The following is a 57,671-nucleotide window of genomic DNA, read 5'->3' as shown; positions in this document are numbered from 1 at the left end:
ACAGCACCCCGGTGATGACCTCCGTGCTGTGGCTGCTGGCGGTGCCCGCCCTGCTCCTCGGCCTCGCCTACCGCGCGCTCCCCGACTGGCTGGACGGCGGCTCGCTCGCCCCCACCCTCACCACCTCGGCGCTCGCCACCGCCGCCGCCCTCATCGGCGGTCTGATCATGTACGCGGGCTGGCGGCGGGCGTACGAGGCGGACGCCGCCGTCGACCCGGGCCCCGGCCTTCTCGGGCCGCTGTACGCCCCGGCCGGCGCCGGCTTCCGGCTGGACGCCGCCTACCGGGCCGCGTTCGTCCGCCCCACCCAGGCCGCCGCGCGGCTCGTCCGGTTCCTCGACCGCACCGTCATCGACACCTATGTACGCGGCGCCGCCACCGCCCCCGGGCTGCTGGGCACCCTCACCCGCCGCGCCCAGACCGGCAACGTCCAGACGTACCTGGCCGCCCTGATCGGCGGCGCCCTGGTGCTCGCCGTCGCCGCCGTACTCGTCGCCGCCGGAGAGTGAGCCGAACCCCATGACGACCGCTCAGCTCCTCCTCATCGCCATCGTCGCCCTCCCCCTCCTCGGGGCCGCCACCGCCCTGCTGCCCGCCCCGCCGGGGCTGCGCGGCAGCTCCCCGGAACAGGCCGTGCTGCGCCACGGGGTGACCGTCACCGGCGCCGTGCTGGCCGCCGCGATCGCGCTGCTCGCCGTCTTCGACCACGCCGACCCCGGCCGCATGCAGGGCACCACCGACATCGGCTGGATCCCTGCCCTCGACATCCGCCTCCACCTCGGCGTGGACGGCATCTCGCTCCCCCTCCTGCTGCTCACCGCGCTGCTGGGCTTCCTGTGCGCGGTGTACGCGTACGTCGTCCGCCCCGAGCACGCACGCGCCTACACCGCACTGGTCCTGCTCCTGGAGGGCGGCACCCTCGCCACCTTCGCGGTGCTGGACCTGGTGCTGTTCTTCCTCGCCTTCGAGATGGTCCTCATCCCGATGTACTTCCTCATCGCCCGCTGGGGCGGGGCGGGGCGGGAGCCGGCGGCGTGGAAGTTCATCCTCTACACCCTCACCGGCTCGGTGGTGATGCTGCTCGGGCTGCTGCTGATCGGCGTCAAGGGCGGCACCTTCGACATGGTGGCCCTCGCCGAGGCACAGGGCGCCGGGCTGACCCACACCACCCAGCTGCTGGCGGTGCTCGCCATCGGCCTCGGCTTCGCCGTCAAGACGCCGATGTGGCCGCTGCACAGCTGGCTGCCCGACGCCCACACGGCGGCGCCGACCACCGGCTCCGTGCTGCTGGCCGGGGTGCTGCTGAAGATGGGCACGTACGGTCTGGTGCGGATCGCGCTGCCCATCGCGCCGGACGGGATGCGGACGTTCGCCCCGTACCTGGCCGCCTTCGCCGTCACCGGCATCATCTACGGATCGCTGGCCTGCCTGGCGCTGGTACGGGAGGGGGCGGGCGGCGACCTCAAGCGGCTGATCGCGTACTCCTCGGTCGGCCACATGGGCTTCGTCCTGCTGGGCATCGCCACCCTCACCCCCACCGGGGTGAACGGCGCACTGTTCGCGAACGTCGCCCACGGCCTGATCACCGGCCTGCTGTTCTTCCTGGTCGGCGCGGTGAAGGAGCGCACCGGGTCCACCGACCTGGACAGCCTGGCCCGCACCGCGGGGGCGGCGCTGTACGGGCGGACCCCGCGGCTGGGCGGCCTGCTGGCGTTCGCCGCGATCGCCTCCCTCGGGCTGCCGGGGCTGGCCGGCTTCTGGGGCGAACTCCTCGCCATGCTCGGCGCCTTCCAGCCGGCCGACGGCCTCAGCCGCCCCGCGTACCTCACCTACCTCGCGGTCGCCGGGCTCGGCACGCTGCTGACCGCCGCGTACCTGCTGCTGATGGTGCGCCGGGTGTGCATGGGCCCGGCCGGCCCGTACCAGGACCCCCTCCCTGACCTGCGCGGCCACGAGTACGCGGCCTTCACCCCGCTCGTCGTGCTCACCCTGGTGGCGGGCCTGTGGCCGGCCGTCCTGCTGAACCTCACCGATCCCGCCGTGCGGGACCTCCTGCACCTCCTGCCGGGAGTCACCCGATGAACCTCATCCAGAGCGTCGACTGGGTGACGATCGCGCCGCCCGTGCTGGTGGCCGTCACCGCCGTGGCCGTACTGGTCACCGACCTGTTCCTGCCCGCCGCGCGCAAGGGGTGGCTGGGCGCGGTGACGGTGGGCGGGCTCGCGCTGGCCGCGCTGTCGCTGCTGCCGCTGCGGGCGGGGGACCGTACCAGCTTCTGCCTGCCGGACGGCGGCGGCTCGTGCGCGTACGCGGCGGACACCTTCGCCGTGGTCATCCAGCTCCTGGTGCTGGCCGGCGCACTGCTCACCGCACTCCTCTCCCATCCGCTGGACCGGGACCTCCCCACCGGCGAGTTCTGGTTCCTGCTCCTGGCCTCGGCATCGGGCGCGGCGCTGCTGCCCGCCGCCCGGGACCTGGCCACACTGATCATCGCGCTGGAAGTGACGACGCTGCCGGCGTACGCCCTGGTCGGGCTGCGGCGCGGCAGCCGGCGCGGGCCGGAGTCGGCGCTGAAGTTCTTCCTCACCTCGGTGACGGCGACGGCGATCGCGCTGCTCGGGGTGAGCTTTGTGTACGCGGCGGCCGGCTCGCTGCACTTCGAGGCGATCGCGGCGGCGCTGCCCGGCGGCGCCGACCCGAAGCTGGCCACGCTGGCCGAGGTCGGGGTGGCCCTGACCCTGGTCGGCTTCGCCTTCAAGGTGGCGGCGGTCCCGTTCCACTTCTGGGTGCCGGACACCTACGCGGGGGCGCCGCTGCCGGTCGCCGGATATCTGTCGGTGGTCAGCAAGACGGCCGGCCTGGCCGGGCTGATCCTGGTGACGACGGTGGCGTTCCCGGGTTACGGCGGGCTGTGGGGGCCGGTGCTCGCGGTGCTGGCCGGGCTGACGATGACGGCGGGGAACGTGGCGGCGCTGCGTACCGACCCCGGCGCGCCGGGCAGCGCGATCCGGCTGCTGGCCTGGTCGTCGGTGGGGCAGGCGGGCTATCTGCTGGTGCCACTGGCGGCTGCGGCGTACGCCGTGGACGGGGCGATCGGGGCGAGTGTGGCGTACGCACTGATGTACGCGGCGGTGAACCTCGGCGCCTTCGCCGTGGCGGCGCACGTCGCCCGGGGGGCCGGCCGTGACGCCCGCCTGACGGACTACCGCGGGCTGTACCACCGCCACCCCGGAGCGGCACTGGCACTGGGCTTCTTCCTGCTGTGCCTGGCGGGGCTGCCGCCGGGGGTGATCGGGCTGTTCGCGAAGGTCGCGGTCTTCTCGACGGCGGTGGAGGCGGGCCTGGGGGTGCTGGCGGTGATCATGGCCCTCAATGTGGTGATCGCCCTGTACTACTACTTGCGCTGGACGGCGCTGCTGTTCGAGAAGGAGGGCACGGACGGCGTACGGGCGGAAACCCCGGCCGTGTCCGTCCCCACCCGCCTGGCCATCACCCTGTCCACCCTGGCCGCCGCGACGCTGTCCGTACTCCCGCAGCTGATCCTGACCCTCACCTCGGGCACGCTGCTGTAGCGCGGGCGCCCGGGGAACGGATGCCGGGCGCGTGGCGTTGTGCACATCGGGAGTGTCCACTGTGAGTGGAGAAACTCCGGTATCCGCACGACCAGGAGGGCTCACCGTGCACCGCCGGCACAACGGCCTGCGTACCGCCGCGCTGCTCGGCGGCATGTCCGCGCTGATCCTGCTCATCGGCAGCCTCTTCGGGCGGGGCGGCCTGATGATCGCCCTGCTGATCGCGCTGGCCACCAACGGGTACGCGTACTGGAACAGCGACAAGCTGGCCCTGCGCTCCATGCGGGCCAGGCCGGTCAGCGAATTCGAGGCACCCCAGCTGTACCGGATGGTGCGCGAGCTGGCCGGGATCGCCCGGCAGCCGATGCCCCGGCTGTACATCTCCCCGACCGAGGCACCCAACGCCTTCGCGACCGGACGCAACCCGCGCAACGCCGCCGTGTGCTGCACCGAAGGCATCCTGCGGCTGCTGGACGAACGCGAGCTGCGCGGGGTGATCGGCCACGAGCTGAGCCACGTCTACAACCGCGACATCCTGATCTCATCGGTGGCCGGCGCGATGGCCTCGGTGATCGTCTTCCTGGTGAACTTCGCCTGGCTGATCCCGTTCGGCCGGGACGACGAGGACGGCCCCGGCATCTTCGGGATGCTGCTGATGATGATCCTGGGCCCGATCGCGGCCTCGCTGATCCAGCTCGCGGTGAGCAGATCGCGGGAGTACGAGGCGGACGCCTCCGGCGCGCGGCTGACCGGCGATCCGCTGGCCCTGGCGAGCGCCCTGCGCAAACTGGAGACCGGCACCCAGCGGGCCCCGCTGCCACCGGAGCCGCAGCTGAACACCGCCAGCCACATGATGATCGCCAACCCCTTCCGGCGCGGCGACGGCATGACCCGGCTGTTCGCGACCCATCCCCCAATGGCCGAACGGATCGCGCGCCTTGAGCACATGGCGGGCGGCCGTTACTGAGACGATGAGGGGATGCGGACTCTTCTCAACATCCTCTGGCTGATCTTCTCCGGCCTGTGGCTCGCCATCGGCTACGCGGTGGCCGGCATCATCTGCTTCATCCTGGTGGTGACGATCCCCTGGGGGATCGCCTGCTTCCGGATCGCGGGATACGCCCTGTGGCCGTTCGGCTATACGGTGCGCGACCGGCACGACGCGGGCGCGGCCTCGATGCTGGGCAACGTGATCTGGCTGGTCGTGGCCGGCATCTGGATCACGATCGGTCACATCGTCGCCGGGATCAGCTTCTGCCTGACCATCATCGGCATCCCGTTCGGCATCGCGCACTTCAAGATGGTGCCGATCTCCCTGATGCCGCTCGGCAAGGAGATCGTCCCCTCGAACGCCCCGTACGCCTACCCCCACTACCGCTGGCAGTAGCGGGGGCGGGCGTACGGGGGTGGCTCACCGGTAGTTGACGAACTGCACGGCGAAGTCGAAGTCCTTCTCCCGCACCAGCCGCTGCACCTCCTGGAGGTCGTCACGGCTCTTGGAGGAGACCCGCAGCTCCTCGCCCTGCACCTGGGCCTTGACCCCCTTGGGGCCCTCGTCGCGGATCAGCTTGGCGACCTTCTTGGCGTCCTCGGTGCTGATCCCCTCCTTGATGGTGGAGAAGATCTTGTACTCCTTGCCGGAGGGCTGCGGCTCGCCGGAGTCCAGGGCCTTCAGCGAGATCCCGCGCTTGACGAGCTTGGACTGGAAGATGTCCAGAACGGCGGCGGCCCGCTCCTCGGCGTTGGCGCGGATCTCGATCTTCTCGCCCGACCAGGCGATGGAGGCGCCGACGCCCCTGAAGTCGTAGCGCTGGGACACCTCCTTGGTGGCCTGGTTGAGGGCGTTGTCGACCTCCTGCCGGTCGACCTTCGAAACGATGTCGAAACTGGAGTCGGCCATGGTCTCACTGGCTCCTGATGGCTAGATCGTCTTGGGCTGGACCCCGCACAGCCTAGTCACCCTCCCGCCCCCACCCTCCGAACAACCGAGTGGCGAACCACCCCCGTGCATCAGGTATCGTTTACGACGTCGCCAGCGCGCGACAAACCCAGGCGGTGTGCCCGAGCGGCCAAAGGGAGCAGACTGTAAATCTGCCGGCTCAGCCTTCCCAGGTTCGAATCCTGGCGCCGCCACACTGGGAAAAGTAGCCCCTGACCAGCGGAAACGCGGTCGGGGGTTTACTTATGTGCGTAGCGAGGACCATTCGTCAAAATGGCCTCCATGTCCCACTTTGCCCCACCGGATTCCGCGTGATGTCGGGCGCGTGCGGGGGATTTGTGGGGGGAAACAGGTGCCTGCTGGGGACTCATCCCCATCGCTGGAGCCATTCGCCGATGCGGCGGTTGGCGTCCTCGTCGGTGTCGTGGACGAAGCGGGCGTAGACCCGGAGCAGTACTTCGACACTGTGCCCGGCGCGCTGGGCGACGGTCTGCGGGGCGACTCCGGCGCTGAGCTGTCCGGAGAGCCCGGCGGGCCGCAGGCTGCTGGGGTTCTTGGCGAGGTCCGTGTCGAGCAGGTGCGGAGGCAGCACGGCCCTGCGCGCCCGCTCCCAGACCTCGCCGTAGCCGGTGTCCTGGAGGAGCCCGTTCCGGTTGGTGCGGAACAGACGCCCGTCCGGCGCGAATCCGTACGCCTCGATGTGCCAGCGGAGCATGGCGACCAGCTTCGGTGGAATGGGCACCAGCCGGACGGCCTTGCTGGGCCGCTTCTTCAGCCCGCGGTCGTCGTGCGCCTGCCCGCTGTTGGTCCACGCCGTGCCGACGCGGGGCCGGGTGCGCTGGTAGCCAAGCAGCCCCCAGCCGTGTTTGGGCAGGCTGCGACATCCGGCCCGATCGAGCCCAACTGCTTCCGCCGGCCGGGCGGTCCCGTAGTAGAGACACCCGAAGAAAGCGTGAAGCCGCCTTCCTCTGGCGCCCTGGACCCGTACGGCTTCAAGGAGCTGTGCCGTGAGCCGGGGGTTGGGGACGGTGGCGGGGTCGATGACCTCGTCGATGGGGTCGGGCAGGGACCACTTCACCTTGTGGATGGGGTTCTCGGCGAGCCGTCCGGCCTCGATGGCGTATTCGAGGGCGTTGTGGAAGATGGCCCGCTTGCGGCGGATGCTGATCGAGGCCGCGGTAGTCCCGTCGAGCTTCCTCTTGAGGCTGTCGAGCGCCCGGCGGGTGACGAGCGGATCGGTGAGCGCCGAGATGGGAAGCGACTTGCGCTCGAACCAGGTGAGCACGGCCCGAAGTTCTTCCGGCGGCTCGTCGTCCCAGCGGTGCCGGTTGAAGGCCCAGCTGTAGAGGGCGGTGCGGACGGTGCTCTTGTCGGCCATGCCCCGGGTGTCGGTGACGAGGGCGGGGGTGACGGTGGCCATGGCCTCGGCGAGGGTCCGGCGGGTGGAGGCGGGGGCGTCGGTCCACTTCATGTCGATGTACTCGCGGGCGTGCCGGTACCAGGGCACGTCGTTGCGGCGCCGCAGTTCGGAGACGGGCAGCCCGGTGGCCTCGTCAAAGGCTTCGCCGCGCTGGACGGCGACCATGAGTTCCGCGCGGCGGTTGTCGGCGAGGGTGAAGGTGTCGAAGGTATTGGATTGTTCCTCGTTGCCCACCATCCAGCGCAGTTCGAACGACGTGCTGCGGGTCCAGGTCCGTTCCCGGATGGACCAGATCTTGACTTTGAAGCTGTGCCCCAACGGGGCTCTCCTTTCATGGAGCGGCGCCCGGCCGTGCCGGGCGCCGAAGGTGTCGGAGACGGATGGTCAGGCGGCGTTCTCGGTCAACTCGTCCAGCCAGGCATCCAGGTCGGCCCGCCGGACCCGGAGGTGCCCGTTGGGCAGCTTGTGCAGCCGGGGGGCCTGGCCCCGGGACCGCATCCGGTAGAAGCTGGCGCGGCTCATGCGGAGTGTCTGAAGGACCTCGGAGAGCTTGAGCATGTCGGTCTGACGCATGGTCATGTCCCTTCCAGAAGGGCGACCCCTCTGGGGTGCCCATAAACGAATGTTTATGAACCATACGGTGACAGTAAGGGCCTTCTGGCGATGGTCGACGCTCGGGTCGCTCGGACGAGTGAGGCGGTTCACCAACACGTGTGAATGGGCGGGCGAATCCTCGTGCAATCCGCATTTATGGACTGGTTTTCCGGAAGTGACGTCCATAGTTGATGCAAGAAGGCGGCGGTCCGGAGATTAGGCCCTCCGGACCGCCTGGTTCTCCGCCTGTGTCGTGAATCTACGGAGGTCACCGAGTATGCCGTACCCCTTCGGGCTTCGATGCCCGGCCGCACCTGGGCCGGCGACCCGGTGAGCCGATACGGCCGCATCGAGCGCGGCTACATGGCCGCGGACCGGTTCGTTCAGATCTCCAACGACCTCGTCCGCGACCGCAGACTGACCCGCAAAGCCCGCGGCCTGTTCGCCGAGATCGCCTCGCACCGCGACGGCTTCGGCATCACTGTGGAAGCCCTGGTCCGCACCGGGCCGGAAGGCCGTGACGCCATTACCAGTGGCCTCAAGGAACTGGAACGGCTCGGGTACCTGGCGCGGCATCAGGAGCGTGACGAGCGAGGCCGTCTGGGCACCGCCGTCTACCGCATCACCGACTCCCCGGCACAGTCCGAGAACGCGGAAAACCCCAGGTCGGAACCGTTGACGGAAAACCCGGCGACGGGTGAACCGGCGACGGGTGACCCGAAGCCTAAGAAGACCAAGATCAAGAAGACCAGCAACCAGAAGACACACCCCTCCACTCCTTCCCACCAGGGCACCGTGCGGAAGGAGATCGCTTCCGGGAAGCGGAAGGGAACGGCTCCGCCGGAGCCCGCCCCGGCAAGCCCTGGGGTCTCGCTGCTGCTGGGGATCGGGGCCCGGGACCAGAGGCTCGGCATCGGGGGCCAGGTCCTCAGCCAGCTGGGCGCACGACTAGACACCTTGCTCGCAACGGGCTGGTCAGCCGCAGATCTGCACGCCGCACTGAGCGGTGGACTGCCGATTCGGGTGACCAGTCCGGCCGGGTTCCTGGCCCGCCGCATCGACGCCATCCCCGCCGTGCCGACCACCTTCTCCTCTCCCGATCCGATCCCACCGACCGGCGGCGAGACGTACGTTCCGCCCCGCTTCGGCGACCACGCAGGCACTCCACCGCTGCCCGAGTGCGAGGACTGCGGAGTCCCACCCGTCCCCGGCTACGGCCGGTGCGCCGCCTGCATGGACTGGCCCTTCTGCGACGGCTGCCAGCGCCGCCGCACCATCCCCGGCGGCAACGGCCTGTGCCGCACCTGCGGCGAAGACGAACACGAATGGCAGGCCGCCGCCGACGCGTTCAACACACTTCTGGGGGACCGATGACCACCACCACGCCTACCGATGTACGACGGGAGTTGCCGAGACCGTGCCTGCTTGTCCAGCATGACCCGGTGACCGCCGCTGACCCCCTCTCCGCGCTCCGGAAGGCGAAGCGCCGCTTCGACCGCCTCCAGAACCTTCTCCCCGACCGCGAAGCCCGCCGCAACAGCCTGCTGACGGATGCCCACGCCGACCCGCTGACCGAAGAGGAGAAGGCGCTCCGCGAACAGCGCAAGGCGCAGGGCGAGAAGAACCCACCGATCCCCGGCCGGGGCCGCAGGCCAGCGATCGCCCGCCTGATCGGGCAGACCGAGCGCAACGTGCGGAACCTCTACGAAGCCGGACTGGCCCGCCGCCACAAGGCCAGCCAACCCCGCCGCCTGGCCGACCCCGACACGGCACTCGCCGAACTCCACCAGGCGCAGCGCCTGGTGGACGAGGTCGCCGCTGCCCGCGATGCGTACTACGAAGCGATCGCCGAAGCCCTCCCGCCCCACATCAAGGGCACCCGCCCCACCGGCCCCGACGCCGACCGCTTCGCCGAGGTCAAAGCGATCACCGGCCTCGACCCCGCCCACCTCCGCCGCATCCAACGCGGCGTTGTCCGGGGAGGAGAGGCGTGAACTCCTGTACGCGGGAGTTGAGTGCGTCCAAGAACGAGCGGAGCCCGAGCCATGATGATCTTGTCCGACTCTGGTGCCGCGAGACAATGCCTCTCCTTTCCCTGGCTCGGCAAGTCGTGAGCGCCGAGAATCAGCGTCACTCACTGTCCTGACGACTCTCGGCCAGTGTTAAAGCCTTCGCGAAGTTCTTGGAAGGGGAGTGCGGGCTACCGAGGTAAACGCTTCTGCTGCCGCCAAGAGGGCTCCGCGCGCTGATACGGTTTTCTCAGTCGTCACCCAGAATTGATCAGGTCCGGCCGGGCTGATCAGTCCGAGAAGGGAGGTGATGAGGTGCCCGGCAAGTTCTTCAGTCGATCGAAGATCAAGTCGGTGCGGATGATGCTTGAGCCGCTTTCCCAGATCGCTACCGTGGTTGCGCGCGCCTTACAAGCGGCCTACTACGCACTGCGTATCTGGGAGTAGCTCCAGGTCAGCGGGTCCAGCCACCCCAACAGCGGCCGGACCCGCCAGCTAGTCCACGCCTCGGCCCCGCGCTGTCTCTTCCTACAGGGAGGCGCGGGGCTTCTTCGTGTCGACCAGCTTGGGCGACGTGTTGCCGCCCGCCCAGACATCGAAACTGCGATCGATCCTGGACACCCCAAGAATACAGCCGCGCGTGGGTGGCGGAAGCGTTTACTGCACCTTAATTACCCATCATATTAATGCTGCCCGAATAATCGCTGAGGCGAAGTGAATATGCGGAGTTATTCCACTTCACTGGATGGCAGCACGGTCGGTGCAGTTGGTCGCCTCGTGTGGATCTTGGGGTAATTCGTTACCCGATGCTATAGATTTCTCTTTGCAGTATGCCGACGGATTTTCCATATGCCGATGGCGCGAGGTGGGGGTGAACTGCGATCGGTGGTCTCGGAGGCCGCGGCGTGACGCCTGGACCCGTTCAGGTGTGGCAGTCAGTGGTTCGAGTTCCAGCTTCGCGAGCATCGGTTCCAGCTCCGGGGTCACCGGCTCCAGGTTCGGGGGCATCGGTTCCGGCTTCGCGAGCATCCGTTCCAGGTTCGGGGGCATCCGTTCCAGCTTCGGGGTCACCGACTCCGACTTCGCGGATGGCCGGCATCCGATGGCTCGGCGATCCTCAGATGCGGTCCGGACACCGGATGCACACCCTCCCGGATGCGGTCCGGACACCGGATGCGGATGCGGTCCGGACACCGGATGCACACCCTCCCGGATGCGGTCCGGACACCGGATGCGGATGCGGTCCGGACACCGGATGCACACCCTCCCGGATGCGGTCCGGACACCGGATGCGGATGCGGTCCGGACACCGGATGCGGATGCCGTCCGGACACCGGATGCCGGCCATCCGCGAAGCTGGAACGGATGCTCGCGAACCTGGAACGGATGCTCGCGAACCTGGAACGGATGCCCCCGAACCTGGAACGGATGCTCGCGAAGCCGGAACCGATGCCCCCGAACCTGGAGCCGGTGACCCCGGAGCTGGAACCGATGCTCGCGAAGCTGGAACTCGAACCACTGACTGCCACACCTGAACGGGTCCAGGCGTCACGCCGCGGCCTCCGAGACCACCGATCGCAGTTCACCCCCACTTGGCCAACCCACACCGTCACCTTCCCGCGCCTCCTGGAGTGCGGTCCATCCCCCGAGCCTCGGCTGGCTACATAGGCGAATCAGTAACTGCGAGCTGCATGAAACCGCATGAAGCTGAGCCAAGGCGTGGGAAGCGGATTAGCCGTAACGGCGGCGCGCAGTATCGGCAGACGTTCCGAGCGATCTTGCAATCCGATCCCAGGTGGCGCCGGCGGCGCGATCGGCTGCAACGGCGTCGTGCACGAGTCGATCAGTCATCTGCCTGAGCTCAATCACGGCATCGACGCTACCGAGCCGCTGGTGTCCCTTAGCCTCCGAACTAGGTAGCTCGCCAGCTGACGCCGCGCATGCCGCAGCCGTTGCCTTCAGCATGCGGAGGGTCCGTGCGTGGGCTGAGCTCCATCGGTCGGTGGTGCGGTCTGCTCCCATCGCCCGGACCCGAACGCGCGTGCGATGCTCTGCCTTGCGGCAAGCATCGGAGCAGAAACGGCGTCGGCGACCCGGCGGAGGGCCTCCCGGGACATCCTGGGTCGGGAGGTTGGTTGGCAGGCCAAGTTGCCTGTTACACCCGTCCCGTTCGCACCTTGCTGTCCTTGCGGGCTTCATATCGCTGGCCATTGAGCGATCGTGTCACGAAACCGCAGATCTGCTGGAAAAATTGGCGAGCCATGTCCCAGCCGGAGCGGGAGGGGCCGCTGTAGCCACAAGGCGCGCGCAACTGCCCGCGACTACCGTGCGTAGTCAGAGGCAGTTCGTGTCGCCAGTGACGTTCACCGGCTCTCCAGCGTCGGGTCGGAGCAGGGGAAGCCAGCGAGGGTGGTGTTCCGCAGCCTGACACCACCCCCGGGGTGCTCCGCTACAGGTGTCAGGCGTTGGACGACGGGCCCAGCTTCCAGGCCATCCGTTCGCGCCGAACCGCCTCGTGAAGGAGCTTGGCCCGCTCCCACCTGCGGTTGATCGCCTTCGCGACGGCGTTCACCGATGGTTCGATCCGGTACTTCGCGGCCTGCTCGGCGAAGAGGCGCCGGGTGATCTCAAGCTCGGCGGTCGAAAACGCTTCCCGGCCGCTCGGGAAGAAGGCTGCCGTGGCGTTCTTCGGCCGACTACCGTCGAGCAGCAGCGAGGAGGGGGAGCCTGCGGACTGCTGACCGACGGTGGTCAGCGTCAGGCCCCCCAAGTCCCCGATTGCAGCCGACGAGATGGAGGTGGTCCAGGGCGACGGCAACTGGACGCGGGTGAGTGCGAAGGCGTTGCGGGTGGCCGCGATGTCGTTGAGCAGGTACCGGCGCGGTTCGGGATGGTGGGCGGCACCGGAGGCTCGAACTGCCCGACGTAGGCGGTCGAGCATCCAGCGCTGCCAGGGAGAAAGGTGGTGTTCCTCCGCCCTGCTGAGGCGATCAGCGAGCCGCGCGGCGCGGGCGGCGGCGCGACGGCGGTGGAGCTCTTCGGCGTCTGCGGTTCCGGCTCGCGACAAAAGGGAGGCGCGGAGGTGTGCGAGGTAAGTAGCGATGACGCCAGGGCTGGCCCCTTCTCGTGTGGCGCGGCGTTCTGGTGCGAGGCCGCGTTCCCAGAGCCAGCCGGCGGTGATGGGGGCGATCAGCCGCACCAGCACGACCACCAGTTGCTCCCCGGGCGGAGTGCCTGCCGGTGCGGCCAGGGCGGCTTCGGCGGCGGATACCGTGGACGAGGCGCTCACGGCGAGCCACAGTGCCATGCCATCGACTCCAGCACGGCCGGTCTCCATCACGTTGGCGCGGGCGCGGAGTCCGCAGACGATGATCGTCCCTTCGAGGAGCCCGAGCGCGGTCAGCGCGAGAGGGCTTACCAAGTCGTCCGGCACGCCGGCCGTGACCACGGCTGCTTGGGTGACCGGCCACATGCCGATCAGGGAGGCCGCAGTTCCGATGGCGGCGATGAAGCAGGTGATGACGTTTGCCTGGGCTCTGGCTCGGGCGATGCGCGCCGCGGCTTCCGGCGAAGTGGCGTTGTGAGGTTGTCCCACAGCTCGTTCTCCTCAGCTTGATGCGAAGGCGGATCAGGCCCCGAGATCGGCGCGTCGGCGACGGCTCCGGGGCCGCTCTGCTGTCAGAGCCCTACGAGACTTACATAACTTACAAGACTCGCGCAATCTAGAATGACCGCATGTCTCACGACTTCCGCCGCGACCCGAGCGAGCACCTACGGTTGCACTGGGGGCCGGCGCTTGCCGACGCTCAGCACCGTCTTGTTCATCGCGAGGTCACCCGCAACGACCGGGTGTGCGCAGTTCTGGTGCCGCCCGTGTGGTACGAGGAAGCCCGCCGGGCTCACCCCGGGCCGGAGCCGCAGTCGTGGACCTCGCGGGAGGGGCGCGAGGATCTGACCCGCGTGCTGGATGCCGTCGAGTACCAGGGCGTCCACGCTGCCATCACCCGATATGGGCGGCCGGCGGCGATTTTTGTGCCGCCGCAGTGGCACGATGCTGTGCTGGCGGGCGCGGACTGATGGAGGGTGGGCGCCATCCGGCGTCCGCATTGCGAAAGGCGATCTGGAGCGACGCCGACCTGGAGGAGATGTCGTGGCACGACGTCACCATCCATGGGATGTGCGTCCGGCCGGCCGTGCCGGGGATGCACCGGCTGCTGTTCGATCTCGACTACATCGTTCAGTGGGTCCACCCGGTTCCGCCGGCGACCACGTTCTCCTTCTGGATCTCCCCGGCGACCCTGGTGTTCGAGGACGTGACCGACCTGGTCGGGGGCCTGGACTTCTCCGGCTGGCTACCCGAGCTGACGGTGGACGGGCTGCGGCTGGTGATGACCGGGGGCGCTTCGGCGGAGCCGCTGTGGAACATAGAGGGGCACGCCTTCGATCTGAAGTTCCGGGCGCCGGGGATTTCGTCAGTTCGTCCAGCAGCCCCCGCGGCTCGTCGCCCAGCGAGCTCTTCATCACCCGGAGCGGGGTGGGTACTCCTTTGCCGAGACCGGTTTCGCGTAATTGCCCAGCGAGGCCGTCACGCATCGGAAGCCCGTGTCGTCGTCACACATCGTATGGTCGGCGTCGTTGAACGCTGACGGGGCGGCACGGGCGAAAGGGCTCGTGAAAGCGGAGCCCTTGAGCTCGTAGCGGCCCGGAGTTGTGGGGCTCGCGAGCCATTCCCAGACGTTGCCGCACAGGTCGTACACCCCGAACGGGCTGGTGCCGGAGTGGAAGCGGTACACGGGGGTGGTCCGGCCGATGGCGGATTCCCGGACGTTGCACTTGCCGACGCTGTCGGTGCTCCCCCAAGGGTAGGAGCCGCCGGCCGGTCCGCGCGCCGCCTTCTCCCACTGCAACGCGGTGGGCAGGGTGCGGCCGGTCCAGGTGGCGTACGAGCGGGCGTCGTCCCAGGTGACCCAGACGACCGGGTGGTCCGCCAGGTCGGCAGGTGGTTCCTGGGCGTTCCAGTGGCGGGGCGCGGCGTGGTTGGTTGAGGTGATGAATGCTGCGTAGTCGGCGTTCGTCACCGGGTGGACGTCGATCCAGAACTCGGGCAGCCAGACCGGTTCGTTGTCGGGGCCGGAGAGAAAGAGCCCTTCGGGGACCCGGGCCATCAGGGCGCCGCTGCCGGGATGGTGGGCCTGGTTCGGGCCCACCGGGCTGGTGTGGTTGCTACTGGTCGCGGCGGTGGCGATCAGTGCCGCGAAGCGGTCGCGAACATCCGGGGGCGAGAGCGAGAGCGAGGCATCGAACGCGGATTGATTGGTCGGGCGTGGGGTGATCGACGCTCCCCGTGCTTCCCACTTGGAGACCATGCGCTCGCTGACGCCGATGTGTTCGGCGAAGGCGACCAGGCTCATCCGCTTGGCCTGGCGTAACGCCCGGATTTCCCGTCCCGTCCAGGTCATGACGGTGACCATCGCGCCGCCTCCCCGCCCCGGCCGGTCCTCAGACGGGTTCCGCCGGGATCTTCGTGTAGCTCTCCTGGAGGGCGGTGAGGGTCGGGTGGTCGGTGCGCAGTGGGGCGTCGTCGATGGCGGCGATGGGGCGGACGCCGATGCTGGTGTTGGTCGCGAACGCCGCTTGCAGAGTGGGGAAGTCGTCCCTGTACAGCGGTTTCGTGGCGCCATGTCCCGCGTCCCGGAGCAACTGGAGCGTCACGCCGGGCAGGACATCGGCGTCCGGCCAGATGACGTTGCCGTCCGTGTCGATGAATCCGGCGTTCCAGGTGACACCCTCGCTCACCAGCCCGTCGCGCGGGTGGGTGAACAGCGCGTCGCCGAAGCCGGCGCGCTGGGCCTGCCGGCGGTGGTGGAGCGAGGTGAACAGGCCCGTGTGCTTGACCGCCGCCAGGTCCCGCTGGAACGGGCGGGCTTGCACGGTCAGAGGTGGCGGCGGGAAAGCGCCGGCCGGGCGGATCGTCACCAGGATGTGTGGGGTGGCGTCGCCGCCGGCGTGGCCCAGGTCCAGCGCCGGATCGAAGACGGTGACCCGTACGGTGCACGAATCGACGCTGCCCTGGGCGAGGAGCGCCTGGCGGACGAGGGTACGAACGCGCACCGCGTCCAGGTCGGCGTCGAAGACCGTGCGGCAGTCGCGCGCGAGCCGTTCGAGGTGGAGCGTCAACCCGCGTACCGCGCCGTCCTCCACGCGCATGGACGTGAAGTGACCGAGGTTGACGAGGGCGAGCGTCTGCAACTGCTCGGGTGAAACTGGCCTGCCGTCGAGTTCCGCCATGCGGCCAGTCTGTCATCCCGCCGTACCCCTACAGGCGGCTCGGAGACCGAAGTTCGGTGCCGGTTCAGGGCTGGGGCGGTGCTGGGTCATTGGGAACGGTGACCGGCCACGGGCATGCTGGTCGGGCCGGATCCTCCCCACCCAGCACGAAGCAGGAGAACACCTGGATGACCGACTCCCTCGCCCCCGACAGCGGCACCGCACTGCGCGCATCCGTCATCGACGAGCTGATCGCGCAGGGCTGGATCACCTCGGAGCGGGTGGCGGCCGTCATGCGTGCCGTACCGCGGCATCGGTTCGCCCCGGAGGCGCCGCTGGCCGAGGCATACCACCCGTACAACGCGGTGGTGACGAAGCGGGACGAGGACGGGATCGCGGTCAGCTCGGTGTCCGCTCCGCAGATCCAGGCGATCATGCTGGAGCAGGCCGGGGTCGAAGAGGGGATGCGCGTCCTCGAAGTGGGTTCCGGGGGCCTGAACGCCGCCTACCTCGCCGAGCTGGTCGGGGAGAGCGGCGAAGTCACCACGGTCGACATCGACCCCGACGTCACGCAGCGGGCGGAGAAGCTCCTCGCGGAGAACGGCTACGGGCGGATCCGCGTGATCCTTGCCGACGCCGAGCGGGGCGTACGGCAAGGGGCCCCGTACGACCGCATCCTGGTGACGGTCGGAGCGTGGGACATCCCGCCCGCGTGGGTCGAACAGCTCACGCCCACGGGGCGCCTGGTGGTGCCGCTGCGGGTGCAGGGGCTGACCCGGAGCATCGCCTTCGACCGCTCGGGCGATCACCTGGAGAGCGTGTCCACGCGGGTGTGCGGGTTTGTCTCGATGCGGGGAGCCGGCGAGCACCAGGACCAGCTGCTGATCGTGGACGGCGCCGGCGGTGGCGTCCGGTTGCGGTTCGACGAAGGACTTCCGGCCGAGCCCGGCCTGCTCGGCAACGCCATCCGCACACCTCGCGCGGAGGCTTGGTCGGGCGTGACGATCCCGCGCGGAACCATGGAAGACACGTTCCAGCTCTACCTCGCCACCGCGCTGGACGGCTTCTGCACCCTGTCCGTTGACCCGGACCAGGACACCGGCGCGGTCGAGCCCAGGAACAAGCGGTTCTCGATGGCGACCGTCCGGGGGGCCGACTTCGCCTACATCACTCCGAGGCTGACGGCGGACGGCCAGTCCTTCGAGTACGGCGTCCATGCCTTCGGGCCCGGAGCCGCATCGCTTGCCGAGGCGACAGTCCAGCATCTGCGCGACTGGGACCGCGAGCAGCGCGGCGGCACCGGCCCCCGGCTCACCGTCCACCCGGCCGGGGCCGACATCTCCGAGCCCGCCGACGCAGTCCACCGGACCATCGACAAGCTCCACAGCCGCGTCACGATCTCCTGGCCCCGGACCGGGACCTGATCCAGTCCGGCGGCCAGGGCACCGCACCACCTCGACCACAAGGAAGGTGTGCCATGCCACACAGCCCCATCGCCGACCTGCTGCCCCCGATCGACGAGGACGACGGCTTCACGCTCGACGTACGCGTCGTCCTGGCCGCCCGGCGCAGCCCGCTGCACAACGACTGCCCCACCGATGACGGTTGCGGCGCCACCTGCGAGAACGGCGCCAGCGCCTGCGACTCCTTCATCGAGGAGCCTGCCTGACCGTACGTCCTGGAGCCGGAGGAGGCCCGCGGTGACAGCTCCATCCGATGCCCGATACCAATGGCGGGACGGCGCGTTGCTGCGGGTCACCACCGATCCGGGAACGCCCGGGGTGCCGCGCGATCTGGACCTGACCGGCGAACGGGCGGCCGAGGACGGCGCGGCCTGGCTCGCCGGGATCTGGCGCCGCGAGGACTTCCGCGATGCCATCGCCCTCACCAGCCCCGCCCTCCACACACAGGTCGGCCGCATCCTGGACGGCCCTTCTCTCGGCGCCCGGGAAGTACGGCGTACGGTGCTGGCCGTCGTCGGCTACCTGCTGCGCTGGCAGCAGCGCCCGACGCCCTTCGGGGTGTTCGCTGGCGTGGCCGCCGTGCGGGTGGGCGGCGGTGCGCCGGAGGTGCGCTGGGGAGAGCGACACCGGCGGGTCGTACGGGCGGACGCCCAATGGCTCTCGACTGTCGCAGAACGCCTTGAGCGGCAGCCACCGTTGCTCGAACAGCTCCGCGTTCAGACCACTCCGGAGGTCCAGGTCCGGGGCGACCGCTATGTGATTTCGGCGCAGGCGGCGGCGGACGAGGTATCGGTGCGTCGTACGGCGGCCGTCGCGCAAGTCGTAGCAGGGGCCCGCGAGCCCGTTCCGTACGGGCGGCTGCGCGCACTGCTCACCGAACGGTGGCCCGGTGTCGCCGTTGATCGCGTCGATGCGCTGCTTCGAGGTCTCGTGGAGAGCGGTCTGCTGATCACCTCTCTCCGCGCGCCGATGACCGCCGCCGACCCGCTGGACCATCTCTGTGCCGCTTTGGAAGGCGCGGGCACCGAGGACGCAGCTGCCGTGCGTCGCATCCATCGTTCCTTGAACGCGGGCCCGTCCCCGGCCGTGATCGGCGAGATGACCGCGTGGTGCCCCACACCGGCGGTGCCCGTCGCCATCGACACCGTTGTCGACTGCCGGGTCAGCGTGCCCGAAGCGGTCGCTCGGGAGGCGCGGGACGCCGCGACCGCGCTGATCCGCCTCTCCCCCCACCCCTTCGGGAATCCCGCCTGGCGCGACTACCACGGCCGATTCCGGGCCCGGTACGGCAGCGGCACGGTCGTTCCGCTCCTGGAACTGGTGGCCGACAGCGGTCTTGGGCTTCCGGCCGGCTTCCCGGGCAGCCCGTGGAAGCGCCCCGCCGGGCAGCTCACCGCCCGCGACGAGCACCTCCTCGCCCTCATCCAGCGTGCCCAGCTGGAAGGCCGCGACGAGATCGTGCTCACCGATCCGCTGATCGATCAGCTCGCCGGAGAGCCCCCTCGCGCCGTCCCGGACCGGGTCGAGATCGCCGTCGCCGTACACGCCCCGTCGATCGACGCCTTGGCGCGCGGACACTTCCGGCTCACCGTCACCGGCACCCCGCGGCCCGGCAGCAGCATGGCCGGCCGGTTCGCCCAACTGCTCTCGGAGGACGGACACGCGAGGATCGCGGAGACCTTCACCAGCACGCGCGCCGACACCATCGCGGCGCAGCTGTCGTTTCCACCACGGCGCAGCCGCAGCGGGAACATCACCCGCACCGGCCGATTGCTGACGCATGTGATCCCGCTGGGCGAACATCACGCGCCCGGCCCGGGAGTGATCGCCTTGACGGACATCGGGGTAACGGCCGACCGGATGAACTTCCAGCTGGTGCGGATGTCCTCCGGCCGCTTCATCGAGCCTCGCGTGCCGCATGCCCTCGAAGCCATCCACCGCACGCCGCCGCTCGCCCGTTTCCTCGCCGAAATCACCAACGCGCGCAGCGCCGGCTACCGATCCTTCGACTTCGGAGCAGCCGCCCGGCTGCCGTACCTGCCGCGCGTCCGGTACCGCCGCACCACGCTCGCCGAGGCCCGCTGGCTGCTGAACGCGGATGACCTGCCCTCGGCCGGCGGGCCGGTGGGGGAGTGGGAAAGCGGCCTCGCGGCCTGGCGGTCGCGGCTCCGCGTACCCGAGACGGTGGTGCTCGCCGACCACGACCAGCGCCTGCGACTCGACCTGACCCACCCCGTGCACCGGCTCTTCCTCCGTCGCCGACTCAACACCGCCGGGCAGCTGCGTCTGCGAGAGGCGCCGGCCGAGGACGACGCGACGGGATGGCTCGGCAGACCGCACGAACTCGTCATCCCGCTGCGCCTCGCCGCGCCACGGCCGGCACCCGCTCCCGGCAGGGCACGTCGCCCCGGCGACGCCACCGCGCTGACCGCGCAGATCCACGGGCACCCGGACCGCTACGACGAGATCCTGCTGGACTGGCTGCCCGAGCTGCTCCGGGATCTCGGTGCCGCGTCATGGTGGTTCACCCGGCAGCGCGCCGCACCGCGCCCGGACGCCGACAACCTGCTCCTCCTCACCCTGCCGTTGCGACGGGACGAGGAGTACGCGCCCACCGCTGGGCTGGTGAACGGCTGGGCCCGGATCCTGCGGGCGAGGAATCTCGTGTCCAGGGTTCTCGTCAGCGAGGCGTTGCAGGACGGGCATGCCGGTCTGGCGGAGGTGTTCGCCACCGACTCCACCGCCGCTCTCGCCCAGCTGCGCCTGGCGGCACACGGCGAGTTCCGCCGCGAAGCCATCGCGGCGACCAGCCTGCTCAGGGCCTCCCGCGTCGTCGGGCTGGCGCCGCTCGTCGAAGCCCTTCCGCACGATCCCGTCCCGGTGGACCGTACGCTCCACGACGAGGTACGCGCGCTCGGCGAGCGAGTCGGATCGTTCCCCGGCGGCGCCGAGGTCGACCGGGCCTGGACGGCGCGCGGCACGGCACTCTCCGACTACGCGGACGCCATCGGCCGCCTTCCCGCCCTGATCCGCGCGCACATCGTCCGAGCCCTCGGCCACGAACGCCCTGTACACCGCACGGTATGCCACCTCGCCCGGGCCGGCGCCCAGCGGCTGCACGCCACCGGGGAAGCCGCGTGACGGGCCGTTCTTCACCACCCCAGTCGCTGGCGCATGGTGCCGCCGGAACCGCGCTGCTTCACGTGGAACGCGCGCACCGGGGCCTGGGCGACTGGCGTACCGCCCATGGCTGGATCGGCCGTTCCACGGCGGCCGACGTCGTCGCGGACGACGCCGCCGGACTGTTCCACGGCCTTCCGGCCATCACGTACGTACTGCACGCCGCCGGCCGTTACGCACCTGCGCTGAGCACCCTTGATCCCCACCTGATACGTCTTGCCCACCGGAGATCGGCCGCGGCGATGGCCCGTGTCGAAGCGGGCGGCGAGCCGGCCACGTTCCGGGAGTACGACGTCTTCACCGGGCTGGCCGGTATCGGCGCGCTTCTACTGTTGCGGCATCCGGGGAGCAGCGCGATGGAGGCCGTGTTGCGCTATCTGGTCGCCCTGACCCGGCCGCTGCGCCTCGGCGGAGGCACGGTGCCCGGCTGGTGGGTGGGCCACGACCCTCGTTCCCGGACGGCGAGCCGTTACGCCGAAGGCCACGCCAACCTCGGCGTGGCCCACGGCATCTGCGGCCCGCTGGCGCTGCTGAGCCTCGCCCGGTCGGCGGGCGCGCAGGTTCCCGGTCAGGGTGAGGCCATCGCTGCCATCCTCGACTGGCTGGACACCTGGGAGCAGGAAGCGGACGCAGGGCCGTGGTGGCCGGAACACCTCACCCTGGACCAGCTCCGCAGCGGCCGACCCGCCCAGCGCGGCCCCGCGCGCCCCAGCTGGTGCTACGGAACGCCCGGCATCGCGCGGGCGGGCCAGCTCGCCGCTCGCGCTCTGCGGGAACCGACTCGGCAGCGCCGGTACGAGAACGCGCTCGCCCGCTGCCTCGCGGACCACCGACAACTCGGCCGGCTCACCGACGCGGGACTCTGCCACGGCTGGGCCGGGACGTACCAGACCGCCTGGCGCGCGAGCCAGGACGCTGCCACGACACACATCGGTGAACGCTTGCTGTTCCTGGCCGAAGGGCTGCACCACCACGCCCGCACCCGCGAAGGGGACGCGGGGTTCCTCACCGGATCCGCCGGAACCGACCTCGCCCGGCTCACGGCGACCACCAACCGCGCACCGTACACGGGATGGGACGCATGTCTGCTGATCAGCTGATGTGGCGGCAGATCAATATCCGGTTCGCCGACTGGGCCGAGGCGGAGAGGGTGATGTCGACTCGCCTGGTTCCCGTGCTGGAGCGAACCGCACCATCCTGGTGGTTCATCCGTAAACAGCCCTGCTGGCGTCTCAGGGCGACCTCGATCACCGATGACCTGCACGAGACGCTGGTCGCGCTGCGTTCCGAGGGCAGCGTGGTGGGCCACCAGGAGGTCATCTACGAGCCCGAAACCGCGGCCTTCGGAGGGCCGGCGGCCATGGACACCGCCCACACCCTGTTCCACGCCGACAGCCGGGCCATCCTCACCACCGACCGCCGGGGCAGCCCGCTGGGCCGCAAGGAGTTGTCCCTCCTCCTGTGCTCCACCCTGCTGCGCGCCGCCCGGCTGGAGTGGTACGAGATGGGCGACGTGTGGCACCGGGTCGCGTCGGAACGGCCCCTGCCCAAGGGGATCGAGCCGGATTCCCTCTCGGCCCTCGCTGTCTCGGTCCGGCCCCTGCTCCGCGCTGACACGGATGCATCGGGAGGTATCTGGGGACAGGGCGGGCCGGCGCTCTTCGCCGTCAACTGGGCTGACGCCCTTCGCCGGGCGGGCACTTCTCTCGGCCGAGCCGCCCACGCGGGAACGCTGCACAGGGGACTTCGCGCAGTCCTCGCCTACCACATCATCTTCCACTGGAACCGTCTCGGCCTCCCGGCCCGCACCCAATCCACCCTCGCGCACGCGGCAACGAGGGCGATCCTCGGAGTCGACCAGTGAGCGAAGGGACCGGAAGCCCGGCGTAGTTGGTCCCAGCCGACCGTGGGCGTTGGAGTGTCTGTTACCGTCACCCTGCGCAGGGGTGCGGGTACGACATGTCAACGGGGGTGGCAGGGTGGGTTGGTTGGGCCGTCTGTGGCGGTGGCGCCGGTTGCGGAACTCCGTCGCGCTGGGTGTGCTCCTCGCCGTTCTGGCCGGAAGCCTCTGGCTGAACGCGGAGAGCCGGGAGCGTGACCGGATTGAGCGGCTGGCCGGCAACCGGGACGCCTACCGTACGGCCTGTGACGGCCGGTTGCCGGCCGAGCTGCTGTCCGAGGTGGGGGACGGCGCGAGGGGGCTGGACGAGTACGGCTCGCTCACCGACCGGGGGGAGAGCCTGGCGTTGCTGCACTGCGCGATGTCGTGGGGCACCGGCGGGATCACCCTGCGCGCCCGGCCCGTCGTGGCGGAGGTGGAGTCGCCCGTTCGGTACTCCGACAGCGGGCTCCACGGCGTGCGTTACGCGCTCCCCGGGCTCGCCGCCGGTGCGGACACATCCCCGGGAGGGGTCGGCGCATGGTTGTTCGCACCCTGTCCCAACGGTCTCAAGAATCGGGGTCCGGAGTCCCACACGCTGTGGGTCAGCGTCGAAGCTCGTTCCTCGCACGAAGAGATCGCTTTGGCCACGCTTCTTCTGCGCACGGCGATACAGGTGGCCAACGAGATCGCGGAGGAGTTGGAGTGTGGTGCGTCATCACTGCCCGTGCCCAGTGATGACGTCGAGTTGATCGACGTCCGCCGGGGCCTCGTCGTGCCGCGTGCGGGCCAGCGATGCGGGTGGCTGACCCGCGAGGGTTCTCCGCTGGACGGCGAGAAGTGGCGGTTCGAGAAGGACCGTAGCGGGACCGAGTCACTGATGAGCGACTGTGTCGCTCGACTCAGGTCGGATGAGGAATCACCACAGGACACGATGCCACCCCAAGTTTCGGCGGTCAGCGTCTCACCGGTGCTCGCGTCCGCCTTCTTCCTGACCAAGGCCCCGGAAGGACCGGCGTTCTGGGAGTCCGACGGCCACTCCTGCTCTTACACGACGGAAAATCATGAGTGTGAACCGTCCTTGGAGCGCCGCTACATGAGCCGGGAGCGATTGCTGCTGCCCGATGCTCGCGAGGTGGAACCGGCGGCGCCTCCACTGGAGCGGCCTGTCGGTGAACTGTCGGATGCCGAGGACGCCGGACTGGCTTTGTGGGCGCGGTCCCAGTGCCTCGGCGGTACCGCTCACCACCGGATCGCGGTGTCGGGCGCGCGGGGCGAACTCTCCGAGGAGGAGTTGCACGCCCAACTGTCCGACACGGCGCATCAGCTCATGGACCTTTATCTCGGCGACGAGGGGGCGTGGCCGGTCTCCATGGGCCAGTGCGGGGAAGCGGAACTGATGGGTGAGGTGTGGAGATGAGGATCTTCGAGAGACTCCGCCGCCCGGAGCACCGCGCGTTCCGCAAGCGTGCCCTCCTGGCGACGGCGGTGGTGATGTGCCTCGGCGCAGCCTGGTACTGGTACGTCCCCGAGCAGGAACGGTGGGAGGGGCGGGTGGCCGCCCTGTGCGGGGACGCGCTGCCTTCGGGTGCTGTCAAGGAACTGTTGGGTGGCCGCACCGGAGACATCGAGGCGTACGGTGACCAGGAGAGTGACGGGCAGGGCCTGGTGACCGAATGCCGGGTGGGGGGCGTTGACATCTGGGTGGCCAGGCTGGCGTACGAGAACTCCGGTCACGCGGGCCTGCTGGACGCGTTCGACGGGGATGGGTTGCCGGTTCCGCTGGGGCACGGATGGACGGGCTACCACACCGGCGCCAGGACGGCCGTTTCGCTGGAGTGCACCAACAGCGACGCAACCGTCATCGTCCAGACCTACGCCGGTAGGGCACGGGGGAAAGATGCGTTCCCTTCCGTTGACGATCCGCAGAGGCGCCTGCGACTGGCTACCTTCACCACCGCCATCGCCGAGCGAGCCGCCCGCACCTGGGACTGTGAGGCGCACCTCGGTGATCCGCTCACCGCTGTCGCCCTCCCCACGACCCGGGAGTTGTACGAGCCGGTGGCCGGGGCCACCGGGACCTGCGCGGCGCTTCCGGTTGACGGCGACGACCGGGTCGCGAGCGTTTGGGAAACAGCCACGGATCCGGACGCGCTGTGGGAATCGTGCATTCTGGGTACCGCGACCGGCGTGCCCATGTACGAGCTGAGGGCCTTCTACGGGCCATCGGCACAGCGGAAGTTCGTGGAATATACGGACCGGTACAGTACGCGCCGCCCTAATCCGGCTGACGAGGACGCGGGATCGCTCGGATTCCTTCGCGAGCAGGCCGAGGGCGTGGACGACGCCGAACTGTGGGGAAGCGCGACGTGTGGGGGCAGGCGGGCACTGTTCGAGGTGACCGTCGCCCGGGACCCCGACCGCAGGGTCGGTGACCCCGACACCCTCTGGTGGAACGGAAATAACATCAGCTCAGTGCTGCTGCACGAATTCGCCCATCAGGCGGTGGAGCGGCACAACTGCACCGACTTGGTGCTGCCGTGACCTGACGCGGCGTCGTTCGGGCTGTGCCTCGGTCCCGGTGCCGTCACGCACCGGGACCGAGGGTTTCTGGGGGCGGTCAGGTGAAGGACCACCAGACGCTCGCCACGCTGGCCGCCAGGGCCGCTACGCAGATCATGGTGATGGCGGTCGAGGCGGCGCCGTGCGCGGCTGGGTTTGTGGGTGGGGCGGGGATGAGCCGGAGGAAACCGCGTACGTGGTGGGTGGGGCCGCGTGGGGGGTCGATGTCGCGGACCCACAGGGTGAGGCGTTCGGTGCAGCGGACGCAGGCGTGGAAGGGCTTGACCCGGCCGAGGTTGATGACGGGGCCGAGCCAGAGCACGTCGACTCCGTTCCGGTCGCACATCAGGCACCGGCCCTTCTCGGTCCAGCCGGCGACCAGGTCGGTCTCCACGTAGACGTGACACGGAGAATCGGCGGGCATCGTCAGAACCTCCCGGTAACCGGAGCCAGGACGCGGATCACGAGGTCGGCCACCGTGCGGGCGCTGTGCCCGGTCCAGCGGCAGATCTCGTCCTTGGCGGGCGTCGGCACGTGGGAGCCGGCGGGCATGCGCTCGATGTGGCGGAGAGCCGCGGCGATTCCGTCGCTGCCCGCGCAGCGCTGGGCGGCGCCGTGGTGGGCGAGGGCGAGTGTGGGGTCGCCGGGTGGGACGAGTTCGAGCACGGGAATGTTCAGCAGAAGTGCGTCGATCGCCGAGTTGGAGTAGCCGGTGACGAACGCGTCGGCGCCGGCCACGCAGCCGCGCGCGCCGACGTGCGGGCCGGCCAGGGCCACGCGCTCTCCTTCGGCGAACCGGAGCAACGGCCTGACTGCCGAGAGACGTTGTGCGGGATGCGGGGCGATCACGAGGCCCCAGCCCGGGCCGATCTGCCGGAGCGAGTCGAGAAGGACGCGGAAGTGAGCGAGCAGCCGGCCCTCCGGGTACGGCTGGCTCCCCCAGACCAGCGTGCGCGCAGGGGCCGCCCCCGTCTGGACGGTGAACAGCGCTTCCAGGTAGTCCCGTTGGGCACGGCGGTCCACACCGGCGAGCCCGTCGTAGCGAGGCTGCCCCGTCACGTACTGTCGCGTCTCGCGGTGGCGGCGCTGCCAGCCGCTGCACCGTTCCAGGTCTCTGGGGCCCATCACGGTGACGTGCTTGCAGTGCTGCGCCCGCCAGGCCACTTTGCCTTCCACCCACGCACCGGGCTGGACGTAGACGGTCTCCACCCCCGCACGTTCGGCGCACCGGGTGGCGAGCAGCCCGGCCGGGTCGGTGTCATCGGCGCACAGGAACGCCTTCGGCCGGACGGAGCCGAACACGTCGTCCAGCCACCGTTCCACCGCGACGGCGGTTGCCCAGGAAGGAGCGCTGATACCCGAGGACCGTTTGACGGCGCGGGCGACCAGCTCGGCCACCCTGGCCACCGGCAGGTCGTGGAACCCCACCCGTACCGTCCGTTCGTCGCGGACCGAGTGGATCGAGCCCGCCGGGAGTCCACCGTGGGGGAGCACCTCCGGAGGGCGGACGACCACCACGGCGGGGTGCGACGGTGCGGGGAATCTGTCGTGCGTGTCCTCGGCGAGATCGATCACGCTGCTGGTGATGCCGCGCCGGGCCAAGTCGTTGAGGACCGGAAGCAGCGTCTCCGCGTGGAGCCTGCGCCAGGAGACGGCCGCCACGAGCGCTCGGCTGACGGGCCGCGATGGCGGTCGATGCCGTGCGGCCGGGGGACGAGGTCCTCCGGCGCCCGTTTCACCCGTGCCCAAGGTGGCGTCGGCGAGCCACGGGCTGTGCAGCGCGGTGATCCGGCCTCCCGACGTCACGGGGAGCCGCTCGTCGTCGCGCCGGGTGGACAGCACACGCCGCACCAGTTGGGTCAGCAGTCGCCGGGCCGGAACCTGGTGGACGTCCAGCCAGCTCACCCCGCCCGGGGTGAAGACGGCGTCCCGGTAGCTGTTCTCCAGCTCCCGCGTGAGCGCGTCGACGCGGCGCTCCAGCAGGAGGTGGGATCTGCTGGTTCTGTCTTGATGAGGGATCGGTCGGTGTTCAGCGAACACAAGGGCCTCCGAGCGGAGAAGACGTGGGGGATGAGATGGCGTGGCCCTCAGACCAGGTCGCAGCTGAACCAGACGATCTTGCCGTCACAGCGTTCGGTGAGTTCGGTTCCGAAGCCGGTGGCCATCTCGCGCAGCATCCAGAGCCCGCGGCCGGATTCGGCCTGCCAGTCGGGCTCGACGTCGACGCGCGGGAGCCTCCGGGAACGGTCGAAGACCTGCACCGTCACGCGGGTCCCGATGCGGGTGATCCGCAGATAGCAGCGGGGGTGATCCACGTGCTTGGCGACGTTGGACAGCAACTCGCTGACGCCGAGCCGTACGAGTTCCACCGCCCGGTCGTGGGCGCCCCAGTGCAGCAGCAGCTCAGCCGCTGCCCGGCGCCAGTGTTCGATCTCTGTGGCATTGACGATCAGGGACTGTCCGTAGACGTGCTGGTCGTACGTGGCTCGTACGGAAGTCGTTGTCATGGCGCCTCGCCCGACATAGCGGTCCTTCGGTCCGGCCGGAACGGTGTTCCGGGTTGCCGCCACCGAAGGTAGGAGCCGGAGAGGCCGGAAGGTTCACGGTGGTGAACCCCGTTGGGAGGCGGGTATCAGGAGGCGATGCCGATGCGGTGAGCCAGCCCCTGCACATCGCGGCGGGTGCGGTCCGTGAGCCGGCGGCGGGCGAGTTCTCGTACGGTCTCGGCGACGAGCCGGTTGCCCCGTACGCGCTGCGGGGCGAGGCGTTCGGCGGTCAGCAGCGCGGCGACGGCGCGGGCCTCGCGACCCCGGGCGTGAGCGAGGGAACGGCCCAGGTCGGTGTGGAAGGCGGCTCGGCGTCCGGCGGGCAGGACGGACAGGTCCGCGTGGGGACCGGTTCCGGCGGCGACGGCGGTCCCGTACTGGTGGAGGTCGGTGTTCAGGCTGACGTGGTGGATGCCTACGTTCGCCGGGCCGAAGTTGAGGTACCAGGTGCGCGATTCACCGATCCGGTCGGCGAGGTTCGTCGCCTCGGCAAGGTGGCCTCTGACGTCGGTGAGGCGGCTTTCCCCGGAGCGGGCGCGATCCAGGGTGGTTGCCGTGGCGCGGATGAGATGCAGTTCGCCGAGCAGGGCGTGGGCGGCGGGGGTGGTCAGACCCTGCTCCAGGGTGTCGGCGGCATCGGTGGCGTGCTGGAGCGCCTGAGTGGGGGAGCCGGCGGACATCAGCACGTGGGCGGTGAAGAAGCCGGACAGGGCGGTGTACGCCGGGTCCTCCAATTCGGCGGTGAGGTCGGCCGCCCGGGTGACCGCGATGAACGCGAGGTCGGAGTACCCCAGGTACTTGAGCAGCATGACGGTGGCCGGGTGGTAGGCGGCGATCAGCAGCCGGAGCAGCCGGCGGCGCTGGTGTCCGCCGTGGGCCTCGGTCGCCGCGTGGAGATCGGCCAGGAGGCCGGGGAGGGAGGCCGCGAGTTCTCCGAACCCGGCCGCGTGGTAGCGACGGTTGGCCTCGGCGACGCGCTCGGCCAGCACCGGTTCCGGCGGGGGCGGCCCGGGGGGCCGGGACCACAGGCCCGCACCCATCAGGGTCAGCCGGAGCGCCGGGATGGCGGCATGGGCGTCGGCCGAGACACGGTCGGACGGGGGAAGGTGTTGGCCGGCCAGCTCGACCGGGGTCGTCTGAAGGACCTCGGCCAGCGCCGCGATGTGGCGCGAGCTGTCGAGCAGGCGCTTCCCGTTCTCCACCATCGACAGGAAGCCGACCGAGATCCCGGCCCCCTGGGCCGTCTCCTTGAGCGTGAGGCCACGGCGCAGCCGGGCCATGCGTACCCGGGAACCGATCGCCTGAGTTCGTCCGTCGTCCATCGCCGACACCAGCCTTGGGTAAGTGATGTAGGTCTCAGCGTACGCCGGTGCGCCGGAGGTGGTGCAGGAGCTCGCGGGCCAGGGGGTCGGAGGCGAGCCGCAGCGGCGAGAACCCGTGTGCCTGGTCGAGGAGTTCAGCGGCACGCAGGGGCTCGCCCAGCACCGCGTTGGCGCGGGCGGCGACGAGCAGGAGGTCGTACCGAACGGCGCGCGTCAGCGGTTGGCTTTCAGCAGGTTGGGCTTGGTCAACGGCTTCGTCGGCTCGTCCGAGTTCCAGCGCCACCAACGCCCGGCCGGCCCGCACCGGACCGGCTTCTTCGGGTGCTACGACGTGTTGGCCGGCGGCGGCCAGCGCGGCGTGGGCCGCTTCCCGATTCCGCAGAAAGGCGTGAGCCACCGCCTGGAGGATGAACGATTCGGTGGAGGCCGATCCGCCGGCCCGCACGAGGGCGGCCTCGGGCTGGCCCAGTTCGAGGAGCAGACGGGTTTCCTCGGCAAGGATCGACGGGTGACCGGGCGTACGGGCCCGATGCAACATCAGCCAGGCCAGATCCCCGTACCCCATCCGCCGCAACAGCCCGGCGCCGGCCGCGTACCCCTCTGGCGGGATGTCGCTGCCGAGTGACGCCAGCAGGTTGGCGGCGAGCAGCGATTCGTCGGCGTCCGCCTGGGCTCGCAGCAGCCGTGCCACAGCGATGTGCCCGCCATCCGCTTGGTCGGCGCGGTGGCCGGCCAGATGGCGCCGGACGAAGAACGCGGTGCCGCGCAGTTCGGCCTGTTCCTGGCTGCTGGGTGGAACGGGACGACCGGACAGTTCGACAGCGCTGACCTCAAGAGCCCGTGCGAGACGGCTCAGCATCCCGTACGAGGCCACCCAGCCGTCGCCGTGTTCAAGGGCGTCGATGACGCCGGCGGCGACCCCGGTCTGCCGTGCCAGCTCATGAGCCGTCATCTGCCGCCTGGTCCGCCAGAGGCACACGGCTGCCCCTATCGGACCAGGTGCATCAGTGTTGCCTTGCCCGTCCATCCCCCGCATGGTCGCACAGCCACGCTCTGGCGGATCGGGGGTCGAACAGTGAGAAGGCTCAGGCCGTCGGCCAGGGGCTGGAGGAGAAGCTGCTGAGTTTGGCGGCGGTGGTTCTGGTGGCTTCGATGATGTTGGGAGGTGGTTCGGGCATGACGTGGGCGGGTTTGAGGAGGAGGGTGGAGCCGACGATGGAGTCGTGCCAGAGGATGGGGGCGGCGCAGCTGTTCCAGCCGGGCATGCATTCCTGGTAGCCGGTGGCGTGGCCCTGGTCGCGGATGTCGGTGAGGGAGCGGAGCAGCGCGTCGTTGTCTCGGTAGACGCCGGGGCCGGCTCCGTCCGGGATGGGTTCGGCCAGGACGCGGCGCTGGATGGGCTCGGGGAGGTAGGCCAGGATCGTACGGCCGCTGGCGCCGGTGCGCAGGGAGCGGGTGACGGAGAGGACTTCCCGGGTGGTGAGGCCGAGTTCGGCGAGGTCGGAGTCGCCGACCGCCATGTCGACGCACTGGCGGTGCGCGCCGCTGAACGGGGCGAGCATGTAGAGCAGTACGAGGCCGCCGTGCGTGGCCGTGCGCAGTTCTTCCAGGGCGGTGTGCGCGCCCTGCCCGGGGGCGTGGGCCAGGGCGTGGAGGGAGAGGTGGGCGGTGCTGGTGCCGAGGCGGTATCTGCCTCGCCCGACGCGCTCGAAGACGCCCTGGTAGACGCCGGACTGGAGGATGCGGAAGACCGTGGAGTCGTCCAGACCAGACTTCTCCGCGAGTTCGCCGGGGCCGTGGATGCTCCCGCCGAGGTCGGTGAAGGCCCGTTGGACGCGGAAGACCCGTTCGGCGTGGCCGGTTCCGCCGGGGCGAGGTGCGGCAGGGTTGGTGTGCATGCGGTTCCTGGGGGTCGGGCGGGGCAGCACCTTCACTTCGTGGGGTCCAACGACAGCTTCCCGGTGTGGGTACGGGCGGCGAGCGTGGTGTGGGCGGCGGAGGCTTCGGCGAGGGGGTAGACGCCGCCGGTGATGGTGCGCAGGTCGCCGGTGCGTACGGCGGAGAACAGCTTTTCCATGCTGGTGGGGAGGGCGGTGCGGTCGCCGTAGAGGTTGGGGAGCCAGAAGCCGGAGACGGTGATGGACTTCTCCATCAGGAGGTGCAGGGGGAGTTGTGCCTGGTGGCCGGAGGCGAAGCCGTAGACGGCGAGCCGGCCGCGGGGCGCGACAGCGGCGAGTACGGCGGAGAGCTGCGGTCCGCCGGTCATCTCCAGGGCGACCTGGACCGGTCCGCCGGCCGCATCCAGGATGGCGCCGGTCAGATCGTCGGCGGTGGAGTCCACGGTCGCGTCCGCGCCGAGGTTGGCGGCGAGCTGCCGCTTCTCCGGCGTGCTGGCGAGCGCGATCACCTTCGCACCTGCGGTCTTGGCGAGCTGGACGGCGAGTGATCCGAGACCGCCGCCCGCTGCCGGGATCACCACGCGCTCCCCGGCCTGAACGCCGGCGGCGGTGAACAGGATGTGCCAGGCCGACTGGCCTTGGAGAGCGAGGCAGACCGCCTGGTCGTCGGTGATGTCGTCCGGCACGTCCCATGCCACGCGGCGGTGGAGATGCGCCTGTTCCGCGTAGCCACCGCCCCGGGTGAGTCCCACGAGCCGACGGCCGTCCGCTGTCGTGCCCAGCACCTCGTTGCCCGGGACATAGGGCAGTTCCACCGGGGCGAGGTAGGTGTTTCCGCGTACGTGGACATCGGCGAAGTTCACTCCTGAACGACTGACGTTGAGGAGGTGATGACCGGCTCGCGGCTCAAGGTCGGGAACCTCGGTCAGCCGGAGGACTTCCGGCCCGCCGAATTCTTCCATGGTGATGGCGCGCATGATTTTCTCCCTTCTCCGGAAACGCTATCTCATTCGTTCCTCTCCGTTCATGGACGTTGTCCTGGCCGATGTTTCTGTTTCTCGCCCGGTGAGAAGGTTGAACTTTCTCGCTTCTCGCCACGCGAGAAACGGAATCGAAAACTCCCGGCTCGCCAACTCTGTGTTGACATGGGTTTTTTGTCAAGATAGACAGTGGGTGTTCAGTCTGTTGGCGAGAAGTCATTCCGGGGTGATTCATGAATTCAGTCGCGGGAAAAGTGTGTGCTCAGCAGAATGTGCTGACCGAATTCGGAGAGCACGTTCCTGGCTCGTCTCAAGAGAAACGGCAGGGGCCAGTCAGCGTTTGGCTGAGCACGGATCAGGGCGGCAGCCTCCGGTTGCCGATCTCGGCCGGCAGTGATGCCGCAGGAGCGACCCGCCTGGTATTGGCATCGTCGGGTGGCGCCGGTGAGGAAAGAGGACGCGAGGAAGCACTGCGTGCCGCGAGCTGGCTCATGCCGAGTCTGTCGCCCGAACTCATCGCCGAGGTCCTGGGGTGGCCGGTCGGCGATCGCCTCTGAGCCTTGAACCCGGGGAATTGCATCAGCTGCGCGACGTCTTCCCGGTACAGGCCGACGACTTGGCACGTCTCGTTCCCTGAAGCCTAGCTGCCCACCGGCGCCGGAATGCCGGTATCGGTCTTGAAGTGGCTCTCCCGTACCGAGCGCGTCACGCTGCTCATCCGCATCCGCGATGGTAGCGCCCAAGTTCATCCACGCCCTGCTGGACGGGCTGCCCGCCACTGGGGTCCGGATCATCTGCACAGGGGCCTGGTCGCCGCCGGTGCACTGCTCGACTGCGACGGACAGTTCGCCACACTCGGCCTGCCCACCCGGCGGGGCGCGACAGCGCACTGCGAGACCTCGCCACCCATATGCCCCCGGCTGTCCTCCACCAGGTTCTTGGCGGTTCCATCGCCGCCGTCAGCTACTGGACCCTCGCCGCCGGCATCGACCGCGCACGATACGCCGCCGCGTTCGGTCGCCGGTCATCACCGTCTGCCTGAGGAAATCCATCCTCGATCACGCGACTGCGTGCTCGCTGTGGGCAGCACTGGTCCTGGCCGGCACACCAGGGCGCACTTCTCTTCCCCTCATCCAGGGCATCCATGCCCCGGCCACTTCTGGTGCAATACGGCCGTACGCGACACCGTCTCGTCCGGCTGGTGGGTTGAAGAAACGAGACTTCATGGCAGACGGCTCAGGAATCCGTCACCCGGCAGGATTAAGTATCGCGAGGTCGCCTCGGGGCAGCGAAAGTAGGTGCAACTATGGAGTCCGGTGCGCGTGAATCCATCATAGGGAACGGTGAGGAGAATTCCCGAGCCGCGCTCTTCCGTTCGCATCACATCGTCCACAGAACTTCGGCATGTTGCCCCGCAGGCCGTCAACACAGGGAGAGTCTCATGAGCGCCACGCCGATCGTAGGAAAGATCTACAGGATCAAGAACAAGAAGGACGGCTCCAAATTCATGGAGTCAAGCAGCAGTGTCGATTCTCAGATGGTATTCTGTCGGGCGTCTTTGAATCCAGAGCAGTGGATGATCGTTGAAGTCAAAACTGCCGAGACCTCTCACCCGGGCGGTATCTGCGGTGTAGTTAAATACACGGGATCGGATCATTACGTCCAGCAGTGTGCCCACATGGATTATTGGGATGCGTTCAAGGGAGATGGAGGCATCCTTTGGGAGGCAAAGGATGCTGGGTCGGGATATTTTCGACTCTGGAACGTCCATGCTGGCCAGTACGCAGTAAGCGAAAATGGCGTGACATTGTTCACCGATGATAAGAGGAGTGACGGAAGCGACCTCTTTGCGCTGGAGGAAGCCGGAGAGTTTTCCGCTGTCGTCAATCTGAAGAAGGTGGCCGCCAAGACGCCCGATGCTCCCAAGCTCACCAGCATGAACGAGCCGGATGAGAATGTTCCGGACGAGAAGGGGATCCTGACCGGAGTCACAGCCGTACCCTATTTCGTGATCAAGAACGATCACGGAAAGGATGCCGATTGGCAGGGGAAAAATTCCCCTTACTACATCGTGGAGAAGTGGTCGCGTTATCACCGGGTGGGCTGGCGGACCTATGCGGCACACAAGTCCGAGTCCTATACGTGGTCATCCACGGTTGGCGTGACGAAGGAGAATTCGAAGACGATCTCCGACACGACCACCTTCAATATCAGCGCGAACGCCAGTTTCTCTTTCTGGGGCTTCAGCGCGGGGATCAGTGCGTCGTTCGGGCATGACATGAATGTCACGACGACTGAAAGTGTCACCACCACCTACACGGACACGAAGGATCACAACGAGACCATTAACCCGGAGCACGATGAGCTGATCGCCACCTATCTCATGGTCCACAAGTTCATCTTCTATCGTGCCGACGGTGAGACGGACATTCTCAACTTCGACTTCACCATGCGGGACTCGCCCTACGAAGTCACCCACAGCTCAGACAATTAGCAGCTGACTGGGCTCCCTCCTTCAGCGGAGAGTCCCTCCCCGGCCGGTCGATAAGCGGAGCATTCGTGGTCGCCGCAGCCTGCGCGCATCGAAGGATCGTGGCCGCGTGCTCGTCGCGGCCTGGCCAGGGTCTGTCTCTCATTCACCTCTCCACTGCCGAGGCCGGTCAGCCAGCTGGCCGGCCTCGCGTCTGAACGCCCTGTCCAGAGCGAAGCATGGGCAGTGAGTTCGTTGCTCGCCGGACATTCCAGCTTCTTCGGCCCTCTGGGCCTCGCTCGTCACGCACCAGAGGGCTTCCTGGTCGGTGCGTGCCACCGCCCGCGCCTCAGTGAGCCGACAACGGCGAGTCTGTACGGCCAGCCGGACGGGCACGAACGGGTGTGGCGGCCTTTTTGAGGCCGCATCACCCATTAGGAAGGTGGACTATGAAGCGCTTCCTGCTTCTGCTCCTGGCAACCGCCCTCACGTTCCTGCTGCCCTCCGCCACCGCGAACGCCACTTCCTTCCCGTCAGCCTCACCGCTACAGGTGAGCAGGGTCGTCGGCTACTGCACGATCTCCATGGACAACATCCACCAGTCCAGCACGGACCCCAAGGCCGTGAACGTCCATGCGAACCTGAAGTGCACCCGCCCCGTGACCAAGTACTCGATCCGGGTGACCCTCACCCAGACGGATACAGGTCACGACAACATCGGAACCAAGATGGGCAGCACGTTGACACCAGGCAGCTCGGTACACGCCACCGCTGCGGTACAGCCGGGCGACAACGCCGCCCACCCGTATCGGTCCGTAGGCGTCTACAGCTTCACCGTCGACGGCGTCACCTACAACAACCAGACGATCCAGGACGAGGCCACCGTCGCCCTCCCCTGAATCGTTGTGCCAGCGGGTGGGCGCGCCCACCTTCGTGCCTCGACAGCGTGACATAGAGCAGGTGCCACCAGCCCACACTGCCACGGCTGGTGGCACCGTCGTGTTCAGGTGGGGGCTTTCCGTGTTCGTCACCCCACGGATACTCCGACGACCATCACATCCCCGGCCAGAGAGATCATCACTCCCGAGGGGGATTTCGCAGGTCCCGATAACCGAGTTCACCAGTAGACGCCGCTTCTTCGACCTGCTGGAGATGGGCGATGAGGGCGAGGACGGCCCTTCGGCTTGGCTCTGTGAGGACTGCCGCCCCCATCGCGATCTCCCGGACGCTGTCCTCCTGGACGGCGTCGAGAAGGCGAGGCGCGCGGACCACCGCACCCGCAGTCGCGACCTGTTCAGTGGTGAGCGGTGCGGCGGCGCGGGTGAGGTCGCGCAGGCCCGGGTCCCCGAGAGCCCTGAGCACCGTCGTGTCGTCGAGGACGTCCCGGATGGTTTCCCGCTGGTCCGCGCCCAGTGACCTCAGGCGGTCCCGCACCTCGTTGTCCTCGGTGAGTTCGAGCTGCCTGAGGCGGCCGAGGAGTTCCTGCACCGTGGCGAGGTCGGCGGGTTCCTGCGCAGCCCCGTGCACTTTGATGTTCTGGACACCGCGCTGCTTGAGGGCGCGGAGGAGTTCCAGCTCCGCTTCGAGCTGGGTGAAATCTGCTTGGTCGTCGCTGAGATAGCCGATCGGCACGGCGAAGAACTTCGCCAGTGCCTGAAGGTGGTGGAGCTTCGGGTTGGTCGTGCGTCCGGTGGCCAGCTCCCAGACGTAGGGGCCCGAGATGCTGATGCCCGTGCTGTCGGAAACCTGCCGGGCGGTCGCCTCGTAGGAGGGTGGCTGCTCGCCTCTGGGCGTCTTCAGCTCGCGGAGCCACTGGATCTTCTCCGCCAGGGTCTTCGGCCGGCGGACATCGTCTGCCATCGGCTTCTCCCTCCTCCAGTAAGCGGTCGCGGAGAGCCTATCGCTCGTCCTGACGGCGGGAGGTCAGGAGCGACGGGCACGCACGTACGACCAAGCGACTCCGATGGACACGACGACGAGCGCCTGGAGAACCACCGGTGTCCCTCCCGGCGAACCGACCGCCTTCCCGGCGACGAGAACGCCGGAGAGGATGAGAACGTAGGGAAGCAGGAAGAGAACGGTGCGCCCTCGACGGATGACGCTCATGGTGGGGTCCTTCTTTCGGTGATTCTCCGGTCAGATGGTGCTGGTGCCACCCGCTCCCGGGAATGCTGGTTCGGCCCATCCCAGATAGCGCAAGCGCCACTGGCCATCCGTCAGTTCCCGGCGCGGAACGAGCGCGATCTTGCCCTCTCCTTCATAGCTGTCCATGATGTCGTTGCTCGCCACCAGGTCGTTGCCGAGATAGAGGGCCACGTGCCCCGCGGCCTCGCCGGTCTCGTAGAAGAGGAGTGCGCCGGCCGGAGGGGCTTCTTCACCGGAATGAGTGAGACCCATCGCGCGAAGCCGGTCCCAATGAATCGCTGCCGTGGCCGAGCCGCTGTACGCGTAGCCGTATGTCTCGGCGACGAACTGGCCGCAACGTCGATACCAGCCGGTCTCTCCAGCGGTCTCCCGCGCGGCGGCGATCGCTCGTGCCGGTGAGCGGGGATTGGTGGCGGAGAAGTTCGCCGTCGGTTCGTCGCCGATTTCACCGGTGCAGGCGGTGAATTCCGATGTTGTCGCGCTGGAGCCCCAGCTCTCCGCCACGAGTTCTCCGGCTGCCCTCTCCCAGCGGGCGTAGGCATCGGGGAACGCGCTGCGCTGCACGGACTGCGCGACCTCGGTGAGTGGCGCGCTCTCCCATCCGGATACGGCCAGGAGCGCGTCGTAGAACTTTCCGGAGGCGTACACCGGGTCCCTCAGCTCGGCGGCTGTCCCCCACCCCTGGCTCGGACGCTGCTGGAAGAGCCCGACCGAGTCGCGGTCGCCGTGGTCGAGGTTGTGGAGGCTGGACTCCTGGATCGCGGTCGCCACGGCGATCACCGCTGCCCGGGTCGGCAGCGCTCGGGTTCTGGCGACATCAGTGATCGTGGCCGCGTTACGGAGCTGGGCCTCGTTCCACCGGGCGCTGGACTGGGCTCCGCGCGGGCCCTGCCGCTCGGCGCAGAACCGGTTGCCGGGTTCGCCGGCGGCTCCAGCTGTGGCGAGGCCCATGAGTGCGGGCAGTGAGAGCCCTGCGGCGAGTGCTGCGACGGCTGCTTTGTGTGTCGTCTTCACCGGGATCCTCATCGTAAACGAGTGTGAAGGGTGAGAGTGGGTGTTGATTGTCCTGTTCGGCCGAGCGAGTGTGGATGCCGGAGCTTAGCGTGTTCTCTCTTCATAAACATGTGTTGTCAACATGGTGTCAGGTACGTTGTGCCGCGTTCCGCACATGACGGGCCTTGCCCGACGATGGGATGAGAGGATGTGACGTGTCCGTTTCGCACACGCTGGTCCTGGCTGCCAACGGCGGCATCGGAGACCTCGTCAACGGCGTGGCTCCGGACTGGGGTCCGTTCTCCGCGCTCGGCGACACCGCCCGCACGGTGGTCCAGGTGATCATGGCCGGCGTCATCGTGGCGCTGCTCGGCCGGGCGGCCCTCGGCGCGTTCCACATCAAGATCGGCGAGAGCCAGCACGACGTCGCCCAGGTCTCCAAGGGCAAGAAGGATGTCGGCGCCTCGCTCGTCGGGGCGTTCGTGGTCGCCTCGCTCGGGACCATCTTCACGATCGTCTACGGCATGGGGGTCTGACGCCGTGCCAAAGATCCGACAGTCCACCCGGCGCGGGACCAGGGTGCTCGGCGGAGAGGTTCAGCAGTCGGCGGCCAGCGGCAAGCCCTGGTGGCTCGGTGCGGCGATCGCGGGTGGGGGATTCGCGCTGTTGCTGGGGCTCGCTGTCATGGTGAACTCCGGTGCCGGCGGTGCCCCTGCTGTTTCCGAGTCCGCCGACGATGAGCTGGTTGTTCTCGCCGATGACGACGGTGGCGGGGAGGTGCTTCATGGCGTTCCGGTCGGCTACCCCCGTACCGAGGTGGGAGCCGTCCGGGCCGCCGTCAACTATCAGCTCGCCCGGTCAACCGTGGCGTACCTGACCGATCGCGCCCACCGGCACCGGGTCATCGACGTCATCGCGGCCTCGGGGGCGGTCAAGACGCTGACCCGGACGGACGACACCGCCATGGATCTGGCGCTGGTCTCCCTCGGCGTGCGCAAGCGTGACGCGGGCGCCCTGGTCGCCCGGGCGGCCCCGGTCGGAGTCAAGGTCAACGGCTATTCCGGCCAGGTCGCCACCATCAAGGTCTGGATGACCGGCCTGATCGGCACCACGGATCAGCGGGCCCCGCTGCCGGTGTCCGCCTCCTGGAACACGTACACCGTCACCCTCCAGTGGCAGGACGGCGACTGGAAGCTCGCGGATGTGAGCGCGGTGCCGGGGCCGACGCCGCTCGATACCGGGGGCAGCGTGCCCAGCACCGTCGACGACTTCCGCCGGGCCGATGAGGAGTTCGATGCGCCTCCCTACCTCGGCTGAACGGGGGCCGGCCCTCGTCGGGCTTCTCGTCGGCTTCCAGACCCTCTTCCTCGCGGGGCAGGCGCGGGCCGCCGCCCGTACCGGCTGGTGCGACAGCATCCCGTTCGCCGACAAGGTGTGCGACGTGGTGAGCGGCGCCCGCGAGATGTACGACTTCGCGCGCGATCCGCTCGGCTACCTCGCCCAGCTGTTCCACGACGCGGTCGCGTTCCTCTTCACCACGATGATCAACGCCCTGTTGTCGACCACGAGGATCGACTGGACCGACCCGGGGTTCCTGCGGACGTACGGCATGGCCTTCGGCGTCTCGGCGGTGCTCACCGTGATCCTGTGGCTGATCGCGGTCGCCAAGCGCGTACTTCAGGGGGCGCCGGCGCTTCAGGCGGTGACGGAGTCGATCGGCTTCCTGCTGCTGTCCGTGGTGGTGTCCGCCCTGGCGCCGGCCGCGATCGCCTACGTGACGCAGCTGTTCGACGAGGCGGCGGAAGCGATGTTCGCCCCGGTGGCCCCTGACGCCGCCACCATGGTCGTGACGGTGACGTCGGCGATGTCGGCCCTGATGACCATCCCCGGGGGCCCCATCATCGTTTCCTTTCTTGCCCTCGGGCTGCTTGCCGCCGTCTCGGGCGTCTGGATGGCGCTGATCATCCGAGACGCGCTCGTTCTGTCCGGGCTGGTCTTCGGCGCCACCGTCTTCAGCGGACTGGTGGACCGGAGCCTGTGGAGCCATGTGAAGCGCTGGGTCGGTGTGATGGGCGCGGTCATCGCCAGCAAGTACGTGGTCCTGACGACGATCGCACTGGCCACCGGCATGCTCACGAGCGACGGTGGCGACGAGTCGTCGATCGGGCAGTCGTTCGCCACGGTGTTTACCGCTATCGCCCTGTTCTGGCTCGCGCTGTATCTGCCGTTCCAGCTGTCGAAGTTCCTGCCGCTGCTGGGCGACGACATTCAGGGGATGTACCAGGCCCGGGATGACTTCGCGGGACGGGCCCAGCGGATGGGCGGCAAGGTTGGCGACACCTTCCAAGAGCTCAAGAACCGGTTCGGCGGCGGGGGCGGAGGCGACGAAGGGGGCGGCTCGTCCGACGGCGCCTCGGACGGTACGGCGGATGCCGCGGCGTCCTCGACCGGGGTCGGTGCGGTTGCCGTCGCCGGGAAGAAGGCCGTCGAAGCGACCCAGGAACACGTGGAGCGGACGGCGGAACAAAGCGTCGAGACCGCCACCGCGGAAGAGAGCCGGGCGCCGGACGACACCGTCACGCCACCACCGCCGAACGCTCGGTCAGGTGAACAGCCCGGCTCTGATGCCGACATCCCGCCCGCGGCTCCGACCGGCAGGTCCGCCCCTGAACCCGATCCATGGGATGACCCGCCGGAGACCGCGCCGCCACCGGGGCGCTCCCGGACTCCCGAAGCCGAGCCTCCGCACGATCCCGAAGCCGTACCCGAACCCAGTGGGAGGTAGCCCGATGGCACGTACCTTCACCTTTCCCCGTCCCCGGCCGCGTGGGCTGCTTGGGCGGCGGTTCGAAGGGGATGAACAGCTCGTTCTTGTCACCGGATTCGTTGGTGGGCTGCTGGCCGCCTGGACGGTCGGCGGCACGCTCGTCAGGATCGCTGTCTTCGGAGCCGTCGCCGGCGGCTGCGCCTGGGTCACGCTCGCGCCGTACCGGGGGCGTACGTACCTCAAGTGGTACGAGATCAACCGCACCCATCGCCGGCTGCTGCGCGACGGCTCCCTGCTGTACCGGTCCAGGGCGCCGCAGGCCGGCCGGTTCGCGGACGGTCGCCGGGCCGCCGTCGACGTGCCGCCCGGTGTCCCGCGCGATCTGGAGTGGATGACCGCCCGCACCGCGTTCGGTGAGATCGCGATCCTCCTCCAGCCGCACGAGCGGATGTTCACCGCCGCCATCGAGGTCGAGGCGATGCGCGACTTCGGCAGCCTCGACAGCGATGACAAGGAGTCGCTGATCCGGGCGTACGAGTTCCTGCTGAAGGCCACGGCGGACGGCGGCGGCCGGATCCGGCGGCTGCAATGGATCACCCGGATCATCCCCACCGACCCCAACACCCACGCCCGCGACGCCGCCGCCCGCCGCGACCCGGCCGCCCCCGCCTGGCTGGAGCACTCGTACGCCGAGCTGATCCGCCAAGTCGCTGTTACCGCCGAGGACCGGCGGCTCATCCTGACGCTGGGCATCCCGTACACCCCCGAGCTGGTGGCCGAAGCCCGCCGCTACGCCACGCTCCACGAGGGGTACGCGGTCACGCTCGGCAAGGAGATCGAGGCGTTCGTCCGCAACCTGCCGCGCGGCCAGCTGCGGCACGTCCGCAACCTGGACGAGGGCGCGCTGGCCTCGTACCTCCACCATGCGTACGACCCCGGGCACTGGATCGACGACACCACCGGCATGGACCGGGTCACCGCCTGGCCCGCCGAGCTGGACGCCCGCGCCGCCGGCCACATGGTCTCCCGCAGCTGGGAGTCGGAGGAGAGCGGCTGGCACTCCCGCACCGCGTGGATCAAGGAGTGGCCGCTGCTCCCCGCCGGGGTGAACTTCCTCGCCCCGCTGCTGCTGTACGTCCAGGACGTCATCGTCTCCGTCGCCGTCACCATGGACCTCGTCCCCTCCGAGCAGGCCATCCGCGAGGCGATGGCCGACGCCACCAACGAGCTGGGCCAGGCCGACAAACGCGCGGGCAAGATCGAGGACCCGCGCGAGCAGAAGTCCCAGCAGGCATCCCTCGCCACCATGCGGGAGATCGCCAACGGTGCCGCCGGCACCCGCCTCACCGGCTGGATCACCGTCACCTCCCCGAGCGGCGAGGCCCTGCGCCGCGACGCCGACACCATCCGGCACGCCGCCACCCGCAGCGGCCTGCGCCTGGAGTGGTGCGACCACGAGCACCACCGCGCCTTCGCCAACACGCTGCCGTTCGCCGGCGGCCTGCTCCCGGAAGGGCGCTGATCACCGTGATGCTGGACATGCTGCGCGCCCAGGCGCAGACCCGCCGCCGCGCCATCCGCTCCACCACCGCCAACACCTGCGGCCTGTACCCGGCGGTCGGCGCCGCCGGCATGGACCCGCGGGGCGTGGTCATCGGGCGGGAGGCGTACAGCGGGAAGGCGTACATCTTCGACCCGTTCATCCTGTACGACCCGAAGGCGCGGGTACGGCTCCCCAGCGGGCACGTGCTCATCCTCGGCAAGAGCGGGCACGGCAAGTCGGCGCTGGAGAAGACGTACGTGCTGCGCCAGCTGCGCTTCCGCGACCGCAGCTTCTGCGTGCTCGACGCCCAGGGCGAGGACGGTACGGGGGAGTGGGACGGCATCGCGCGGGAGCTGGGCATCACGCCGATCCGGCTGGTGTACGGCGACGCGGGCGACGGCGTACGCATCAATCCGCTCGACCCGCGTATCCCGCAGGAGCACCAGTTCAAGGTGCTGGTGTCGATGATGGAGATCCTCAGCGGTGGTCCGCTGCCGCCCACCACCAGGTTCGCCCTGGCCGAAGCGCACCAGGCGGCGGTGGTGACGGCGCGGGACCAGCAGCGGGTTGTCGTGCTCTCCGATGTGCTCGACGCCCTCACCGCCCCTCGTCCGGCGCTGCTCGGACAGCAGCGGGTCGACATCGGCGAACTGATCGAGTGGGGCCGGCCCGCCGCCCTCGCCCTGGACGAACTGTGCAACCCGGACCGCGACCTGGCCGGACTCTTCGACGGTCCGACCACCGAGGGCATCGACCTCAATGCCCGGCTCATCATCTTCGACCTGACCCGGCTGCCGCGCGAAGGCGAGGCGATGCCGCTGCTGATGGCGGTCATCGGCCCGTGGATCCGGTTCGGCTGGATCAAGCCCGGCGACACCATCAAGCGCACGCTGATCGTCGAGGAGGCGTGGCACATCCTCAGCCACCGCCCGGTGGCCCGGCTCTTCGAGGAACTCGTACGGTACGGGCGCCGGCTCGGCCTGTCGTTCTGGGCGGTGCTGCACCACCTCGCCGACCTGTCGCTGGAGGACGCCCCGGAAGCCGCCGCGATCCTGAAACTGACGGCGACCCGGGTGCTGTACCACCTCGACCGCGACGAGGCCGAGGTGACGGCCGACTACCTCGGGCTGACCGCCTGGGCCCGCAAGGCACTCCCGGACGGCGCCAACATCTGCGCCCCCGGCCGCGCGATCTGGCAGGTCGGCTCCCGCATCAACCTGGTGGAACACATCCGCACCGCCACCGAGATCCGGCTCACCGACACCAACCGCCGCATGACCGAGCGGGCGCACGAGTTCACACATACGGACGTCTTGATCCCCATGAACCCAAGGGCGGCAGGCCGATGACGAACCTAGCCGCGCAGGGCCTGGTAGCGGTCAAGCGCCTCGCGGGCGTCCGGGACGAACACCTGGCTTCGTACGAGGACTGCGAGCTCGGGCTCAGTAAGCCAGTTCCACCAGGCGACCTCCTGGGGGTCTGGCTGAACCGGCGTCGTGATGACGGCCTCGTGAAGGCCCAGCCAGTAAGGACTGATCTCGCCCGCACAGAGGAACTTGAAGACGAGGCGGGGGCTGGAGCTGACCCCCAACTCTTCGGCCAGTTCGCGCGCCGCGGCTTCTTCGTACGACTCACCGACATTGACGGCACCGCCGAGCATCCAGTTGAACTGACCCGGGAAACGGGACGCGTCGTCCGGACGGCGGTGCACGAGGAACCGTCCCTCGCCGTCACGGCACACGATCGTCGCCACGCGGTGCGGCCACTTCTCCCGAATCGCGTCTCCGCGGTCGACGACCGCCACGACCTGATCCCGCTCATCGACCCGCTCTACCAGTTCACCCATGGGACACACGATGGCAGGGGTTCCTCGCGGGGAAGGCCGACTGTCCCGGTAATCCCGCTGCGGAAGGGCGGCGCCGCATGATGCCGAAACCGGCCGTACCGATGACGGCGGGGCGGCTGCGGCTGGGCCGGGACGCCGTGTGGATGGTGCCGCTCGTCGTGGCGTTCGGGCTCACCGTGCTGACCTGGCTGTCGGCGCTGCTCTCCGGGGTGCCGGCGCACGGCCGGCCCGCGTTCGTCAGCTGGGAGTCGGTGGCCGCCGCGCTGGCGCCCCTGCTGGCCCGGCCGGCGGATCCGGCGTCCGCGTGGCCGCCGGGGAGCGGGGTCGGCGGGCCGTTCGCGTTCTGGTGCTGCTTCGTCGTGCTGCTCGCCGGCACGGTCGCGGGCGGCCGGGCGGCGCTGCGGTGGTGGCGGCGCCGGGGCCCGGACGGTGCCGATGGCCGCGCCGCCCCGGCGCAGTTGGAGCGGGCGATGGGGGAGGGGCAGGCCCTGGCCCGCGCGGTGGCGCTGCGCCCGGCGATGTACGGGCGTGACCCCGGCTCGGTGACGATCCGGCACGTCGCCGTCCACATCGGCAACGCCGACCCCGCCCACATCCCGCTGTGGATCACCATCGAGGAGAGCGTGGTCCTGGTCGCCCCGCCCCGGGAGGGCAAGACCAGCCAGATCATCCTCCCCGGCATCCTCGACTTCCGGGGCACGGTGCTCGCCACCAGCTCGAAGACGGATGTGCTGTACGCGACGGCGGTGCTGCGCGAACCGTACGGTCCGGTGCGCGTCCTGGACCCCACCGGCCTGTCCGGCTGGCCGCACCAGCTGCGCTGGCCGCTCACCGCCGGCTGCGAGCGCTACCAGGTCGCCCGCAAGCGGGCCGAGACGCTGGTCGCCACCACCAAGAGCGACGAGGGCACCAGCAACGGCGGGTACTTCAACCTCAACGCCAAGACCCTCATCACCTGCTGGCTGCACGCCGCCGCGCTGAACGGCCGCCCGGTGTCCGACGTCCTGAGCTGGGCCGCCGACCCGGAGAACCGCGAAGCGGTGGACCTGCTCGCCGGGCAGGGGAAACACGCTCTCGCCGAGGCGCTGGCCGGCCAGCACGCCGCCGCCGAGGAGGAACGCAGCGCCACCTGGCGCACCGCACAGCAGCCGTTCATCGCGCTGTACGACGACCAGGTCGCCGCCATCTTCGCCCCTGACGGCGACGACGCCGAGGTCTTCGACATCGAGCGGTACCTCACCGAGGGCGGCACCCTCTTCCTCATCGGGGAGGACGAGGAGGGCAGCGCGCTGGCCCCGCTCAACGCCGCGTTCGCCAAGGCCCTCTTCGACACGGCGAAGACGATCGCCGGCCGCGCCCCGGGCGGCCGGCTGCCGCTTCCGCTCGGCTGCTTCCTCGACGAGCTGGCCAACGTCGCCCCGCTCCCCGAGATCCCCAGCCTGATGAGCGTCAGCGGCTCTCAGAACATCTTCGTGATGGCCGTCCTCCAGTCCTACGCCCAGGCGGAGGAACGCTGGGGCCAGCTCGGCGTACGGAAGATGTACGCGGCCGGCACCGTGAAAATCTTCCTCGGCGGCATCTCCGACCCGGAGGAGCTGAAGGCGTACAGCACGCTCACCGGCGAGTTCGACGAGGATGTCGAGACCGTCAGCGCCGACCACGTCGGCAACGTCTCCGTCTCCACCGCGCTGCGCCGCCGCCCCGTCCTGGAGCCGGCCGACATCCGGATGATCCCCGAGCGCGGTGGGCTCGTCATCCACCGGCGGACGCCCGCGACCCTGGTGTCCTTCGTCCGCGCCCACGAGGGCCCGCGCGCCGAGGAGATCCGGCAGGCGACCCGCCGGGCCCGCGAGCTCGTGGAGGCGACGGGCCGTGGATGACCTCTTCGACGAACTGACGGCCATCAACGGCGAACTGGCGCTGCTCGGTGAGCGGGTCCTGGTGCTGGAGCGGCAGGACCCACCATCCGGCGCGCGTCCCGCCGGGACCCCGGTGAACTGGGCGACGCTGCCCCCGGACCAGCACCCGGCCCACTGGATCGAGTTCGTCGCCTGGGTGGCCTGGCTCGCCGACCGGTACGAGCTGACCACCGATCAGCTGCCCCGCGCCTGCTGGTGGCAGCACGGCGCGGTGGTCGAGGAACTCACCGCGCTGTGGACCTCCCACCGCTCGGCGTACGGCGGCGACGAGGACGCCGGTGCCGCCCCGTACCTGTGGCAGGACGCGCTCTCCCGCGCCATCGAACGCATCGGCCGCCACTGGCTGGGCCCCTGCCGCAACGGCCAGCACCGCGACCGGCACCGTACCGCCTGGTCCGGCGACGAGCCGTACCTCACCACCATCCTCACCTTCACCCCACAAGGAGCGACGACGACATGACCATGAACCGATACGGCATCGAGGCCCAGGCGTACTGGCGGCGCTGGCTGCCCCAGCGCCACGCGGCCCTCCCCGACCCGATCGCCTTCTTCACCCACCTCGGCGAACAGGTGGAACAGCAGGTCGGCGACCTCTGGGACCAGCTGGTCAGCACCGACCCAGCACCCGCCGACGAGACGCACGAACAGCGCGTCGGACGTCTGGGCCTGCTCAAGGCCCAGGCCGAGCACGAGGTGCTGAGCGAACTGGTGCGGCTGGAACCCGAGGGAGGCTTGGAGTACGACGTGGACGACGACGAGCTGCTGGAGAGCGACGAGCAGTTCGCCGCCCGCATGCGGCAGGTGGAAGCACGTACCGAATGGCTCGGCACCACCGCCGACGCCCTCATCGACGGCACCGTCACCCTGGCCGACCTCGACGACGAACAGGTCCGGCAGATCCTGGACTACCTCACCCCGTCCTTCCTCCGGCTGCTGGGCACCTCCATCGAGGACCTGCACGCCGAAGGCCGCCGCATCTAGCGACGCGGCAACCGTGAACGAGACGACCGCCATCGCCCCGGCCCCCTCCGGGCCGATGGCCCGCATCCGGGCGAACCTCGCCGCGCTCCGTACCCTCCACACCCTGCGCGAGGCACAACGCCCCGCCACCGCCCCGGAGCGCGCCGCCCTGTCACGCTGGAGTTCGTGGGGCGCCGTCCCGAAGATCTTCGACCCGCGTGCGGGGGAGTACGACGACCCCCGCGCCGAGCTGCGAGCGCTGCTGACCGACGAGGAATGGCACGCCGCCGAGGCGACCACGCGCAACGCCCACTTCACCGACCCCGCCCTCGTCGAACCCATCTGGCGGGCCCTGCGGGACCTCGGGTTCGAGGGCGGCCGGGTGCTGGAGCCCGGCTGCGGCAGCGGCAACTTCCTCGCCGCCGCCCCGGCCGGCACCCGGATGACCGGCGTCGAACTGGACCCCGTCACCGCCGAGATCGCCGCCGCGCTCCACCCCGACGCGGAGATCCGGCCCCAGTCCTTCGTCGCCACCCGCGCCCCCGACGGCTACTACGACGCCGCCATCGGGAACGTACCGTTCGACTCGATCGCCCTCACCGACCCGCTCCACAACCCGCTGCGGCTGGCCACCCACAACCACTTCATCGTCAAGGCCCTGAACCTCACCCGCCCCGGCGGCCTCGTCGCCGTGATCACCAGCCGCTACACCCTCGACTCCCTGGGCAAGACCGCCCGGCTGGAGATCGCCGACCGGGCGGACCTGGTCGGAGCCGTGCGCCTGCCGGCCGGAGCGCACCGCAAGAGCGCCGGTACGGACGCGGTCACCGATGTGCTGATCCTGCGGCGCCGCGAGGGCGGGCACCGGGATGAGCCGCCCGCCTGGGTCGGCCTGGCCCCGGTCGAAGTCAGCTCCGGCACCCGCGTACTGGTCAACCGCTACTTCGCCGAGCACCCCGAGAGGGTCTTCGGCACGATCGGCGTGACCAGCAACCAGCACGGCAGGGACGACGTCACCGTCCAGCCCCGCCCCGGCGCCGACCTGCCCACCGCGCTGACCGACGCCCTGGCAACGATCACCCACCAGGCGCGGGAGACGGGCCTGACGATGATCCCGGCCCCCGAGGCCGCCCAGCGCGCGGCGGTCGAACAGCGCATGGAGCGGATGCGCCGGGCCCAGGAGATGTTCGGCGCCGAACTCCAGCGAGCCGAGGGCACCCTGCTCGACCAGGGCGACGGCACGTTCCTCCAGGTCGTCGGCGGGGAACTCACCGAGCGCCCCGTCTTCCGCAACGCAGCCGAGGAACTGCGCTCGCTGCTCGGCCTGCGGGACACCTATGTCGGCCTGCTCGGAGCCGAATCCGCGGGCCAGGAGGAACAGGCCGGCCGGCTGCGCGCGCAGCTGAACCAGCGCTACACCGACCACACCACCGCGTACGGGTTCCTCAACGCCCGCGACACCCGCAGGGACCGCCGCTCCACCCACGGCGCCTTCCGGTCCGACCCGTACGCCGCCGGCGTGTACGCGCTGGAGATCTACGACCGCGACACCGGCACGGCGAAGAAGTCCGCGATCTTTACCCGCGCGGTCGGTAAACCCCGCGCGGAGGTGACGACCGCCGAGACCGCCCAGGACGCCCTCGCCATCAGCCTCAACACCCACGGCGAGGTCCGGCCGGCCGACATCGCGCGCCTGCTGGGCGCCGACTCCCCGGAGGCGGCCCGGGACGCGCTCGGAGATCTCGTCTTCAACGAACCGGGCAGTCAGCGGCTCATCCCGGCGGACGAGTATCTGAGCGGGAACGTCCGGGACAAGCTGGAGACGGTTGAGAAAATCCTGCGTGCCGCCCCCGAGGACAGCCGCGTCGGCCACCCCCTCCAGGCCAACGCCGCCGCACTGCGCCGGGCCCTCCCGCCGGAGAAACAGCCGGGCGACATCGAGGACATCGGGATCGGCGCCACCTGGATCGACCCCAAGTACTACGAGCAGTTCCTCCAGCAGCTGCTCCAGACCCGGTATCTGACCGTCAGCCGCCCCTCCGGCGCCGACTGGGACATCGACGCGCCCAGCCATGTACGCACCTCACGGGCCGCGACCAAGGTGTACGGCACCGAGAGACGCAACGCCGTCGAACTCGCCCACCGGATACTGCGCCGCGCCTCCCTCGTCGTCCATCCGCCGAAGCCGGCCGACGACGCCGGCCCGCAGGACATCCTGGACGGCAAACGCTGGGCAGCACAGCAGACCGAGCAGGTCATCGCCAAGGCCGACGAACTCGACCGGCTGTTCGCCGACTGGCTGTGGCAGGACCCCGAGCGCACCAAGGACGTCCTGACGACGTACAACCGGCTCCACAACTCGTACGTCCCCTACCAGGGCGACGGCAGCCACCTCACCTTCCCCGGCCTGTCCGACGCGATCACCCCGCGCCCGCACCAGCGCGCCGGCGTGGCCCGCGCGCTGGCCGAGCCGGGCGGGAGCTTCTTCGACTACGAGGTCGGGTTCGGCAAGACGCTCACCATCGCCATGACGCTCATGGAGATGAAGCGCCTGGGCATGGTCACCAAGCCGTGCGTGGTCGTGAAGAACCCCACCGTCAACGACTTCCGCAACGACTTCCTGCGCGCCTACCCGCAGGCCCGGGTGCTGGCGATCGACAGCGCCGAGTTCACCAAGGAGACGGCCGCCGCCTACATCGCCCAGATCGCCAACGGCGACTGGGACGCGGTGATCCTGCCGCAGAGCCTGTTCAACCGCATCCCGATGTCCGGGCGCGGCCAGGCGCAGTTCGTCGCCGACCAGACCGCCGAGTACCGGGCCCGTATCCACAAGCTGTTGACGGGTGACGAGGCGGAGAAACTCGCCGCGGACCACAACCCGGGCGGCGACCCCCTCATCTCCGACGCGCTGGACGTGGCCGCCGCCGCGCGGGGTGCCGAGGCGCCGCGCCGGCCCACCGGCGCCCGGGACACCATCAAGAACCTGCAAGGGGACCTCAAACGCCACAGCCAGCGCGCCGAGAAGAACCTGGTCAAGCAGTCGGCGTCCGGCATCTCCTGGGAACAGACCGGCATCGACTTCATCGCCGTTGACGAGGTCCAGGACTTCGCCAACGGCGCGGTCGGCGCCAACAACAGCGAGCTGTCCCTCCCGATCTCCGCCCAGGCCCGGGGCCTGAAGGTCAAGCTGCGCACCATGGCCAAGGCGTACGGCCCGAAGGTCGGGCTCGGCTCCACCGGCACGCCGTTCCCGAACGCCATGCCCCAGGCGTTCGTCATGCTCGACTACTTCCGCCCCGATCTGCTGGCCGCCGCCGAGATCTCCGCCTTCTCCTCCTTCCAGGCCCAGTACCTCATGGAGGTCGTGGCCCCGGAGATCTCGCCGGAGGGCGTCCCGCGCATCAAGGAACGCATCGGCGCCTTCCGCAACGCCCGGCCCTTCAGCCGGCTGTGGCGGTCCATGGCTGACGTCAAGACGAAGCACGACATCCAGCTGCCGGTTCCGCGCCATCGCAGCGAGACCGTCGTCGTACCGGCGACCGGCAACGACCGCGCCTACATGGCGGACATCGCCGACCGCGCCGAGCTGGTGCGGGACGGCATGGTCGACGCGACCGTGGACAACCTCCTCAAGATCTCCAACGACGGCCGGATGGCCGCCATGGACCTGCGGATGGTCGGGCTGACCCCGGACGGCCCGGGCAAGCTGGACGCGGCGGCCGACAAGATCGCCCAGATCTGGCAGGAATACCAGCACCACGCCTACACCGACCGCGAAGGCGCCCCGAGCACGCTGCTCGGCGCGCTCCAGCTGGTGTTCGCCGACCGGGGCACGCCGTCCGATGACGCGCGTAAGAAGGGCAAGTTCATCGCGTACGGGTATCTGCGGGACCAACTGGTCGCGCGCGGCGTTCCCGAGGAGGGCATCCGGTACGCGCAGAGCGCCCGGACCGCCGAGGAGAAGGAGCGGCTGTTCGCGGACTGCCGCAAGGGCAAGGTCGCCGTGCTGATCGGCTCGACCGACACCATGGGTGTCGGCGTCAATGTGCAGGACCGGGCGATCGCCCTGCACCACCTCGACTGCCCGTGGCGGCCCAGCGATGTGACCCAGCGCGAGGGACGCATCATCCGCCAGTTCAACCAGCACTTCGCCCTCGACATCCCGGTCCAGATCCACCGGTGGGTCAAGGAGGGGTCGTTCGACTCCTTCATGTGGCAGACGGTGGAACGCAAGGCCCGCTTCATCGACCAGGTACGCACCGGCCGGGACCCGGACGAGCAGGACCGGGCGCTCGACGGCGACCTGGGCAAGGACTACCTCGAATTCGGCGAGATCAAGGCACTGGCCACCGGGAACCCGCTGCTGATGAAGAAGTTGCAGGCGGACGAGGAGGTGCGCCAGCTGGAGGCCGCGTACCAGAGCTGGCGCCGCACCAACGAACACCTGCGGACCGTCGTCGACACCGGGGACGAAACGCTGGCGAAGGCCCAGCGGCTCGCCGACGTCGCGGAGCAGGCGGGCCGGCGCAGGAGCGAAACCAAGGGCGACGCCTTCCGGATGGAACTGCCGGACGGCAGGACGGTGACCAGGCGCCAGGACGCCGCCGTGGCACTGCGCCGCCAGCTCATGCTGATGTACAACCAGAAGTACGGGGGCCCCGCCCCCTGGCAGCACGCCGCGACGCTGGGCGGCCAGCGGTTCCTCGTCCGGCTCAGCGCCGACGGCGAGACGGCGCGGTTCACGCTCGACGGGCTGCGCGACGTACAACAGGCCGGCTTCGTCATCGATGACGTCCATGGGCTGATCCGCGACGAGAAACCCCCGCTGGGCCTGGTGTCCCGGCTGGAGAACCAGGTCGAGAAGCTCGATGCCCTGCACACCACCCTGGTGGCTGTCCAGAACGAACTCAAGCAGGAGATCGACCGCGCACAGAAGCTCGTTGATCAGCCCTTCACGAAGAAGGACAAGCTGCTCCGCGCCCGTGCAGACCGGGCCCGCCTCGAAGCCGAGATCGAGGCGTACGTGCCGGACGAGCCCGAGTCACCACCAGCTGCGGCTGCGGCTGCGGCTGCGGCGCTGGAGCCGCCGATCACCCCGTACCCGGACCGCGCTGAGTACTGGACGGCCGAGCAGTCCGCGCTGGCGGCCTATCGGGCATGGGCGCAGGAGTACGGCAGCCGGCTGCCGGAGGGCAGCGCACCGGAACGGGCTCTCGTACCGGCCGCCACCGCCTTGCTCGCCGCGAGCCAGGAGACACGACGCGCCCGGCTCCTCGGCCTGGACGGGCACCCGGACTGGCGGCTCGCCGACGCCCTGGCCGACCGGGCCCGCGCGGTCGCCGAGCAGTGGGACCGGGAACAGCGCGGGCCGCGTACGGTCAGCGGCACCTGGGACATGCACGCGAAGGTCCGCGATCACGCGACCCGCTACCGCGCCACGGTCGAGAACCCGCAGAGCGCGGCCTTCCAGCACTGGACCACCACCGACGAACCGATCACGGTCGCCGATTCGGAAGCGGTCGAGTCCATCCCGGGGCTCTCCTTGTTCGAGCAGTACACCGTCACCGGGCCGGACGGCCGGCGCACGGACCCCGCGAACGGCGTCGACCTCGCAGCGGGCATCGCCCAGCTCATCGCGGACGGCCTGACCGTGGAGGAAGGCCGGCCCGGGCTCACCCTGGCCGCACCGGACGGCACCCGCTTCAGCGTCGTTCCCCTTACCCCCCTCACACCCGCCTCGACGAACCCCCGCGCACGGCGCATGGCCGTCCTGCTGGGGCCCTACACGGGCGGCGGAGAGCTGGCGGCCGGCCGCGAACTCATCACCCGGTCCATCTCCCAACTGCGGGAGGTCCTGGACCCCGGAACCGCAACGGAAGCCACCCGGGTGGAGTTCGCCGACGCCGCTCTCTCCGGCACCGAGCCGATCTCGCCACTGGACGTCCTCGCCCGCTACGACCGGCTGGCCGCCGCCGCGGAGCAGCTCGCTGACACTGCACAAGGCGAAGCCGCCGAACGCGCCCGCCGACTCGCCCAGCGCACCGAGCGCCACCTGGGACGACTGCACGCGGCCGGCGACGATCTGCACGACCTGCTGCCCGACGCCGCCGCGCTCGACCCCGACGCGGGGGAGCTGTTGTCCCGCAACGACCCACTGAAGGAACGGCCCACCGCCTACGTCGACAGCGAGCAGCTGAACTTCGCCCGGGGCCTGATCTTCGAAACCTACGACCGATGGCCCCAGGCCGACGGCGGAACCGAGGGCGGCGCGAGCAACCAACTGCGCCGCGCCATGTGGGACATCCGGCAGGTGCCTGACACCGACGTCGGGACCGCGCTGACCGGCTGGCACCAGATCGTCGCCCACGCCCTGTCGGCGGCCGAAGAGGCCGGCCAACCGGAGAGCCGCATCGTGCTGCGCGACGTGGCGCAACGGGCGTACCGGCACCACCAGAGCCTCGCCGCCTGCCGGCTGGCCGCCGCGAACTCAGCCCCGTACGGCCTCGGGAACACCTTCGCGGCCGGCGTACAGCAGGTCGACACGGCCTGGAACGCCTGGCTGGAGACGGCCACGGCGCGGCATCTGACCGAGCGGATGGGGCCACTTCGCGAGGCCCGGTACGCCGCCGACACGGCCGGAGCGGACGACGGAACACTCGACGAACTCACCCGCCGCACCACCAAGCTCGCGCACACCGCCTACGCGCTGGTGCTCAGCCTGCGGAACGACGCCTACCGGGGCCCGGACGACCAGAAACACCTCACCCGACTCGTGCGGACCTGCTACGAGCACGCGGCCGGCTGCCGAGCCTCGGCCCAGGTACCCGAAGTCGTCGCGACCGTACTCCACGACCTGGCGGAGCGGCGGAAAAGCCTCGCACCCCAACCAGCGCCCCAGGACACGGGGCCCGCCACACCGGTCGAGATCGAGCACCGCCTCCGCACCACACTCGTCCGAGGCCCCACGGACGGCGAAGCCGACGCAGCCGTACGAGCAGCCCTTGCTCGCCACGGCTTCGAACTCTCCGCCGAGCAGGACCACTGGCGCTTGCCCACCCGCATGTCCGAGGCGAACCGGAACACCCGGGTACGGAGACTGCTGGACGAGCTGACCCACCTCGGCCGCCCCCACCGGATGGCGGAACCCGAGCCCGGGATCCCGCCCGGTGAACCGTACGCGTCGAAGGCGGAGGCCACCCGGGACTTCGAGGCGATGCTCGGCGGCTACCGGAGAATGCAGGGCACCCACGCCGGCCGCGATCTGATCACCCGGCACGCCGACGCCCGCCCGGACGGCAGAGCCGTCTTTGCGGCGCTGGAGGACCTGAAGCAAGGACCGGTGGCGGGCGACGGCGACCCGTTCGCCCACCCCGCCGCTGACGTGGCCGGCCGGTGCACGGAACTCGCCCGTGCGGCACAGACCCTGGCCGCCAACCTGGCGAACGAGGGGTACCGGGCCCCGGTGCCGCAGCGTCACTTCCGGGTGATGACGGAGTACGCCACGCTGCTGGCCTCCCGTATCGACGCGACGGTGCGGCAGGACGGCCTGTGGGACCAGCTGTTCCGTGAGCCGCGGCAGAACAAGCGGGCCGAGGTCGGGGCCGCGAGCGCGGAGAGCATCACCCGCCGGCACACCGAGGCCCGCTCGCGGGCGGTCCAGGTGGCCGTCGCCGACTCCACCGTCCGATCGTGGTTCACCAACCCGGAACCCAGCGACGCGCTGCGCGAAAGGTTCCGCGAATGGCTGCGCAACGTCCCCCTCGGGAGCCCGGACGATGTGGCGGTGAGCCGTTTCGGAGACGGGTTCGCGCACAGCGCTCCCGACGCGGAAGAGCAGTCGGCGGTGGCCGTCTTCGACGAAGTGCGCACAGCGCTGACACCGGCGCAGCCTGTCCCGGAACGGGCCGCGCAGCTGGCGGAGCGAGCCCGGGCCAGAGAGTGGCAGGTGGCGGAGAAGTGGGACGACGAGAGGTACCTCTCCCTCTACGAGCTGTCCCTGAAGGCCCATACCGACCAGGGGCCACGCAAGTTCACCCTGGTGTGGGAGCAGCGGGGCGGACGCTACCGCTACAACGCCGCCCACTCCGCCGCCACCCACTACGGGGACCGGACAGCCAAGGGCGGCTTCCGCCCCGCCCTCGCCGATGTCGAGCGGGACGTCTACGCGCTCCGCGTGATGGAGGAGGCACCGCCCAACACCACCACCGAAACCCCGGCCCCCGAACAGCACACGCTGTTCGCCCCACCCGATCAAGAACGCCCCACCGAGGGCCCGCGCCTGACCCGCCACCACCTGGAAGCACTTCCGCACGGGCCGGGTGACGACGCGCGGCTGGCCGTCGTCACCACACTGCACCTCCCCGACGGCGAGGTGCACGGCGCCCTGCTGCTCTTGCGTTCGGTGGAGACGGACGACCTCGACGGCGGAGAGACGATCGCGCACGGAGCGCAGATCGTGCCGGCGAACAGCCTCGTCTCCACCAGTCTCGACGGCCGCTACTTCCTCTCCGACCTGCTCGCCATGGCGGACGCCCGCGTTCTGCCCCTCGCCACGCCGGTCCCCTGGCCCAGGGTCGGCGAACTCGCCACGATGACGCCGGAGGCAGCACGGCAAGCGTTGCCCCTGGGCCCGGCACAGGGCGAGCCGGACGCATCACGGCCGGCCGGCCGGGAGTCCTTCCGAATCGTCCAGGACGGCCCCGGCGACCGATGGTCGCTGATCGCGGCGGGCAGCGGCTCCGCCACGTACGGACGGGTGGACTCGTACGCGAATCTGCTGGGATCCCCGCCGCAGGTGATGACGGGGCTCCGTAGCGAGGCGGAGGCGGCGGCCTTCGCGGAACGGCTCACCGCGCTCAGGGACAGCTTCGGTGCACCCGTCGACTGGACGGCGCTTCCTTCCCCCGAGCAACTGGGGGCGGTCCGTTTCGAGCTGGACCGCCAGGTCCTCGAACAGCGGGCGATCTTCGACCGGCGGCTGGGCCTGGGCCCCGACACGTCCTCCGCCGTCCGGGTCTGGAAGCTGCTGGCCGTACACCAGGACCGGACGCCAGCCCCGGAAGGGCAGGAGTACGCGGACCGGCTGCGCGTCGGGGACCGGATCCGGTGGGGCGCTGGCCCGGACAGCCCGCTGCTGGAAGTCCTTGACGTGGGCCAGCCGATGAAGCCGGGCCTGATCAAGATCAATCTCGCCGCCGTGGACGACCCCGACGACGTCTACGAGTGGGACATCCCCCGCAATCTGCCGATCGGACTTCACAAGGAGCAGCAGGTGCCCGGTTCGTGGTCCGGCAGGATCCAGATCGTCACCGAGGGGCGGGACGCGTACCTCACCGGCACCGGCGGCCAGCACTGGGCCGAGGAAGCCGAACTGCGCGCGCTGCTCAAGAAGAACCGCAACTTCTCCTTCAAGGGCGGACGCTGGAAGTACCAGGGCAGGAGCGCCGACCGAGACTCGGTCATCGAGGAGGTGCGGACGTACCTGCGGAACCGGGACACGGGCGACCCGAGGACAGCGGGTGCCGCCGCTGCCCCGGAGTACCCGCCGACCCAGCAGCAGCAGCGCATCATCGACGCCTGCGTCGCCGGCCAGGACGTCGCGGTCCAGGCCCTGGCCGGCACCGGCAAGACCTCCACCCTCCAGATGGTCACCCGGCGGATGGCGGACAAGCGCATCGCGTACGTCGCGTTCATCCGCAGCATCGCGGACGAGGCCAAGCGGAAGTTCCCGCCCAACGTCACGGCCGACACCAGCCACTCCTTCGCCCGGGCGGCGATGCGGAACACCCCGCTCAGGGACAAGATCAGCAAGGCGGGCCGCAACGGCGGCGCCCGCCGCCCCAAGGACGTGGCCGAGGCACTCGGGCTGACAGCCCCCCTCCGCTTCCAGACCGGCACCATCGAGCCGGAGAACGCCGCCCGGATGGTGATGACCGCCGTACGGAGCTTCCGGGAGAGCGCCGACCCCAAGCTGACGGTGAAGCATCTGGGCAAGAACCCGGTGGCCTGGGGCCCGGCCGCCCACACCCTGGTGGACCTCGCGCGCAGCGCCTGGGCGGACATCGCCGACCCGGCCGGCGACAAGCTGTTCTTCTCCCACGACGACTATCTGAAGCTGTGGGCCCTGTCCAACCCCCGGCTGCCGTACGACGTGATCCTGTTCGACGAGGCGCAGGACATCAACCCGGTCCTGAAGAAGGTCATCCAGGACCAGCGCGCCCAGACGATCGTCGTCGGGGACAGCAACCAGAGCATCTACGAATTCCGGGGCGCCATCGACGCGCTCAAGGACTGGCCGGCGGACGTCGTCCTCCCCCTCACCCAGAGCTGGCGCTTCGGACCCGGAGTCGCGGAGCTCGGTAACAGCTACCTGCGCCTGCTCGGCTCCGGGCTCACGCTGGAGGGCAACCCGGCGCTGGAATCCGCGGTGGGTCCGGCGGGCGACGTCGATGCCGTACTGACCCGTACGAACGTGGGCGCGATCGCCGCCGTCTTCGCCGGCTTCGAGGCGGGCCAGCGGGTCGCCCTCGTCGGCGGCGGACGCGAGATCGAGGAGACGGCACGGGCGGCACGCGACCTCCAGCGCGGGCGCCGCACCAACCACCCGGAGCTGGGGGGCTTCGGCAGCTGGCAGGAGGTACGGGAGTACGCGGAGACGGAATCGGACGCGTCCCTCCAGACGTTCGTCCGGCTGGTCGACCGGTACTCCCCGGAGGGGCTGCTCCGCATGATCGCAGACCTGGTGCCGGAGAACGGCGAAGACCCGGAGAGCAAACCCGACCTGGTGGTCTCCACCGCCCACAAGGCGAAGGGCCGCGAATGGGCCCGGGTCCGTATCGCAGGCGACTTCCCGCAGCCGAAGGAGGACACCGAGACCGGCGAAGTGGCGCTTCCCCCGGCCGAGGAACTGCGCCTGGCGTACGTCACGGTGACCCGCGCCAAGAAACAACTCGACCTAGGCTCCCTCGACTGGATCCGCCACGTCGGCGAAGGCGACGCCCAACCGGCGAACCTGGCGAAGCCCGCCCCCGCCGCTCCCGAGAAGACCGCCGAACCGGAGAAGCCCAGCGCCCCCATCAAGACGCAGGAGAAGGTCCCCGCCACCCCCGTTCCGGAGACCGCCGGCCGGCACGTCGAGGGCATCGCCGCCACCCTGGACAGGGACGACACGCAGCTCCTGTCCCAGCTGAAGGCCGTGGGCGACCTGCTGAACCGCGTCCTCGGCAGCACCGACATCGGCCCCGTCACACCGAAAGCAGTGCTCGCCGCCGTTGACGACACCGAACTGGACGCCGCCCTCGCGGCAGCGCAGGACGAATCCGGCGAGTTCGCCGACGCGCCCGAATGGGAGAGCATCAGCCGCCTACGGAACGCGGAACAGGCCCTGCTGTCCGCCGT

At 69.7% G+C, this 57,671-nt stretch carries 47 protein-coding genes and 1 tRNA gene (2 of these 48 cut by a window edge); 30 read left to right on the top strand and 18 right to left on the bottom strand.

The features are described from left to right. From AC5WRL_RS25135 to AC5WRL_RS25115, 5 genes are all read left to right on the top strand, one after another. Positions 1 to 509, top strand: partial view of an NADH-quinone oxidoreductase subunit 5 family protein gene (locus AC5WRL_RS25135; protein WP_496090942.1) — the final stretch only. It extends 1,399 nt beyond the left edge of the window; only the last 509 of its 1,908 coding nucleotides appear in the window; the start codon falls outside the window, past its left edge; its stop codon occupies positions 507 to 509. 10 nt (positions 510 to 519) lie between these two features. Beyond that, entirely contained in the window at positions 520 to 2,082 is a 1,563-nt protein-coding gene (locus tag AC5WRL_RS25130) for a complex I subunit 4 family protein (protein ID WP_496090941.1), read from the top strand. Next, positions 2,079 to 3,572 carry an NADH-quinone oxidoreductase subunit N gene (locus AC5WRL_RS25125; RefSeq protein WP_496090940.1) on the top strand — a complete coding sequence of 498 codons (1,494 nt, stop codon included), beginning with the start codon at positions 2,079 to 2,081 and terminating at the stop codon, positions 3,570 to 3,572. The genes AC5WRL_RS25130 and AC5WRL_RS25125 overlap by 4 nt, the downstream gene beginning before the upstream one ends. A 106-nt stretch (positions 3,573 to 3,678) precedes the next feature. Further along, positions 3,679 to 4,539 carry a zinc metalloprotease HtpX gene (htpX, locus tag AC5WRL_RS25120; protein ID WP_496090939.1) on the top strand — a complete coding sequence of 287 codons (861 nt, stop codon included), beginning with the start codon at positions 3,679 to 3,681 and terminating at the stop codon, positions 4,537 to 4,539. A gap of 12 nt (positions 4,540 to 4,551) precedes the next feature. Next, complete coding sequence (locus AC5WRL_RS25115; RefSeq protein ID WP_496090938.1) at positions 4,552 to 4,959, top strand: YccF domain-containing protein; 408 nt, start codon at positions 4,552 to 4,554, stop codon at positions 4,957 to 4,959. Positions 4,960 to 4,983: 24 nt separating this feature from the next. Here the strand turns inward: AC5WRL_RS25115 and AC5WRL_RS25110 are convergent, their stop codons facing one another. Further along, positions 4,984 to 5,472: a YajQ family cyclic di-GMP-binding protein gene (locus AC5WRL_RS25110; protein WP_496090937.1), complete on the bottom strand. Its 489-nt coding sequence runs from the start codon at positions 5,470 to 5,472 to the stop codon at positions 4,984 to 4,986. Positions 5,473 to 5,623: 151 nt separating this feature from the next. Here AC5WRL_RS25110 and AC5WRL_RS25105 point away from each other — a divergent pair. After that, positions 5,624 to 5,705, top strand: a tRNA-Tyr gene (locus tag AC5WRL_RS25105). Between the two features lie 173 nt (positions 5,706 to 5,878). Here the strand turns inward: AC5WRL_RS25105 and AC5WRL_RS25100 are convergent. Both AC5WRL_RS25100 and AC5WRL_RS25095 read right to left on the bottom strand, forming a co-directional pair. Further along, the gene (locus tag AC5WRL_RS25100; protein WP_496090936.1) at positions 5,879 to 7,249 is read right to left on the bottom strand and encodes a site-specific integrase; all 1,371 of its coding nucleotides are present in this window, start codon (positions 7,247 to 7,249) and stop codon (positions 5,879 to 5,881) included. A gap of 66 nt (positions 7,250 to 7,315) precedes the next feature. Beyond that, positions 7,316 to 7,504 carry a helix-turn-helix transcriptional regulator gene (locus tag AC5WRL_RS25095; protein ID WP_496090949.1) on the bottom strand — a complete coding sequence of 63 codons (189 nt, stop codon included), beginning with the start codon at positions 7,502 to 7,504 and terminating at the stop codon, positions 7,316 to 7,318. 321 nt (positions 7,505 to 7,825) lie between these two features. Between AC5WRL_RS25095 and AC5WRL_RS25090 the strand changes: the two genes are divergently transcribed. From AC5WRL_RS25090 to AC5WRL_RS25080, 3 genes are all read left to right on the top strand, one after another. Further along, positions 7,826 to 8,899, top strand: coding sequence for a hypothetical protein (locus AC5WRL_RS25090; RefSeq protein WP_496090935.1), 1,074 nt, complete (start codon positions 7,826 to 7,828; stop codon positions 8,897 to 8,899). A gap of 68 nt (positions 8,900 to 8,967) precedes the next feature. After that, complete coding sequence (locus AC5WRL_RS25085; RefSeq protein ID WP_496090934.1) at positions 8,968 to 9,519, top strand: hypothetical protein; 552 nt, start codon at positions 8,968 to 8,970, stop codon at positions 9,517 to 9,519. Positions 9,520 to 9,849: 330 nt separating this feature from the next. Next, on the top strand, positions 9,850 to 9,981 hold the full coding sequence (locus AC5WRL_RS25080; protein ID WP_392809714.1) for a hypothetical protein: 132 nt from the start codon (positions 9,850 to 9,852) through the stop codon (positions 9,979 to 9,981). A 291-nt stretch (positions 9,982 to 10,272) separates the two neighbouring features. Here the strand turns inward: AC5WRL_RS25080 and AC5WRL_RS25075 are convergent, their stop codons facing one another. Further along, on the bottom strand, positions 10,273 to 10,605 hold the full coding sequence (locus AC5WRL_RS25075; protein WP_496090933.1) for a hypothetical protein: 333 nt from the start codon (positions 10,603 to 10,605) through the stop codon (positions 10,273 to 10,275). A gap of 294 nt (positions 10,606 to 10,899) precedes the next feature. Between AC5WRL_RS25075 and AC5WRL_RS25070 the strand changes: the two genes are divergently transcribed. Continuing rightward, a complete protein-coding gene (locus tag AC5WRL_RS25070) occupies positions 10,900 to 11,202 on the top strand; it encodes a hypothetical protein (RefSeq protein WP_496090932.1) in 303 nt (100 codons plus the stop codon). 790 nt (positions 11,203 to 11,992) lie between these two features. Here AC5WRL_RS25070 and AC5WRL_RS25065 read toward each other — a convergent pair. Continuing rightward, complete coding sequence (locus AC5WRL_RS25065; RefSeq protein ID WP_496090931.1) at positions 11,993 to 13,129, bottom strand: hypothetical protein; 1,137 nt, start codon at positions 13,127 to 13,129, stop codon at positions 11,993 to 11,995. A gap of 140 nt (positions 13,130 to 13,269) precedes the next feature. Here AC5WRL_RS25065 and AC5WRL_RS25060 point away from each other — a divergent pair, with 140 nt between their 5' ends. Next, complete coding sequence (locus AC5WRL_RS25060) at positions 13,270 to 13,611, top strand: hypothetical protein (protein WP_496090930.1); 342 nt, start codon at positions 13,270 to 13,272, stop codon at positions 13,609 to 13,611. A 443-nt stretch (positions 13,612 to 14,054) separates the two neighbouring features. On the opposite strand, the gene AC5WRL_RS25055 is transcribed toward AC5WRL_RS25060, so the two are convergent. Together AC5WRL_RS25055 and AC5WRL_RS25050 are read right to left on the bottom strand one after the other, a co-directional pair. Beyond that, positions 14,055 to 14,993 (bottom strand): SUMF1/EgtB/PvdO family nonheme iron enzyme, encoded by a 939-nt coding sequence (locus tag AC5WRL_RS25055; RefSeq protein ID WP_496090929.1) that lies wholly within the window; start codon positions 14,991 to 14,993, stop codon positions 14,055 to 14,057. Between the two features lie 40 nt (positions 14,994 to 15,033). Beyond that, positions 15,034 to 15,822 (bottom strand): aminotransferase class IV family protein, encoded by a 789-nt coding sequence (locus AC5WRL_RS25050; RefSeq protein ID WP_496090928.1) that lies wholly within the window; start codon positions 15,820 to 15,822, stop codon positions 15,034 to 15,036. Positions 15,823 to 15,989: 167 nt separating this feature from the next. Between AC5WRL_RS25050 and fxlM the strand changes: the two genes are divergently transcribed. The 7 genes from fxlM (at position 15,990) to AC5WRL_RS25015 (ending at position 24,867) form a co-directional block, all read left to right on the top strand. Then, a complete protein-coding gene (fxlM, locus tag AC5WRL_RS25045; RefSeq protein WP_496090927.1) occupies positions 15,990 to 17,225 on the top strand; it encodes a methyltransferase, FxLD system in 1,236 nt (411 codons plus the stop codon). 53 nt (positions 17,226 to 17,278) lie between these two features. Then, positions 17,279 to 17,470 carry an FxLD family lanthipeptide gene (locus tag AC5WRL_RS25040; protein ID WP_496090926.1) on the top strand — a complete coding sequence of 64 codons (192 nt, stop codon included), beginning with the start codon at positions 17,279 to 17,281 and terminating at the stop codon, positions 17,468 to 17,470. Between the two features lie 31 nt (positions 17,471 to 17,501). Then, positions 17,502 to 20,405: a lantibiotic dehydratase gene (locus tag AC5WRL_RS25035; RefSeq protein WP_496090925.1), complete on the top strand. Its 2,904-nt coding sequence runs from the start codon at positions 17,502 to 17,504 to the stop codon at positions 20,403 to 20,405. Next, positions 20,402 to 21,544 (top strand): lanthionine synthetase C family protein, encoded by a 1,143-nt coding sequence (locus tag AC5WRL_RS25030; protein WP_496090924.1) that lies wholly within the window; start codon positions 20,402 to 20,404, stop codon positions 21,542 to 21,544. The genes AC5WRL_RS25035 and AC5WRL_RS25030 overlap by 4 nt, the downstream gene beginning before the upstream one ends. Next, a complete protein-coding gene (locus tag AC5WRL_RS25025) occupies positions 21,526 to 22,308 on the top strand; it encodes a thiopeptide-type bacteriocin biosynthesis protein (RefSeq protein WP_496090923.1) in 783 nt (260 codons plus the stop codon). Before AC5WRL_RS25030 ends, AC5WRL_RS25025 begins: the two co-directional genes overlap by 19 nt. 151 nt (positions 22,309 to 22,459) lie before the next feature. Continuing rightward, positions 22,460 to 23,743 (top strand): hypothetical protein, encoded by a 1,284-nt coding sequence (locus tag AC5WRL_RS25020; RefSeq protein WP_496090922.1) that lies wholly within the window; start codon positions 22,460 to 22,462, stop codon positions 23,741 to 23,743. Beyond that, a complete protein-coding gene (locus AC5WRL_RS25015; RefSeq protein WP_496090921.1) occupies positions 23,740 to 24,867 on the top strand; it encodes a hypothetical protein in 1,128 nt (375 codons plus the stop codon). Before AC5WRL_RS25020 ends, AC5WRL_RS25015 begins: the two co-directional genes overlap by 4 nt. 76 nt (positions 24,868 to 24,943) lie before the next feature. Here the strand turns inward: AC5WRL_RS25015 and AC5WRL_RS25010 are convergent, their stop codons facing one another. From AC5WRL_RS25010 to AC5WRL_RS24980, 7 genes are all read right to left on the bottom strand, one after another. Beyond that, the gene (locus AC5WRL_RS25010; protein ID WP_496090920.1) at positions 24,944 to 25,309 is read right to left on the bottom strand and encodes a hypothetical protein; all 366 of its coding nucleotides are present in this window, start codon (positions 25,307 to 25,309) and stop codon (positions 24,944 to 24,946) included. A 2-nt stretch (positions 25,310 to 25,311) separates the two neighbouring features. Beyond that, positions 25,312 to 26,925, bottom strand: coding sequence for a hypothetical protein (locus tag AC5WRL_RS25005; RefSeq protein ID WP_496090919.1), 1,614 nt, complete (start codon positions 26,923 to 26,925; stop codon positions 25,312 to 25,314). A 47-nt stretch (positions 26,926 to 26,972) separates the two neighbouring features. Further along, positions 26,973 to 27,392 (bottom strand): ATP-binding protein, encoded by a 420-nt coding sequence (locus AC5WRL_RS25000; RefSeq protein ID WP_496090918.1) that lies wholly within the window; start codon positions 27,390 to 27,392, stop codon positions 26,973 to 26,975. A gap of 125 nt (positions 27,393 to 27,517) precedes the next feature. Next, positions 27,518 to 28,753: a helix-turn-helix domain-containing protein gene (locus AC5WRL_RS24995; RefSeq protein ID WP_496090917.1), complete on the bottom strand. Its 1,236-nt coding sequence runs from the start codon at positions 28,751 to 28,753 to the stop codon at positions 27,518 to 27,520. A 34-nt stretch (positions 28,754 to 28,787) separates the two neighbouring features. Further along, positions 28,788 to 29,705: a hypothetical protein gene (locus tag AC5WRL_RS24990; protein WP_496090916.1), complete on the bottom strand. Its 918-nt coding sequence runs from the start codon at positions 29,703 to 29,705 to the stop codon at positions 28,788 to 28,790. A 133-nt stretch (positions 29,706 to 29,838) separates the two neighbouring features. Continuing rightward, positions 29,839 to 30,651 (bottom strand): IclR family transcriptional regulator, encoded by an 813-nt coding sequence (locus AC5WRL_RS24985; RefSeq protein ID WP_496090915.1) that lies wholly within the window; start codon positions 30,649 to 30,651, stop codon positions 29,839 to 29,841. A gap of 32 nt (positions 30,652 to 30,683) precedes the next feature. Next, on the bottom strand, positions 30,684 to 31,628 hold the full coding sequence (locus AC5WRL_RS24980; RefSeq protein ID WP_496090914.1) for a quinone oxidoreductase family protein: 945 nt from the start codon (positions 31,626 to 31,628) through the stop codon (positions 30,684 to 30,686). Between the two features lie 236 nt (positions 31,629 to 31,864). Between AC5WRL_RS24980 and AC5WRL_RS24975 the strand changes: the two genes are divergently transcribed. From AC5WRL_RS24975 to AC5WRL_RS24965, 3 genes are all read left to right on the top strand, one after another. Further along, a complete protein-coding gene (locus AC5WRL_RS24975; protein ID WP_496090913.1) occupies positions 31,865 to 32,188 on the top strand; it encodes a hypothetical protein in 324 nt (107 codons plus the stop codon). Between the two features lie 884 nt (positions 32,189 to 33,072). Further along, the gene (locus AC5WRL_RS24970; RefSeq protein ID WP_496090912.1) at positions 33,073 to 34,125 is read left to right on the top strand and encodes a hypothetical protein; all 1,053 of its coding nucleotides are present in this window, start codon (positions 33,073 to 33,075) and stop codon (positions 34,123 to 34,125) included. 425 nt (positions 34,126 to 34,550) lie between these two features. Beyond that, positions 34,551 to 35,000 (top strand): hypothetical protein, encoded by a 450-nt coding sequence (locus AC5WRL_RS24965; RefSeq protein WP_496090911.1) that lies wholly within the window; start codon positions 34,551 to 34,553, stop codon positions 34,998 to 35,000. Positions 35,001 to 35,178: 178 nt separating this feature from the next. On the opposite strand, the gene AC5WRL_RS24960 is transcribed toward AC5WRL_RS24965, so the two are convergent. The 3 genes from AC5WRL_RS24960 to AC5WRL_RS24950 all read right to left on the bottom strand — a co-directional run bounded on the left by AC5WRL_RS24960 (position 35,179) and on the right by AC5WRL_RS24950 (position 37,260). Beyond that, positions 35,179 to 35,961: a hypothetical protein gene (locus tag AC5WRL_RS24960; RefSeq protein WP_496090910.1), complete on the bottom strand. Its 783-nt coding sequence runs from the start codon at positions 35,959 to 35,961 to the stop codon at positions 35,179 to 35,181. A gap of 63 nt (positions 35,962 to 36,024) precedes the next feature. After that, on the bottom strand, positions 36,025 to 36,207 hold the full coding sequence (locus AC5WRL_RS24955) for a hypothetical protein (RefSeq protein WP_496090909.1): 183 nt from the start codon (positions 36,205 to 36,207) through the stop codon (positions 36,025 to 36,027). A 30-nt stretch (positions 36,208 to 36,237) separates the two neighbouring features. Beyond that, positions 36,238 to 37,260: a C40 family peptidase gene (locus AC5WRL_RS24950; protein ID WP_496090908.1), complete on the bottom strand. Its 1,023-nt coding sequence runs from the start codon at positions 37,258 to 37,260 to the stop codon at positions 36,238 to 36,240. Positions 37,261 to 37,454: 194 nt separating this feature from the next. Between AC5WRL_RS24950 and AC5WRL_RS24945 the strand changes: the two genes are divergently transcribed. The 5 genes from AC5WRL_RS24945 to AC5WRL_RS24925 are packed head-to-tail and all read left to right on the top strand — an operon-like array spanning position 37,455 to position 42,898. Further along, positions 37,455 to 37,775 (top strand): DUF8827 family protein, encoded by a 321-nt coding sequence (locus tag AC5WRL_RS24945; RefSeq protein ID WP_496090907.1) that lies wholly within the window; start codon positions 37,455 to 37,457, stop codon positions 37,773 to 37,775. Positions 37,776 to 37,779: 4 nt separating this feature from the next. Next, the gene (locus AC5WRL_RS24940; RefSeq protein ID WP_496090906.1) at positions 37,780 to 38,556 is read left to right on the top strand and encodes a DUF8175 domain-containg protein; all 777 of its coding nucleotides are present in this window, start codon (positions 37,780 to 37,782) and stop codon (positions 38,554 to 38,556) included. Continuing rightward, entirely contained in the window at positions 38,522 to 40,024 is a 1,503-nt protein-coding gene (locus AC5WRL_RS24935) for a hypothetical protein (protein WP_496090905.1), read from the top strand. Before AC5WRL_RS24940 ends, AC5WRL_RS24935 begins: the two co-directional genes overlap by 35 nt. 4 nt (positions 40,025 to 40,028) lie before the next feature. After that, positions 40,029 to 41,528, top strand: a complete 1,500-nt coding sequence (locus tag AC5WRL_RS24930; protein WP_496090904.1) for an SCO6880 family protein — start codon at positions 40,029 to 40,031, stop codon at positions 41,526 to 41,528. A gap of 8 nt (positions 41,529 to 41,536) precedes the next feature. Beyond that, positions 41,537 to 42,898, top strand: a complete 1,362-nt coding sequence (locus AC5WRL_RS24925; RefSeq protein ID WP_496090948.1) for a putative type IV secretion/conjugal transfer ATPase — start codon at positions 41,537 to 41,539, stop codon at positions 42,896 to 42,898. 5 nt (positions 42,899 to 42,903) lie between these two features. On the opposite strand, the gene AC5WRL_RS24920 is transcribed toward AC5WRL_RS24925, so the two are convergent. Continuing rightward, the gene (locus AC5WRL_RS24920; RefSeq protein ID WP_496090903.1) at positions 42,904 to 43,395 is read right to left on the bottom strand and encodes an NUDIX hydrolase; all 492 of its coding nucleotides are present in this window, start codon (positions 43,393 to 43,395) and stop codon (positions 42,904 to 42,906) included. 77 nt (positions 43,396 to 43,472) lie between these two features. Between AC5WRL_RS24920 and AC5WRL_RS24915 the strand changes: the two genes are divergently transcribed. The 4 genes in view from AC5WRL_RS24915 to AC5WRL_RS24900 are tightly spaced (at most 13 nt apart) and all read left to right on the top strand, a layout consistent with a single transcriptional unit that may run on beyond the window. After that, positions 43,473 to 45,275: a type IV secretory system conjugative DNA transfer family protein gene (locus AC5WRL_RS24915; RefSeq protein WP_496090902.1), complete on the top strand. Its 1,803-nt coding sequence runs from the start codon at positions 43,473 to 43,475 to the stop codon at positions 45,273 to 45,275. Then, positions 45,268 to 45,774: a hypothetical protein gene (locus AC5WRL_RS24910; protein WP_496090901.1), complete on the top strand. Its 507-nt coding sequence runs from the start codon at positions 45,268 to 45,270 to the stop codon at positions 45,772 to 45,774. The genes AC5WRL_RS24915 and AC5WRL_RS24910 overlap by 8 nt, the downstream gene beginning before the upstream one ends. After that, positions 45,771 to 46,295 (top strand): hypothetical protein, encoded by a 525-nt coding sequence (locus AC5WRL_RS24905; protein WP_496090900.1) that lies wholly within the window; start codon positions 45,771 to 45,773, stop codon positions 46,293 to 46,295. Before AC5WRL_RS24910 ends, AC5WRL_RS24905 begins: the two co-directional genes overlap by 4 nt. A gap of 13 nt (positions 46,296 to 46,308) precedes the next feature. Further along, positions 46,309 to 57,671, top strand: the 5' portion of a protein-coding gene (locus AC5WRL_RS24900) for a helicase-like domain-containing protein (RefSeq protein WP_496090899.1). 1,399 nt of this gene lie beyond the right edge of the window; the window shows 11,363 of its 12,762 coding nt (coding positions 1-11,363); the start codon lies at positions 46,309 to 46,311; the stop codon falls past the right edge of the window.

It is taken from the genome of Streptomyces sp. NTD107, from assembly GCF_059510435.1.
Note: the sequence above shows the minus strand (reverse complement) of the source record. Positions and strands in the feature narration are given on the sequence as shown.

Bases quoted from the DNA above. Each gene is read 5' to 3' on its own strand.
- AC5WRL_RS25130 (WP_496090941.1), top strand. From the start codon at position 520: ATGACGACCGCTCAGCTCCTCCTCATCGCCATCGTCGCCCTCCCCCTC.
- AC5WRL_RS25125 (WP_496090940.1), top strand. From the start codon at position 2,079: ATGAACCTCATCCAGAGCGTCGACTGGGTGACGATCGCGCCGCCCGTG.
- AC5WRL_RS25115 (WP_496090938.1), top strand. From the start codon at position 4,552: ATGCGGACTCTTCTCAACATCCTCTGGCTGATCTTCTCCGGCCTGTGG.
- AC5WRL_RS25110 (WP_496090937.1), bottom strand. From the start codon at position 5,472: ATGGCCGACTCCAGTTTCGACATCGTTTCGAAGGTCGACCGGCAGGAG.
- AC5WRL_RS25095 (WP_496090949.1), bottom strand. From the start codon at position 7,504: ATGCGTCAGACCGACATGCTCAAGCTCTCCGAGGTCCTTCAGACACTC.
- AC5WRL_RS25090 (WP_496090935.1), top strand. From the start codon at position 7,826: ATGCCCGGCCGCACCTGGGCCGGCGACCCGGTGAGCCGATACGGCCGC.
- AC5WRL_RS25070 (WP_496090932.1), top strand. From the start codon at position 10,900: ATGCTCGCGAACCTGGAACGGATGCTCGCGAACCTGGAACGGATGCCC.
- AC5WRL_RS25060 (WP_496090930.1), top strand. From the start codon at position 13,270: ATGTCTCACGACTTCCGCCGCGACCCGAGCGAGCACCTACGGTTGCAC.
- AC5WRL_RS25055 (WP_496090929.1), bottom strand. From the start codon at position 14,993: ATGACCTGGACGGGACGGGAAATCCGGGCGTTACGCCAGGCCAAGCGG.
- AC5WRL_RS25050 (WP_496090928.1), bottom strand. From the start codon at position 15,822: ATGGCGGAACTCGACGGCAGGCCAGTTTCACCCGAGCAGTTGCAGACG.
- fxlM (WP_496090927.1), top strand. From the start codon at position 15,990: ATGACCGACTCCCTCGCCCCCGACAGCGGCACCGCACTGCGCGCATCC.
- AC5WRL_RS25040 (WP_496090926.1), top strand. From the start codon at position 17,279: ATGCCACACAGCCCCATCGCCGACCTGCTGCCCCCGATCGACGAGGAC.
- AC5WRL_RS25025 (WP_496090923.1), top strand. From the start codon at position 21,526: ATGTCTGCTGATCAGCTGATGTGGCGGCAGATCAATATCCGGTTCGCC.
- AC5WRL_RS25015 (WP_496090921.1), top strand. From the start codon at position 23,740: ATGAGGATCTTCGAGAGACTCCGCCGCCCGGAGCACCGCGCGTTCCGC.
- AC5WRL_RS25010 (WP_496090920.1), bottom strand. From the start codon at position 25,309: ATGCCCGCCGATTCTCCGTGTCACGTCTACGTGGAGACCGACCTGGTC.
- AC5WRL_RS25000 (WP_496090918.1), bottom strand. From the start codon at position 27,392: ATGACAACGACTTCCGTACGAGCCACGTACGACCAGCACGTCTACGGA.
- AC5WRL_RS24995 (WP_496090917.1), bottom strand. From the start codon at position 28,753: ATGGACGACGGACGAACTCAGGCGATCGGTTCCCGGGTACGCATGGCC.
- AC5WRL_RS24990 (WP_496090916.1), bottom strand. From the start codon at position 29,705: ATGACGGCTCATGAGCTGGCACGGCAGACCGGGGTCGCCGCCGGCGTC.
- AC5WRL_RS24985 (WP_496090915.1), bottom strand. From the start codon at position 30,651: ATGCACACCAACCCTGCCGCACCTCGCCCCGGCGGAACCGGCCACGCC.
- AC5WRL_RS24980 (WP_496090914.1), bottom strand. From the start codon at position 31,628: ATGCGCGCCATCACCATGGAAGAATTCGGCGGGCCGGAAGTCCTCCGG.
- AC5WRL_RS24975 (WP_496090913.1), top strand. From the start codon at position 31,865: ATGAATTCAGTCGCGGGAAAAGTGTGTGCTCAGCAGAATGTGCTGACC.
- AC5WRL_RS24970 (WP_496090912.1), top strand. From the start codon at position 33,073: ATGAGCGCCACGCCGATCGTAGGAAAGATCTACAGGATCAAGAACAAG.
- AC5WRL_RS24965 (WP_496090911.1), top strand. From the start codon at position 34,551: ATGAAGCGCTTCCTGCTTCTGCTCCTGGCAACCGCCCTCACGTTCCTG.
- AC5WRL_RS24960 (WP_496090910.1), bottom strand. From the start codon at position 35,961: ATGGCAGACGATGTCCGCCGGCCGAAGACCCTGGCGGAGAAGATCCAG.
- AC5WRL_RS24955 (WP_496090909.1), bottom strand. From the start codon at position 36,207: ATGAGCGTCATCCGTCGAGGGCGCACCGTTCTCTTCCTGCTTCCCTAC.
- AC5WRL_RS24935 (WP_496090905.1), top strand. From the start codon at position 38,522: ATGAGGAGTTCGATGCGCCTCCCTACCTCGGCTGAACGGGGGCCGGCC.
- AC5WRL_RS24930 (WP_496090904.1), top strand. From the start codon at position 40,029: ATGGCACGTACCTTCACCTTTCCCCGTCCCCGGCCGCGTGGGCTGCTT.
- AC5WRL_RS24925 (WP_496090948.1), top strand. From the start codon at position 41,537: ATGCTGGACATGCTGCGCGCCCAGGCGCAGACCCGCCGCCGCGCCATC.
- AC5WRL_RS24920 (WP_496090903.1), bottom strand. From the start codon at position 43,395: ATGGGTGAACTGGTAGAGCGGGTCGATGAGCGGGATCAGGTCGTGGCG.
- AC5WRL_RS24915 (WP_496090902.1), top strand. From the start codon at position 43,473: ATGATGCCGAAACCGGCCGTACCGATGACGGCGGGGCGGCTGCGGCTG.
- AC5WRL_RS24905 (WP_496090900.1), top strand. From the start codon at position 45,771: ATGACCATGAACCGATACGGCATCGAGGCCCAGGCGTACTGGCGGCGC.